Origin of the sequence: Desulfatiglans anilini DSM 4660, assembly GCF_000422285.1 — a bacterium.
Taxonomy (GTDB): domain Bacteria; phylum Desulfobacterota; class DSM-4660; order Desulfatiglandales; family Desulfatiglandaceae; genus Desulfatiglans; species Desulfatiglans anilini.
Genome location: NZ_AULM01000001.1, coordinates 288,358 through 346,028 on the forward strand (window position 1 = coordinate 288,358; position 57,671 = coordinate 346,028).

Annotated in this window: 54 protein-coding genes (2 of these 54 only partly in view); 16 read left to right on the forward strand and 38 right to left on the reverse strand. The window is 58.4% G+C overall.

Annotated features, from left to right (window positions below; translation table 11 throughout):
* From H567_RS0101375 to ftsH, 14 genes are all read right to left on the reverse strand, one after another.
* On the reverse strand, positions 1–1,038 hold the 5' portion of the coding sequence (locus tag H567_RS0101375; protein WP_028320020.1) for a glycosyltransferase family 39 protein. It extends 591 nt beyond the left edge of the window; 1,038 of the gene's 1,629 nt are visible here — the first part of the coding sequence; it begins with the start codon at positions 1,036–1,038; the stop codon falls past the left edge of the window.
* 33 nt (positions 1,039–1,071) lie between these two features.
* Positions 1,072–2,157, reverse strand: coding sequence for a glycosyltransferase family 9 protein (locus tag H567_RS0101380; protein WP_028320021.1), 1,086 nt, complete (start codon positions 2,155–2,157; stop codon positions 1,072–1,074).
* Positions 2,158–2,170: 13 nt separating this feature from the next.
* Complete coding sequence (locus H567_RS0101385; protein WP_028320022.1) at positions 2,171–3,109, reverse strand: glycosyltransferase family 2 protein; 939 nt, start codon at positions 3,107–3,109, stop codon at positions 2,171–2,173.
* Positions 3,110–3,112: 3 nt separating this feature from the next.
* The gene (locus tag H567_RS0101390) at positions 3,113–3,919 is read right to left on the reverse strand and encodes a hypothetical protein (protein ID WP_028320023.1); all 807 of its coding nucleotides are present in this window, start codon (positions 3,917–3,919) and stop codon (positions 3,113–3,115) included.
* Between the two features lie 2 nt (positions 3,920–3,921).
* Positions 3,922–5,901, reverse strand: coding sequence for a tetratricopeptide repeat protein (locus H567_RS0101395; protein ID WP_028320024.1), 1,980 nt, complete (start codon positions 5,899–5,901; stop codon positions 3,922–3,924).
* 16 nt (positions 5,902–5,917) lie between these two features.
* Positions 5,918–6,886, reverse strand: a complete 969-nt coding sequence (locus H567_RS0101400; RefSeq protein WP_208598305.1) for a sigma-70 family RNA polymerase sigma factor — start codon at positions 6,884–6,886, stop codon at positions 5,918–5,920.
* Positions 6,887–6,972: 86 nt separating this feature from the next.
* Entirely contained in the window at positions 6,973–8,202 is a 1,230-nt protein-coding gene (tyrS, locus tag H567_RS0101405) for a tyrosine--tRNA ligase (protein ID WP_028320026.1), read from the reverse strand.
* A gap of 1 nt (position 8,203) precedes the next feature.
* Positions 8,204–9,103, reverse strand: a complete 900-nt coding sequence (locus H567_RS0101410; RefSeq protein WP_035252986.1) for a helix-turn-helix domain-containing protein — start codon at positions 9,101–9,103, stop codon at positions 8,204–8,206.
* 66 nt (positions 9,104–9,169) lie between these two features.
* Entirely contained in the window at positions 9,170–10,144 is a 975-nt protein-coding gene (locus tag H567_RS22430) for a peptidylprolyl isomerase (RefSeq protein ID WP_035252988.1), read from the reverse strand.
* Between the two features lie 148 nt (positions 10,145–10,292).
* A complete protein-coding gene (gene mfd, locus H567_RS22435; protein WP_051184371.1) occupies positions 10,293–13,892 on the reverse strand; it encodes a transcription-repair coupling factor in 3,600 nt (1,199 codons plus the stop codon).
* Positions 13,893–14,060: 168 nt separating this feature from the next.
* Positions 14,061–15,038 (reverse strand): S66 peptidase family protein, encoded by a 978-nt coding sequence (locus tag H567_RS22440; protein ID WP_051184372.1) that lies wholly within the window; start codon positions 15,036–15,038, stop codon positions 14,061–14,063.
* 158 nt (positions 15,039–15,196) lie between these two features.
* Positions 15,197–16,009 (reverse strand): type III pantothenate kinase, encoded by an 813-nt coding sequence (locus H567_RS0101430; protein ID WP_051184373.1) that lies wholly within the window; start codon positions 16,007–16,009, stop codon positions 15,197–15,199.
* Entirely contained in the window at positions 15,996–16,862 is an 867-nt protein-coding gene (gene folP, locus H567_RS0101435; RefSeq protein WP_028320029.1) for a dihydropteroate synthase, read from the reverse strand. Before folP ends, H567_RS0101430 begins: the two co-directional genes overlap by 14 nt.
* Positions 16,859–18,697, reverse strand: a complete 1,839-nt coding sequence (gene ftsH, locus H567_RS0101440) for an ATP-dependent zinc metalloprotease FtsH (RefSeq protein ID WP_028320030.1) — start codon at positions 18,695–18,697, stop codon at positions 16,859–16,861. Before ftsH ends, folP begins: the two co-directional genes overlap by 4 nt.
* 233 nt (positions 18,698–18,930) lie before the next feature.
* Here ftsH and H567_RS28320 point away from each other — a divergent pair, with 233 nt between their 5' ends.
* Entirely contained in the window at positions 18,931–19,479 is a 549-nt protein-coding gene (locus H567_RS28320) for a hypothetical protein (RefSeq protein WP_153306003.1), read from the forward strand.
* Between the two features lie 126 nt (positions 19,480–19,605).
* Positions 19,606–20,061 (forward strand): ferritin family protein, encoded by a 456-nt coding sequence (locus H567_RS0101450; protein ID WP_028320032.1) that lies wholly within the window; start codon positions 19,606–19,608, stop codon positions 20,059–20,061.
* Positions 20,062–20,214: 153 nt separating this feature from the next.
* Here the strand turns inward: H567_RS0101450 and H567_RS22445 are convergent, their stop codons facing one another.
* The 9 genes from H567_RS22445 to H567_RS22460 form a co-directional block, all read right to left on the reverse strand.
* Positions 20,215–21,264: a beta-ketoacyl-ACP synthase III gene (locus tag H567_RS22445; RefSeq protein ID WP_084516720.1), complete on the reverse strand. Its 1,050-nt coding sequence runs from the start codon at positions 21,262–21,264 to the stop codon at positions 20,215–20,217.
* A gap of 304 nt (positions 21,265–21,568) precedes the next feature.
* The gene (locus H567_RS30285; protein WP_084516722.1) at positions 21,569–22,057 is read right to left on the reverse strand and encodes an RNA recognition motif domain-containing protein; all 489 of its coding nucleotides are present in this window, start codon (positions 22,055–22,057) and stop codon (positions 21,569–21,571) included.
* 591 nt (positions 22,058–22,648) lie between these two features.
* Positions 22,649–23,749, reverse strand: a complete 1,101-nt coding sequence (locus tag H567_RS22455; RefSeq protein WP_051184374.1) for an ABC transporter ATP-binding protein — start codon at positions 23,747–23,749, stop codon at positions 22,649–22,651.
* A gap of 114 nt (positions 23,750–23,863) precedes the next feature.
* Complete coding sequence (locus tag H567_RS0101475; RefSeq protein WP_028320033.1) at positions 23,864–24,613, reverse strand: ABC transporter permease; 750 nt, start codon at positions 24,611–24,613, stop codon at positions 23,864–23,866.
* A 14-nt stretch (positions 24,614–24,627) separates the two neighbouring features.
* Positions 24,628–25,659, reverse strand: coding sequence for an ABC transporter substrate-binding protein (locus H567_RS0101480; protein WP_051184375.1), 1,032 nt, complete (start codon positions 25,657–25,659; stop codon positions 24,628–24,630).
* Positions 25,660–26,074: 415 nt separating this feature from the next.
* Positions 26,075–26,803, reverse strand: a complete 729-nt coding sequence (locus H567_RS27680; protein ID WP_161626537.1) for a winged helix-turn-helix transcriptional regulator — start codon at positions 26,801–26,803, stop codon at positions 26,075–26,077.
* A gap of 71 nt (positions 26,804–26,874) precedes the next feature.
* Positions 26,875–28,206 (reverse strand): YihY/virulence factor BrkB family protein, encoded by a 1,332-nt coding sequence (locus H567_RS0101495; RefSeq protein ID WP_028320036.1) that lies wholly within the window; start codon positions 28,204–28,206, stop codon positions 26,875–26,877.
* Between the two features lie 48 nt (positions 28,207–28,254).
* A complete protein-coding gene (gene trxC / locus H567_RS0101500) occupies positions 28,255–28,710 on the reverse strand; it encodes a thioredoxin TrxC (RefSeq protein ID WP_028320037.1) in 456 nt (151 codons plus the stop codon).
* Positions 28,711–28,742: 32 nt separating this feature from the next.
* Positions 28,743–29,054 carry an AF1514 family protein gene (locus tag H567_RS22460; RefSeq protein WP_051184376.1) on the reverse strand — a complete coding sequence of 104 codons (312 nt, stop codon included), beginning with the start codon at positions 29,052–29,054 and terminating at the stop codon, positions 28,743–28,745.
* Between the two features lie 416 nt (positions 29,055–29,470).
* On the opposite strand from H567_RS22460, the gene rplU reads away from it, so the two are divergent.
* From rplU to H567_RS26820, 8 genes are all read left to right on the forward strand, one after another.
* The gene (rplU, locus tag H567_RS0101510) at positions 29,471–29,779 is read left to right on the forward strand and encodes a 50S ribosomal protein L21 (protein WP_028320038.1); all 309 of its coding nucleotides are present in this window, start codon (positions 29,471–29,473) and stop codon (positions 29,777–29,779) included.
* 217 nt (positions 29,780–29,996) lie between these two features.
* Positions 29,997–30,251: a 50S ribosomal protein L27 gene (gene rpmA, locus H567_RS0101515; protein WP_028320039.1), complete on the forward strand. Its 255-nt coding sequence runs from the start codon at positions 29,997–29,999 to the stop codon at positions 30,249–30,251.
* A gap of 36 nt (positions 30,252–30,287) precedes the next feature.
* A complete protein-coding gene (obgE, locus tag H567_RS22465) occupies positions 30,288–31,355 on the forward strand; it encodes a GTPase ObgE (RefSeq protein WP_084516725.1) in 1,068 nt (355 codons plus the stop codon).
* Positions 31,355–32,551, forward strand: coding sequence for a glutamate 5-kinase (gene proB / locus H567_RS0101525; protein ID WP_051184377.1), 1,197 nt, complete (start codon positions 31,355–31,357; stop codon positions 32,549–32,551). Before obgE ends, proB begins: the two co-directional genes overlap by 1 nt.
* Positions 32,533–33,789 carry a glutamate-5-semialdehyde dehydrogenase gene (locus H567_RS0101530; RefSeq protein ID WP_028320041.1) on the forward strand — a complete coding sequence of 419 codons (1,257 nt, stop codon included), beginning with the start codon at positions 32,533–32,535 and terminating at the stop codon, positions 33,787–33,789. Before proB ends, H567_RS0101530 begins: the two co-directional genes overlap by 19 nt.
* A gap of 75 nt (positions 33,790–33,864) precedes the next feature.
* Positions 33,865–34,521, forward strand: coding sequence for a nicotinate-nucleotide adenylyltransferase (nadD, locus tag H567_RS0101535; protein WP_028320042.1), 657 nt, complete (start codon positions 33,865–33,867; stop codon positions 34,519–34,521).
* Positions 34,508–34,867 carry a ribosome silencing factor gene (gene rsfS / locus H567_RS0101540; RefSeq protein ID WP_028320043.1) on the forward strand — a complete coding sequence of 120 codons (360 nt, stop codon included), beginning with the start codon at positions 34,508–34,510 and terminating at the stop codon, positions 34,865–34,867. The genes nadD and rsfS overlap by 14 nt, the downstream gene beginning before the upstream one ends.
* A gap of 11 nt (positions 34,868–34,878) precedes the next feature.
* Positions 34,879–36,294, forward strand: coding sequence for a M48 family metallopeptidase (locus H567_RS26820; protein WP_153306004.1), 1,416 nt, complete (start codon positions 34,879–34,881; stop codon positions 36,292–36,294).
* 131 nt (positions 36,295–36,425) lie between these two features.
* Here H567_RS26820 and H567_RS0101550 read toward each other — a convergent pair whose 3' ends face one another.
* The 10 genes from H567_RS0101550 to H567_RS0101595 form a co-directional block, all read right to left on the reverse strand.
* A complete protein-coding gene (locus H567_RS0101550; protein WP_208598307.1) occupies positions 36,426–37,157 on the reverse strand; it encodes an AAA family ATPase in 732 nt (243 codons plus the stop codon).
* 51 nt (positions 37,158–37,208) lie between these two features.
* Positions 37,209–37,529: a cupin domain-containing protein gene (locus tag H567_RS0101555; RefSeq protein WP_028320045.1), complete on the reverse strand. Its 321-nt coding sequence runs from the start codon at positions 37,527–37,529 to the stop codon at positions 37,209–37,211.
* Positions 37,530–37,546: 17 nt separating this feature from the next.
* Complete coding sequence (gene mutT, locus H567_RS0101560; protein WP_208598308.1) at positions 37,547–37,981, reverse strand: 8-oxo-dGTP diphosphatase MutT; 435 nt, start codon at positions 37,979–37,981, stop codon at positions 37,547–37,549.
* Positions 37,962–39,713, reverse strand: a complete 1,752-nt coding sequence (locus H567_RS0101565) for a tetratricopeptide repeat protein (protein ID WP_161626538.1) — start codon at positions 39,711–39,713, stop codon at positions 37,962–37,964. The genes mutT and H567_RS0101565 overlap by 20 nt, the downstream gene beginning before the upstream one ends.
* Positions 39,714–39,783: 70 nt before the next feature.
* The gene (gene secF, locus H567_RS0101570) at positions 39,784–40,851 is read right to left on the reverse strand and encodes a protein translocase subunit SecF (protein ID WP_028320048.1); all 1,068 of its coding nucleotides are present in this window, start codon (positions 40,849–40,851) and stop codon (positions 39,784–39,786) included.
* Between the two features lie 20 nt (positions 40,852–40,871).
* Positions 40,872–42,473, reverse strand: a complete 1,602-nt coding sequence (gene secD / locus H567_RS0101575; RefSeq protein ID WP_028320049.1) for a protein translocase subunit SecD — start codon at positions 42,471–42,473, stop codon at positions 40,872–40,874.
* A 67-nt stretch (positions 42,474–42,540) separates the two neighbouring features.
* A complete protein-coding gene (yajC, locus tag H567_RS0101580; protein ID WP_035252997.1) occupies positions 42,541–42,861 on the reverse strand; it encodes a preprotein translocase subunit YajC in 321 nt (106 codons plus the stop codon).
* Positions 42,861–43,982: a tRNA guanosine(34) transglycosylase Tgt gene (tgt, locus tag H567_RS0101585; protein ID WP_051184380.1), complete on the reverse strand. Its 1,122-nt coding sequence runs from the start codon at positions 43,980–43,982 to the stop codon at positions 42,861–42,863. The genes yajC and tgt overlap by 1 nt, the downstream gene beginning before the upstream one ends.
* Before the next feature lie 79 nt (positions 43,983–44,061).
* Complete coding sequence (queA, locus tag H567_RS0101590; RefSeq protein WP_035252999.1) at positions 44,062–45,114, reverse strand: tRNA preQ1(34) S-adenosylmethionine ribosyltransferase-isomerase QueA; 1,053 nt, start codon at positions 45,112–45,114, stop codon at positions 44,062–44,064.
* Between the two features lie 54 nt (positions 45,115–45,168).
* Positions 45,169–45,354, reverse strand: a complete 186-nt coding sequence (locus tag H567_RS0101595; protein WP_028320053.1) for a DUF2065 domain-containing protein — start codon at positions 45,352–45,354, stop codon at positions 45,169–45,171.
* A gap of 861 nt (positions 45,355–46,215) precedes the next feature.
* On the opposite strand from H567_RS0101595, the gene alr reads away from it, so the two are divergent.
* From alr to tatC, 6 genes are read left to right on the forward strand one after another with little or no spacing between them, the layout of a single operon-like run.
* Positions 46,216–47,331: an alanine racemase gene (alr, locus tag H567_RS0101600; RefSeq protein WP_028320054.1), complete on the forward strand. Its 1,116-nt coding sequence runs from the start codon at positions 46,216–46,218 to the stop codon at positions 47,329–47,331.
* A complete protein-coding gene (argS, locus tag H567_RS0101605) occupies positions 47,328–49,004 on the forward strand; it encodes an arginine--tRNA ligase (RefSeq protein ID WP_028320055.1) in 1,677 nt (558 codons plus the stop codon). The genes alr and argS overlap by 4 nt, the downstream gene beginning before the upstream one ends.
* A 12-nt stretch (positions 49,005–49,016) precedes the next feature.
* Positions 49,017–49,673: an SPOR domain-containing protein gene (locus tag H567_RS22475; protein WP_035253002.1), complete on the forward strand. Its 657-nt coding sequence runs from the start codon at positions 49,017–49,019 to the stop codon at positions 49,671–49,673.
* Positions 49,673–50,170 (forward strand): N-acetyltransferase, encoded by a 498-nt coding sequence (locus H567_RS0101615; RefSeq protein ID WP_028320056.1) that lies wholly within the window; start codon positions 49,673–49,675, stop codon positions 50,168–50,170. The genes H567_RS22475 and H567_RS0101615 overlap by 1 nt, the downstream gene beginning before the upstream one ends.
* 36 nt (positions 50,171–50,206) lie before the next feature.
* The gene (gene tatA / locus H567_RS29995) at positions 50,207–50,572 is read left to right on the forward strand and encodes a twin-arginine translocase TatA/TatE family subunit (RefSeq protein WP_051184382.1); all 366 of its coding nucleotides are present in this window, start codon (positions 50,207–50,209) and stop codon (positions 50,570–50,572) included.
* Positions 50,565–51,353, forward strand: coding sequence for a twin-arginine translocase subunit TatC (gene tatC, locus H567_RS0101625; RefSeq protein ID WP_028320057.1), 789 nt, complete (start codon positions 50,565–50,567; stop codon positions 51,351–51,353). The genes tatA and tatC overlap by 8 nt, the downstream gene beginning before the upstream one ends.
* A 152-nt stretch (positions 51,354–51,505) precedes the next feature.
* Here the strand turns inward: tatC and H567_RS0101630 are convergent, their stop codons facing one another.
* The 5 genes from H567_RS0101630 to H567_RS0101650 form a co-directional block, all read right to left on the reverse strand.
* Positions 51,506–53,410 (reverse strand): penicillin-binding protein activator, encoded by a 1,905-nt coding sequence (locus H567_RS0101630; protein ID WP_028320058.1) that lies wholly within the window; start codon positions 53,408–53,410, stop codon positions 51,506–51,508.
* Between the two features lie 4 nt (positions 53,411–53,414).
* A complete protein-coding gene (gene dnaK, locus H567_RS0101635; protein ID WP_028320059.1) occupies positions 53,415–55,322 on the reverse strand; it encodes a molecular chaperone DnaK in 1,908 nt (635 codons plus the stop codon).
* A gap of 64 nt (positions 55,323–55,386) precedes the next feature.
* The gene (grpE, locus tag H567_RS22485) at positions 55,387–55,992 is read right to left on the reverse strand and encodes a nucleotide exchange factor GrpE (protein WP_035253006.1); all 606 of its coding nucleotides are present in this window, start codon (positions 55,990–55,992) and stop codon (positions 55,387–55,389) included.
* A gap of 411 nt (positions 55,993–56,403) precedes the next feature.
* Positions 56,404–57,030 (reverse strand): response regulator, encoded by a 627-nt coding sequence (locus H567_RS0101645; protein WP_028320060.1) that lies wholly within the window; start codon positions 57,028–57,030, stop codon positions 56,404–56,406.
* A 5-nt stretch (positions 57,031–57,035) separates the two neighbouring features.
* Positions 57,036–57,671 carry the 3' portion of a phosphoribosylaminoimidazolesuccinocarboxamide synthase gene (locus H567_RS0101650; RefSeq protein WP_028320061.1) on the reverse strand. It continues 276 nt past the right edge of the window, so 636 of the gene's 912 nt are visible here — the last part of the coding sequence; its start codon lies off the right edge, out of view; it ends in the stop codon at positions 57,036–57,038.

The window sequence follows — 57,671 nt, forward strand, 5'->3', positions numbered from 1 at the left end:
GGCGGCAGCGGTGAGGAACGTGAGATACAATAGGCAGCGGTTTTTCCCGATCTCGCGACGCAGAGGGGTGAACGCGGCGATGAAAAGCAAAGCGAAAGGATAATGGACCGCTTTGAGGAGGGTTGAAACGATTTCTCCCAAGGCGATCAGGAGGACATGGCTGCGGGCAATTTGGAGGAAGAAGCGCAAGGGGCCTGTAGGCTGATCGTGCGCAAGATGCGAGAGCCCCTCGCGAACCAGTTGATAACCCGTGAAAAGTCCTCCGGGCTTGGACTTGATTTCATCGATGCGCAGCGCATTGAGTTCGACGGCCTGACCGGCCGTGGAGATCCAGATGTTCAGGAGCAGGAAAGCCAGCAAGGGGAGGCAGAAGACCAGGCATTTTCTGAACCGCGCCGTCCCTTCCAAAAACAGGAGAAAGAGGAGCGACACCCCGAAGAATAGCCCCATTTCGACGCGGCTCCATGCCGCCAGCACGAAGCTTGCGCCCGCAAAGCATACAGCCCACCAACGCCTGGTCTGCGTCTGATGAACCATCAGAGAGAGTCCGCAGGCGCCGAAAAACCATGCCATGGGATCCCGGACAGCCTCCGCGCTGTTGATCACGAAGGTCGGCATGAGTCCAAAGATCAGGATGAGCCCGAGGGCTGTTTCGGGCCGGAGGAACTTGCGGGCGAGCAGGAAAAGCGGAATGAGGGTGAGGGTGCCGAAGAGGAGAGAAATGCCTCGGGCCGCCGTCTCCCAGTCGCCCAAAAGCGGGTAGGCGGCCGCAACCGCGAATGGATAGGGCGAGAGAAAACGCAGGTCGGCCAGGGTGGTTTCCGCCATATAGCCGTGACGGATCATCCTGGCCTGGTCGATGTAAAGGATTCCATCCGGGTTGATGATGTGCGTATGTTCCAAGTTGTACCATCGGATGGTGAGCGAAAGAAGCAGGATCAGGAAAAAGATCCGGCGGGAGGGAAGACGCTGCGGCGGGATCGTGTTCGGTGTGGTTTTCTCCGAGCTGTTCCACCGCAAAGAGATCCATGGTTTCATCTCACCGTTCCCTCGATCCATAGGGTTCTAGGGTCATTGCCCGCTGCGGTCCGTCAACGCGAGACGGACTGTTTCCAGAACGGCCTCCACAGGAAGGGTCTGAAGGCATCGGCTGACTTCGGAGCCCTGGCATCCTTTCTGCCTGCAAGGAACACAGTCCCAGTGCTGACAGACGACATGATGCCTTGGGCCGCGGGGCGCCCAGCTGACGGGTGAAGATGGACCGAAAATGCTGATGGTCGGGGTCCCGACGGCTGCAGAGATGTGAATGCCGGCGCTGTCGCATCCTATCAGCAGCTTGGCGAGGCTCAAGACCCCGGCGAGTTCGTCGAGGGTGGTCATGCCGGCCAGATGGAAGATGTCGCCACGGGCCTTGGCGGCCAGTCCAACCGCCCGCTCCCGTTCGCTCTGGGTTCCGACCAGGACGACCGCCCTTTCGAACTCCGTGGTCATCAGGCTGATGAGCTTGGCAAACCGCTCTGTCGGCCACTCTTTGTATCCCCAGAGAGAAAAGGGCTGAACCGCGATGAAAGGCCTTCCCCGCGGAAGACCCGCTGAGGAAAGGATGGAGGCTGCACGATCGCGGAGGGCGGGCGGGACAACCAGTTTCGGGCGCCTCTCCTGTGTTGCGATGCCGAAGGGAAGCAGAATGTTGAGGCCATGCTCTGCACAATATTGGGTTGCTTCCTCTCGAGGCGCAACAAGATGCGTGAAGACCTGGTTGCGCCAGAAAGTGTCTGTCTCGGAATAACGCCCGATTCGTGTGGGTGCTCCCGAGAGAAGCGCCATGATAGCCCCCCGCGTCCCGGTGCGCAGGTCGATGCTGAGATCCAGCGGCGGGCGTCTGAGCCGCCTGAAAAAGCGCCACTGGGCCCGGATGGCTTCGAAGAGGGAATGGCCTTCCTTTTTTACGTAGGAGACGTCGTCCACGGGCGGGCAGCATTCCAGGATCCCGCGCGCCTTTTCCCGCACCGCCGCATGGATGCGGGCCGAAGGGAACGCTTCCCGGAGAGCTTGGATGGCCGGTGTCGCCAGAACCACGTCACCTATGTCTCCCAACTGAATGAGGAGCAGGTTCCGGATGCCGGCCGGCAGGGAGGGCTTGCCTTTGATCAACATGTTTCGCTCTTGCTCAGGGTTCAGGGCATCCTTTCAGGTGCCAGAAAATCAACTGGAGATAGACCTTCAGCCGCCGACGCAAGGCGCGGGCGGTCCCGAACGAAAGGAGCACGCCCGCACTTGCCAGTAGGGTGTTTACGAGCAGTCGCAGAAAGACCAGGGTCCAGAGGAGCGGATAGGACCTCGGGTGCCATTTGCGCAGGTACCGGTACCTCGAACGGTAAAAATGGATCCTTGCTCGTATATTTTGTCCCACGCTCTGACCTTGATCATGGATGATGCGTGCCTGGGGAACGAGATAGCTGTTCCAGCCTGCCTTCTTCATCTGCAGCGCCCAATCCGTTTCTTCGAAGAAGAAGAAATAGCGCTCATCGAACCCTCCCACCTCTCGGATGGCGGAGGACCTGACCATCAGACAGGCGCCGATGCAGGAATCCACCGGGTGTGGTGTGGCGGAAAACCTGCGTTTTCCAGGGTGCTTGCGAGGAAACAGCAGGCTCAGCAGCGTTTCGTTGGCGATCAACGTCAGCCAGGAGGGGAAAGCGGCAACGGATCTTTGATGGGTTCCGTCCCGGTTGAGAAGCTGCCCGCAGGCCATGGCAGCATCCGTTTGCGTTTCCATGAAGGTATGCAGCTCTTTGACTGCGCCGTCGAGGAGGACCGCATCGGTGTTCAGCAGAAGGGCGTACCGGCCGCGCATGGGTATGAGGGCCTGGTTGTTGGCGGCTGCAAACCCGCGGTTGGCCTCATTGCGGATGATCTGCACCTCGGGGAACCGTCTCTCCACCGCCTCGACGCTTCCATCCAGCGAGGCATTGTCAACAAGAATGATCTCGAAAGGGATATCGGTCACCGTTCGGAGGATGCTCTCGAGACAGGCGAGGAGGTACTCGCGGGTATTCCAGTTGACGACGATAAAGCTGATTTCCGGGTCGGTAGGCATGGTGGGCATGGCTTACTCCAGGGCCCGCCGTTCAATCTCCACGATCCGGTAACCGGGGGGGACCTGCAGTGAGAAGACAGGTTCCGGCAACGTTCGATTGAAGGTGATATCGTCCCATTGGACTTCGATGAAACGGTTGCCTGACGCGGGTTCGATGCGGCAGCGCTTTGCGTATTCAATGGGGCCGGTGCGCGCGAACCGGTCGAAGTAGAGGGTAAGATCCTGCGCCGGGAAAGTGACCGCAGTGGGAGCGGCGGCCTGGACGTCAAAAGCGAATGTTTGAAGGGGTTTCCCAGCTTCGTCGAGGAGTTGAATTTCCTGGGGCCGCAGGGACAAAGCCTTTTCGTAGGGTCCGATGTCAGGGTACGCCCGCACGAGGGCCCAGAGCGCCGATGGGTTCAGTGTGCCGGGCAGGTAGGGTTCGAAGAGCGGGTCCCGCAGGCTTCCGATGAGCAGCTTCTTGTCGCGGAAAGAGAGCACCTCCACCGTGTCGTTGCGGACGAGGATGTGGAGGAGGGGATTACCCCAGAAATGCGTCATCTCGATCTTGATGGTGAGGGGCTGCAGACGGCCTGCCATGAGGAGACTGACCTTGGAAGCGGACCCGTTTTCCCCGACGGTCAAGGTGCCCGCGCAGACTGCGGATGAGACCAGTCCCTTTTGATGCTCGAGGCCGGCGACGAGCGATGTGACCATCGGCGGGGCGTAGGGGGATTGAAGGGGTTCGACCGGCGGTCGCGTGCAGCTCGAGGCCAGGCAGAGGGCCAACATCACCGCCGGGAGATGCCCGATCCTCCGGTATCCGATGAACCTCCTCAATTTTATCTTCCTATCAGGGCCTTGGTCTGAAGGATCTTCTCTTCGAGACTCGGCCTGTCCGAGGGCCCCAGGGAAAGAGCCTTTTCATAACTTTTCAGGGCCTCGTCAAAAAGCCGTTCGCGGAAATAGGCGTCCCCGAGGTGTTCATGGATCGTCGGGTCATTGGGTTCCAGTTCCGCGGCCCTCTGAAGGTATTGGATCGCCGCCTGGTAGAGGCCTTTTTGGAAGTAGACCCAGCCCAGGCTGTCCATGATATAGCCGCTTTCGGGTTTGATCTCGAGCGCCCTTTCAATCAATTCCAGCGCCTCATCGAGCCGGATTCCCTGTTCGGCATAGGTGTAGCCGATGTAGTTGAGTGCGTCGGCATGCTCGGGGTCGATGCGCAGGATCCGCTGCATTTCTTCGAGGCAGGCGGTTTTGTCCCCCTGTTTGTCGAGCAGGACGCCGAGCCGGTAAATCAGATCGATGTGCTCCGGATCTCGGTCGAGGCCCTGGCGTACCGCCTGCTCCGCTTCCTGCACCTGCCCTGCCTTTTCGAGCATGGTGCTCAACATGATGTACAGCTCGGGCTGCGGTGAATAGCGCAAGGCATCCCGGAGCAGATCGGCGGCCTTCAGGTATTCCCCTCCGTTTTCCATCATGAAGGCCATATGCAGGCGAGCATTGGTGTAATAGGTCGATTGGGGTTTGATCCTGGCGAAATATTTTGCAGCCTCCTCAAAATCACCCTTCTCTTCGTATGCGGTCGCGAGGTAATAGGCCGTCTTTTCATCGTCGGGCCAGGCCATAAGGATCATTTTGAGCTCTTCGATCGATTCGTCCAGCCTCCCCTGTTTCAAGTAGATCAAACCGAGGGATTGGCGTCCGAGTTCACCGGGTTCGGAGTGGGCCTTGATCTGCTCCAACTGCTGTTCGGCCTTTTCGTTGAGTCCGAGCTTGAAATAGAGGTTCGCCAGCCGTTCGCGTGCGGCGCTGTTTTCGGGATAGGCCGACAGCAGCGTTTCGTACATGGAAACCGCCTGGACATCGCGCCCGGTCATCTGGTAGAGCGTCCCCAGGTCGAACAGGGCGGGCTCGAAGAACTCGTTGAACTGCAAGGCGTTCTGGAAGGACTCCTCGGCTTCCTGGAACTCCTCCATTTCGAGATAGACCCGCCCCTTATAATAATGGGCGAGGGTGAGACCCGGTTTTTCAGTGAGAATCAGATCGAGATGTTCCAGGGCCCTGGAATAGTTGCCCGTGCGGATGAAAAGGGTTGCGAGCAGAAAACGCACCCTCTGATCCCCCGGATCGACCCGCAGCACGCTTTCATAAGCCTGTGCCGCCTGTTTCTCGTCCCCCAGCATTCTGTGCAGGTCCCCAAGCAGGATCAAGGGCTCCGTCTGGCTCGGGTCGTCTACCAAGGTCTTCCGGGCATAGGGCAGGGCCTCCTGCGGGCGATTCATCTCTTTGAGCAGGAGGGCCATTTTCATGTTCAGATACACGGAGTCCGGATCATGTTTCAGAGCCTCCGCAATGTAACGGGCCGCCTGGTCATACCGGCCGGCGGCCTCGGCGAGGGCGGCCATGGCAAATGAGGAGTACGCCTCCCTCAATGGGTCTGAGCCTTTTCTCCGGAGCACAGGATCGCCCGCACCGGGATATTTGGAGACGGGATCCGGCGATGGTTCGGGCGCCGTCTTTTCGGGAGCCGCAGGAACGGCCTCGGTCCGGGCAGGGACGGCTTGGGTCGGCACTGTCTCGCATCCGCCCAGGAGGGTCAGGGCGAGGGCCAGAAAGAGCGCCGCACCGGGAAAAGGTCGGCCGAGCCGGCGGCCGGGTTGCGCAGCGGGTTTCAGTGGATGCATCATCTCTTCTTGATCGACGATCAGCCTCGATAGGGTTTTTCCCAGTTGCAGAAGTGGACCCGCCCCGCTGCGCCCTTTGCGGCACGGTGTAGGCCGGGCGCGGGCGTTTGAAGGAAAATCCAGGTGATAGTGCAAGGAAAAGGTCTCGTCATCACTTGAGGAAATCGGAGTATTCTTCTTCGAAATCAGGGATTTCCTCCTTGAGCCAGGATTTGATCCTCTTGATGATTTTTTCCTGGATCTGACGAACACGCTCGCGCGAGATGTTGTATTTGTCACCGAGATCCTGCAGCGTCAGCGGTTTTTCGGCCATGATACGGTGATCATAGATGTCTGCCTCTTTACCCGAAAGGGTCTTGCGGAAGGTCTTCAGTTTCTCGGCAAGCCGGCTCCGGCCTTCGGCCTCGGAGATCTGTTCGTCGGCGCCGATCCCGGGGTCCGGCAGCAGCGCACTGAAGGGTTCCCTGGAATCCTCCCCGATCGGCGAGCTGAGGGAGACTTCCCAGCCTCCAAGCCGCTGGCTCATTTCCACGACTTCCTCTTCCTTGACGTCCAGCCGCTCGGCGAGGAGGCGCGGCTCCGGATCGAAGCCCTGGGCGATCAGCTTGTCCCTTTCTTTAGCCAGGTTGAAAAAAAGTTTCCTCTGGCTCTGAGTGGTTCCGATCTTGACCAGTTTCCAGTTGTCCATGATGGACTTGAGAATGTAAGCCTTGATCCAGAAGGAGGCGTAATAGGAAAATTTGATGCCGCGGTAAGGATCGAATTTCTTGACGGCGTGCAGGAGCCCGACATTTCCCTCCTGAATCAGATCGAGCAGGTTTCGAGTCCAGAAGCGATGAAAATCCATAGCGATTTTCACAACGAGACGGAGGTTGGCAGTCACGAGCCGGTAGGCCGCGTTCTGGTCGTTCTTTTCCCGGACCCGGATCGCCAGCTCCAATTCTTCTTCTCGGGTGAGCAGCGGGTATTGCTTGATCTCCAAAAGATAGCGTTGAAGGGGATCATAGGCCGCAAGGGACCGTTCCGTAGCCGGCGCAACGCTGTACTCTTCCGGTACGGGCGAAAGATCCTCTCCGCCTTCCTCTTCCAGCAGGCTGTCTTCCAGTTCTTCTTCTTTCATAAAGTCCTTCATCCGGCCGATGCCCCAGGGGCCTTGGACCACCGGAACCCTTCCGCATGGCCCCTTCCCCGGGAGAGGGGCGAATTTCAGGCGACAACGACGTGCATGTAGCGTTTTTTCCCTGCTCTCAGCAGGAGGCTGTTTTCTTTCAGGTCAGCGGTGTTGACGATACGATCGAAGATATCCAGCCTTTCTCCGTTCAGGTAGGCGCCTCCCTGCCCGATCAGGCGGCGGGCGTCCCCTCTTGTCTTGCAGAGGCCGCACAGCTCGAAGAGGATGAAGGCAGGGATGCCCTGTTCCAACTCCTTCATGGTGACAGAGAACTGGGGCGCTGAATCGGCCAGGGCGGTTTCCTCTTCCCCGAAAAGACTCTTGGCCGCCTCCCGTGCCCGGTCGGCTTCCTGTTTCCCGTGGCAGATGCGCGTCGCTTCATAGGCCAGGATCTCTTTGGCGGCGTTGATCTCAGCACCCTTCAACTGCGAGAGCCGATGCACCTCATCCATCGGCAGCAGGGTGAACAGGGCGAGAAACCGTGGGATATCCGCATCGTCCTGATTGATCCAATATTGATAGTAGTAGTAAGGCGAGGTGAGATCCGGGTCCAGCCACACCGCCCCTTTGTGGGTTTTTCCCATCTTGATCCCGGCCGATGTGGTCAGGAGGGGGAAGGTCAGGCCGAACACGGTTTCCCCTTCGAGGCGGCGGATGAGGTCCTCACCGGCAAGGATGTTGCCCCATTGGTCGTTTCCCCCCATCTGGAGACGGCAATCATAGTATTTGAAAAGATGCCAGAAATCATAGGCTTGAAGGAGCATGTAGTTGAATTCGATGAAGCTGAGTCCGGTTTCGAGCCGCATGCGATAGCTTTCGGCGGCCAGCATGCGGTTGACCGAGAAATGCTTTCCGATATCCCTCAGGAAGTTGATATACCGCAATTCCGTCAGCCAGTCGGCGTTGTTCAGCAGCAGTGCACGGTTGTTCGAAAAATCGATGAATCGGGACAACTGCGCCCTGAGTCCTTCGGCGTTTTCGTCGATCTGCTCACGGCTCATAATGGGCCGCATTTCGGTTTTGCCGCTCGGGTCACCGACCATGCCCGTTCCGCCGCCGACCAGGGCAATGGGGCGGTGGCCGGACTGCTGCATGTGGACGAGGGACATGATGGGCAAGAGACTCCCGACATGCAGACTCTTTGCGGTTGGATCGAAGCCGATATAGCAGACAGCCGGCCGGTCGAGAAGATCCCGCACGCCGTGCACATCGGTCACCTGTTCAACAAAACCTCTTGATTGCAAGGTATCCAGAACGTTTTCCAATTTATCTCTCCTGATGCCTCCTTTCGTAGCCCGCGGGAAGATTCAACCGGATGACCTGTCCCTCCCTTCCCAGATTCTGCACCGGCTGGCCGTTCAGTTCGAGGCTGATGCCTCCCGCGTTTCCGATGCGCATTTCGAAACCTTTTTCCGCATGCCACACTTTTTCTTCGCCGGGCACGAAAATCCGCTCCTCCGGACGTTGATCGTCGACAAAGATCTTGACCCAGGTCCGTTTCATGACCTGCATTTTCAGGGTCAGTTTTGCGGGCGGGGACTCCATCTCGGCAAGGCTTTCCGCTAAAACCGGTTCGGAAAGGGTGCCCGCGGTGTTTTCCCTGGCAAGAGGCGTCTCAGGTTGCGCACGCGCATCAAGTTGCGGGTCCGGCGTTTCAGGGGGGGGGCTCGGGAGGTCATTGCCGCTGGAAGGCGCTGCATCAACGGGTTCGGGATCTCGACCGGCGTCGGGCCGAACGTGAACGTCGGCTGCAGAGTCGACCTCGGACGGAGCCGTGGAAGCGGGCTCCTCAGGGCTGTCCTTGGATCCGTTGGACCACAGGAGAAAGCCCAGCAGACAAATCAGGAGCAGTCCGGCGACGAGCAGAAGCGGTCCCGGCCCCCGATGCCGGACCTCCTGGTTCAGCGGTTTGAGGGGAGCAGTCCGTCTGGGAAGCTCTTCTCCGAATCGTTCCAGGACGGCCGCTGGATCGAGGCCCAGGGCGGAGGCATAGTTGCGCAGGAAGCCCTTGGCGAAGGCGGGGGAGGGAAGCCGATCCCAATCCTCGGCTTCGAGGGCCTTGAGGATATGGGGCTGGAGCCGCGTGCGCTCCAGGATGTCCTCGAAGCTCAGCGCCTGCCGTTCACGTTCACCGCGCAGATAGGCGCCTATACCCTCTCCGGGCATCGACCTGCGGCCCCCTGCGGGGGCCTCTGTTTGTCTGTCCTGCTCGTTTTCCATTCGTGTAGCGCTTTAGAAGATGATTTTCGTGTAGGCCTGGTCTCTCAGTCGTTTCACCCATTCCATATAACGCCTGTTGATCTCTTCGCGATACAGTTCGCTGTAAATGGCATCCTTGACGTCTTCATAAGCCTTGGTTTCGCCCGGCCGGCGATCGAGCAGTTTGATGATCTGAAAACCGGAAGCGGTCTCGATGGGTTGACTGATCTGCCCCGGTTGCATCCCTTCGACCGCCTCCAGAAGGGCCTTGTTGAGCTGGCTTGTCTTGAACAGACCCAAATCTCCTCCGTCCTTGGCACCGGGGCCGCGGGAAAACCTGCGGGCTAGTTCGCCGAAATCCTCTCCCGCACTCAGGCGCCGGTGAATATCGGCGATCTGGGACTCGATCCTCTGCCGCTCCTGTTTGTCGGAAGGGTTGCCGACCGGTAGGACGATCGCAGCGAGGTGAAGGGTCTCATAGGTGATGTACTGTTCCCGGTGCTCGTCGTAATAAGCCTTCATGGCCTCTTCGCGCACGATGATCTTGGATTTCACTTCAAAGTTGATCAACTGCATGCGCTCGAGCTCATCCTTCAGGTTCTCCCGCAGGGTTTCGTAGGAGATTCCCTGGCTTTCGAGCCGGGCGAGGAGATCTTCATGCGTCAGGTTGTTGTTCCGTTTCATCTTTTCAATGGCATCATCGATTTCGGCCGGCGATACCTTGATCCCCAGTTCGTCTATCTTTTTCTGTGCAATCTTGTCATCGATCAGAAAGTCGAGAATCTTCCGGCGTGCGTCCAGAAAGGCGGTTTCATCCTGGCTTCGAAGCTCTTCCGGCGCCAGGCCGGTCACCTGTTTGATCTTGTGGTTGAGTTCGTACAGGGTGATCACGTCTTCGTTGACGATGGCGACCACCCGATTGCAGACTTCTGCGCATAGCCCCGCGGGAAATGGAATAAACATGAGAAGGCAGCATGCCAGTGTGCCTGTCCATTTTTTCCTGTTCATAAAAAGCACTCCATCATCGGTGTCTGGTTGTCCGGTCGTTTACAATCGTTCGTTCCGGCCAGATGCTCCAAGAAAAGGGCCGCGACTCTGTACTTTAACCTATCAGCCTACCATCTTGAAAGAGGCATGCCAAGAAAAATCCTGGATTCTACCCCTTTCCCGCCTGGACGTCCCGCGCCGGTCTTCGATAGGAATGATCCTCCCCGCGCGAGGGGCTGGAGGAAAAACGGCCGATTTCTCCATGCGCCCTCCGATGGTCCGAGCGCAGGATCTGGAGGTTTTCCATGATGCGCCTGCGATCATCCGGCAGGGTAATGGGTCCCATCAGGATGCGCAAACGATTCTCTCCCAGGAAACGATAGCGTTTAGGGAGGGTCCCTATCCTCTGCACCAGCCTTGCCGGGTCTGCCAGGCGATCGGGATCGAAATGGAGCGTCACGCTGTCGGTGCCGACCTCGAGACGCGCAATGCCGAGGTGTTTTGCAAAGATGCGCAGCCGCATCATCCAGAGAAGATTTTCCACAGGGGGCGGGGCCTTGCCGAACCGGTCCACCATCTCCTGCTCGACGTCTTCCAGATCCCGGGTCTCGTTCAGGATCGACAGGCGCCGATAGAGATTCAGCCTGACATCCGTATCCATGATGTAGTCTTCCGGGAGATAGGCCTCCATGTCGACGAGGATCTCGGGGTTGATTTCCGGCAGCCATTCTTCGCCTTTGAGCTCGGCCACCGCCTGTTCGATCATCCTCAGGTAGAGTTCGTAGCCTACGGCGGCGATCTGGCCGGACTGCGCGAATCCGAGGATGTTTCCGGCGCCTCTGATCTTGAGGTCATGCAGGGCGAGGTGCAGGCCGGCGCCCAGGTGAGAAAAGTCCATCAGGGCCTTGAGGCGCTTCTCGGCCTCCCTCGTCAAGTGGGTGCCGTCACTGATCAGCAGATAGGCGTAGGCCTTCTCTTTGGATCTGCCGACGCGCCCCCGGAGCTGATAGATCTGCGCCAGTCCCAGGCGCTCGGCCTCGTTGATGATGATGGTGTTGGCGGACGGAATGTCCAAACCGGATTCGATGATGGTGCTGCAGACCAGGACGTCCAATTCTTTCCGCAAAAAGGTGAGCATGGTGGACTCGAGGTCCTTCTCCTTCATTTGACCGTGGGCGACCGCGATGCGGGCCTCAGGGACGATCGCGCTGAGGCGTTCCGCGAGCAGGTCGATGGTTTGAACCCGGTTGTGGACGAAGAACACCTGCCCATGACGTTCGATCTCGAAGCGGACGGCTCTCGCAATGAGGTTTTCGTCAAAGGGGGAGAGGTATGTCTGGATGGCCAGACGGTCTTCGGGAGCGGTTTCGATGACAGTGAGATCTCTCACGCCCATGAGGGACATCTGCAGGGTCCTTGGGATCGGTGTGGCAGTGATGGCCAGGACGTCCACCATGCTGCGGTATTTTTTGAGGGCTTCCTTCTGTTTGACCCCGAAACGCTGTTCTTCGTCGATGATCAGCAGCCCGAGATCCATGAAAGAGACATCCTTCTGGAGCAGCCGGTGGGTGCCGATCAGGACGTGAAGCTTACCCGAGCGCACCTTGGCCAAAACCTCCCTTTGTTCGGACGGAGGTTTGAAGCGGCTGATGAGACCGACCCCGATCCCGTAGGGCGACAGCCGCTTGGTGAAGGTCTGGTAGTGCTGTTCGGCGAGGACCGTCGTGGGGACGAGCAGGGCGACCTGTTTGCCGTCGGCCACGGCCTTGAAGGCGGCCCTCAGGGCGACTTCGGTCTTTCCGAATCCCACATCGCCGCAGATGAGCCGATCCATAGGACGTTCGGAGATCATATCGTCCAGGACATCGTCGATGGCCTTGATCTGGTCGGGGGTTTCCTCGTGCTCGAATGTCGCCTCGAATTCGCGGTAATAGTGATCGGGATTCGAAAAGGCATAACCCGAGCGGTATCGGCGCAGGGCGTATAACTGTACGAGCTGCTTCGCGATGCGCTTGACGGATTTACGCGCCTTCTCCTTGGCGATGTTCCATGAGCGCCCGCCCAATTGATCCAATCTCGGAGCGACGTCATCGGCGCCCACATAGGTCTGTAGACTGCTGACCCGGTCCGCCGGGATGTAAAGCTTGTCGGCATTGGCGTATTCGATCAGAATGAAGTCATTGACCCTGTTCTGGATCTCCATCTTGAGAAGTCCGCCGTACCGTCCGATGCCGTGCTCCTCGTGGACCACGAGGTCGCCCTGCTTGAGTTGGCTGAACGTCGACCATGACAGCGCGTTTTCCCGCGCCTTCTCTCTGTTTTTGCTTCGCCCCCGCTTTTGACCGAAGATTTCGTCTTCACTGATGATATACAGGTTCTCTGCGGGCCAGAGGAAACCCCGCCCAAGCCGTCCCAGGCAGATCCGGAGCCCAGGACTCTCAGGAAGCCCCCCCCAGGAATCCACGGTGTCCAGGACGTTCACGTCGTAGTTCGAGAGGATCTCCACCAGCCGGTTGGCCTGTTTTGCCGTGCGGCTGACGATGATCACCCGGCCGCCGCGGGAAAGCCAGAGGGCGATTTTGTTGGCGAGCGGGGCGAGAGACCCCCTTCCCTGCCCGGCTAGTTGGACATCGGGGTCGGTGTCGAGCCCGAACGGGCCCTCAACCTGGAAATGCACCCCGTCCGTTTGCGTAGATGTCCCGGGCGTCTGCAGATCGAGCTCGTTCACTTCGAGCCGCTGGAAGCGGTTCAGGGCGGAGAGGATGGCATCCCCGCCATGGATGAGGCCTTCGGTTTCGGGGAAGGGCAGCCCTTTGTCCACCGACTCTTCGCGGAATCGCTCAAGGTCGAGTTGGAATCGCTCCGTCATCCGCTTCAGGCCGCCTTGCAAGCGCTGGGGGTCGAAGTGGGCAATGAGGGTGTCTGCGGGCAGATAGTCGAAGAGGGAGTCGAGCCGGGGGTAAAAATGGTTCAGCCAGGCCTCCTGCCCCGGGAAATGGGATCCGTCGGCCCCTGGGGGTGGAAGACGGCCCATGGAACGCGCCCGTTGAACAGCGGCTTCGTCCATGATAATTTCGGTGTTGGGCAGAAGGACCCACTCGTCGAACGCCCCTTCTGAACGCTGGCTGAGCGGTTCGAAGAGGCGGATGGATTCGAGATGGTCCCCCCAGAACTCGAGCCTGATCGGCAGCGGGCTCGAGGGTGGGAAGATGTCCAGGACTCCACCGCGGACGGCGTAATCCCCGCGTTCTTCCACCAGGGAAACGCGCTGGTAGCCGCAGATCTCAAGGTGCCGGAGGAGTTGCTCGCGGTCGATTTCTTCACCGGCCGCAAGGTATTCGAGCGCCTGAATCAGACGGCCCTTCGGGACCAGCCTGTACAGGAGGACCTCTTGCGAGGTGATGACGACGGGGTTGTCTGCGGAGGTCAGGGCGTAAAGGGCTTCGATCCTCAGATTGACGATCTCCCGGTGGGGGCTCAAGCCCGAGAGCGGTGAGATGTCGTAAGGGGGAAGAAGATAAAGGCTGCGCCGTTCGCCGGTGCGATGGTTGTCCTGTTCAGCCAGGAAAAACTGCAGTTCCTGAAAAAACTGTTCAGCCTGCTTCTTATTGGGCAGAACGGCCAGACAGGGGCGGTCGAGCCGTTGCACGAGGAGTGCGAAGAGATAACTCATGGCTGCGCCGCCAAGCCCCGTCAGCCGGGTAGGGTTCTTGCCGGATTGAATGGCAGCTTGAAGGGGATGGATTGGATGGGTCGACTCGTTCTGCATGCTTCGGTGCTCTACATTTTCCGTCTTCAGGTCGGTTTGTGGCGGCCGGCCGCTTCTGGTCTCAGGCGAGGCGGAGGCCTTACGCCGGTTCGGCAGCCGAAAACCCGGCAAACGATGCTTATCTTATGCAGGCTCGATCAGAGCCCACAGGGATGCCTGCCGCTCAGATCAGGGGTGCTTTTTGTCGCGGCCGCCAAGGCGGTCTTTCACCGTGTCGGCAGGCGCCTCCATGATTTCGAGGATGCCCGCGAGTGTGTCCAATTCGACCTCGGCGCCGATCGGCAGCAGGACATTCCGCTCACCGTGGCCCGAAGGAAGCCCCATGGTGCAGGGCACATCAAGTTCGTCCGCCAGCTCTAGAAAAAGGGCGGCGATGGTCCTGAGGGTGCCGCACTGAATGAAGTCTCCCCCGATCAGGCCGGAGACTCCCTGCAAAGCGCCGGACAAAGCCAGGTGGCGCAGCATTCTGTCGACCCGGTAGGGTTGTTCACCATGGTCTTCCAGAAAGAGGACGGCGCCCGAAAGATCGGGAAAATAGGGGGTCCCTGCCAAATGTGAAATAAGGGTAAGGTTCCCGCCGATCAGAGGGCCTTTCGCTCTTCCCGGCCGCAGGACGCCCTCTCGGGGGAGGCGGATCGGTCGGGGAGGCGCCCCCTTGAGCACCGCGAGTGCTTCGGCCATGTCCTGCCGGTCCAACGCTCCCATTTGCCTGACGACGGGGCCGTGGAAGGTGATGAAACGCGCCTTCCGCCAAATCGCAAGGAGGAGCGCTGTCAGATCACTGAACCCCATGCAGATCTTCGGATTGGCGGTCAGCAGAGGCCAGTCGATCCTCTCGAGCAGGCGAAGACTGCCGTAACCACCGCGCGAACAAAAAACGGCCTTGATGTTGCGGTCCTTGAACATGGCATGAAGGTCTTCGAGCCTGGCCGCATCAGACCCCGCAAGGTAACCCTTCCGCGCAAAAAGGGCGCGGCCTTCGCGGATTTGGAAGCCTTCGGCCCGCAGATGTGCAATCCCGGCCTCTAGATCTCCCCGCTCGAGGGGGCCGGCCGGCGAGATGATTCCGATCATGTCGCCGGGGCGAAGGGCCGCAACGGTCTTTTGACGGACAGCGGCGGGTCGATCCCCCGAGTGGGTGCACATTCTCGATTCCTGATCCATCTTCATCGGTATCTATTGGATACTCCGAGTCATTGGCCGAATGATCGCACGCTGCCGGCACAGGCAAAAAAACAACCTCCTCCGCTTCCATTGAAGCGGCAGGCTTCTCAAGGCTTGAGCAAGGAGCGGTTTCAGCCGGTTCAGGCGAGTTCAACCCTGCCCGAAAAGGAAAGTCTGCGCCTGAAAATGGCCTCCAGCCCCTCGAATGTCAGCAATGGTTCGATGACGTCGAAATGCTCGGATACATCCTGGAGGACCGGGGCGATCCCGCCGGTGGCGACGACCATCGGCCTGCCGCCCATTTCCTGCTTCATTCTGGTGAGGACCCCGTCAACGAGCCCGGCGTATCCATATAGGAGGCCGGAGTTCATGCTGTCCAGGGTGCTGCAGGCGATCGCGGCCGGGGGCTTGGAAATCCGCTCGAGTTTGGGAAGCCGGGATCCACGGCTGACGAGGGCTTGCATGGAAATCATCAATCCGGGGGCGATGGCTCCGCCGAGATAGGCTCCCTCGGAGGAAACGCAATCGAAGGTGGTTGCCGTTCCCAGGTCGACGACGATGCAGGCGCATCGGAATTTATCGTAGGCCCCTACTGCGTTGACGATCCTGTCGGCGCCCACTTCGGCGGGGTTTTTGTAGCGGACCGGCATGCCCGTATCCGTTTCATGGTCCACGAACAACCCGTCGACTTCGAGGTACTGCTCGAACAGAGCACTCAAGGCCCGGTTGACGTGGGGGACGACGGAGGTCACGATGGCATGGGTGATGTCTGCCATGCGGCGGTTTCTGAGCTGGAAAAGCCCGTTGAAAAGCACCGCCGCCTCGTCGGTGGTGATGTCTGTCTGGGTCCGGATTCTCCAGTGTTCGAGGATCCGCTCCCCGTCGCTGAGGGCGAGGCCGGTATGGGTGTTGCCGACGTCGATGCACAGAAGCAGCAAGTCATGATTCCGCATTCTGATCGATGGATCCTCTCTTGATGGCATCCGCCACCGCAACGGTTTCTGCGGCCGGGCGCACGTTATGCACCCGGACGATAGCTGCTCCGTTCAGTACGCAGGCCGTCACCGCGGCCATCGTTCCGGTGTCCCGCTCTTGGACCGTCTTCTTCAGGATATGTCCGATAAAGGCCTTGTTGGACGGCCCGGCCAGGATCGGTTTTCCCAGCGGGGCGAAGCGCGAGAACTGCTGGATGAGTTGGAGGTTGTGCGTAAAGGTTTTGCCGAACCCGATCCCCGGATCCAGGATGATCAGATCTTCCCGAATACCTGCCTGCAGGGCCCGCTCAACCGCATCCTGAAGAAACAGGGTGATTTCGCCGAATAGATCAACATAATAGGGGTTTTCCTGCATGTTCCGGGGAGTGCCCTGCATGTGCATGAGCACGACCGGCACACCGCGGAACGCGGCCAGCGGGGCCATCTCGGGGTCGAAGCGAAGGGCGCTGATGTCGTTGATGATCGATGCGCCGGCGTCCAGCGCCGCTTGGGCCACCTCGGCCTTGTAGGTGTCGATGCTGATCGGCACCGGGATCTTCTTCGCCAGCGCTTCGATGACGGGTACGATCCGTGCCTTTTCGGTCGCGGCGTCGAGCTCCGGGGCGAAAGGCCGGGTCGATTCTCCACCGATATCGATGATGTCGGCCCCTTCTTCGACCATCCTCCAGGCGCCGGCGACCGCCTCTTCAAATGTGAAATGCCTGCCCCCATCGGAAAACGAATCCGGGGTGACGTTCAGGACCCCCATGACCAGCGTCCGTCTTCCGAGTTCCAGGGTGTGGTTCGGCCAGTTCATCCTCCAGATGGTCATTGCGCCGGGATCTCCGATGAAATGGGTTCTTTGTCGCTTTCTCCGGGCTCATCGGGGGCGATCCCCAGCAGTTCGTCGATGGCCCGAACGTCCAGAGTCTCTCTTTCGAGGAGGGCCTGGGCGATTTTGTGCAGTGATTCGAGATTCGTTTTGAGGAGGTTGGCAGTCCTCCCGTAGGCCTCATTGATGATGCGGCTGACTTCCTTATCGATCCGCTGGGCGGTAAACTCGCTGTAGTCACGGTGCTGCGTGATTTCCCGCCCGAGAAAGATCTGCTCGTCCTTCTTGCCGTAGGTCAGGGGCCCGAGTTCTTCGCTCATGCCGTAATCACAGACCATCTTGCGCGCGATGTCCGAGGCCCGTTCGATATCGTTTCCCGCGCCGGTGGTCTGCATCTCGAGGACGATCTCCTCTGCCGCGCGTCCGCCCATCAGGATGGAAAGGGTGTTCAGAAGGTAGTCTTTTGCATAGGTATGCCGCTCGTCTATGGGCAGCTGTTGCGTCAGGCCCAGGGCGCGGCCTCTCGGGATGATGGTGACCTTGTGGATGGGATCCGTATCCGGAATCAGCCGGGCGACCAGCGCATGTCCGGCCTCGTGATAGGCCGTGATCCGTTTTTCGGTTTCACTGATGATCATGCTCTTGCGTTCGGTTCCCATCAGGACTTTATCCTTGGCGTCTTCGAAATCGGACATTTCGACGCGCTCTTTTCCACGCCGGGCGGCCATGAGGGCGGCCTCGTTGACCATGTTCTCGAGGTCTGCGCCGGTAAAGCCCGGGGTGCCGCGCGCGAGAGTACGGACGTCGAGATTATCCGCCACGAGCTTCTTCTTGAGGTGCACCTTGAGGATTCCTTCCCGGCCTTTGAGATCCGGCACCGGGACGATGACCTGGCGGTCGAAGCGCCCGGGTCGCAATAGGGCCGGATCCAGGACATCGGGGCGGTTGGTGGCCGAAATGAGGATCACTCCCTCGTTGGATTCGAAGCCGTCCATCTCGACCAGAAGCTGATTCAACGTTTGTTCCCGCTCGTCGTGCCCGCCCCCGAGCCCCGCTCCCCTGTGCCGGCCAACGGCGTCGATTTCATCGATGAAGATGATGCAAGGGGCATGCTTTTTTCCCTGCACGAAAAGATCACGTACACGCGAGGCGCCGACACCAACAAACATCTCCACGAAATCGGACCCGCTGATGCTGAAAAAGGGGACGCCAGCCTCTCCAGCAATAGCACGGGCGAGAAGGGTTTTTCCTGTTCCCGGGGATCCTACTAGCAGGACCCCTTTGGGGATTCGGCCACCGAGACGCGTAAACTTTTTGGGGTCGCGGAGAAATTCCACGATTTCTTCGAGTTCGTCCTTGGCCTCATCGATTCCTGCAACGTCCTCGAAGGTGACCTTTTCCTGTGAGTCGCTCATCAGTCGCGCCCGGCTCTTGCCGAAAGAAAGAGCCTTGCCTCCGCCTACCTGCATCTGACGCATGAAGAAGATCCAGACTCCGATCAACAGCAGCATGGGGACCCAGGAGAGGAACACTTGAAACCAGGAGGAATCCTCCTCGGGTTTAGCCGTGATCTTCACGCTTTTCGAGGTCAGCAGTTGGATCAGTTCAGGATCGCGCGGTGCATAGGTCTTGAAGGGCCCCTGAACGGAAGATCCGGAGATGTTGTCGCCTTGAATGGTTACCCGGTCGACATGGCCTTTCTCGACCATTTCCAGAAAATCGCTGTAACCGATGCTTGCGCTGCTGCCGCCGGGAGTTTTGAAGATCTGAAAAAGCATAACCATCATCAGGGTGATGACGAGCCACAGTGCAAGGTTTTTGTAAAAAGGATTCAATGAAATCGGACCTCCATACGAAACTTGACCAAGTGATCGGGTTTTTGCTTGAAGAGGATACGTTGCCCGCTTTTCAGCGCTTGTCCACATGCCGCCTGGATGCTGGGCCGGTTTGCCTCTTTGAGGCGCCGGCTTCGGTTGATGCCGGCCAATACACCCCCCTCCGAGGCCTTAAAACCGGGCAGGCTCGGTCGGTGAACAACCTCCGGCTCTCGGGGAGGGGTGGACCGGAAATGGTCTTTTTGGCCAATCTCGGCGTCAATCTGCCCGTTTGCTTGTGCGGCGATCACCAGGCTGCCTCCTCGCAACCAACTGATTTCCTTGATATTGGCCGAAAATCCTCATTCCCGGCCTGGAAACTATTTCGTTTTCAAAGCCTTATTTCCGGATGGTCGCCGGCTCGTGCCGGACCATCGGTTCCCGGAGCAGCACAAGATATTAAATATATAGATATTCGTCTAAAATTCCATAAAAATTTAATTTCTAAAAGCTGCCCTGATTCTGGGAATTGCCGCTCATTCGATGATGCCTGCCGGGTTCGGCCAGGAATCCGCTCCTTACGAGCGGGTTCTTCTTCACCGAATTCGCCGATGGATCAAAACTCTTCCCAGGCACGAGCAAACCTTTTGCCCGGCTTGTCGTTCCCCGAGGGGGAAGAAAGGCATCTTTTCCCCCGCCGGGATCAAACTCGTCCCGCTCTGGAATATAACCGGCTTTTCAGAGAGAAGCCTGATGTTCATTTTCACACAGACGTTGTTGACACTCAAGGGGTTTTCCCATAGATTGAACCGTAATGAAACCATGCTGTTATGATGGACGCCCGGTCTTGGGGTCCGTGCGTTGGCGGGGCAACCCTCGAGGAAGGGATACGGCCGAACATTTTGCGACGAAGTGAAAGGGGGAGTTGAATGCCATTCGATAACTTTGATGAAATCATGACCTATGCTATCGACAAGGAAAAGGAGGCGGTTCAGTTCTATGAGGATCTGAGCCGGCGTGAATCGGCCCAGGGCACGAAGGCGCTTTTTCATGAATTTGCCGATGAAGAACGCCGTCACCAGAGAATGCTCGAAAATTTCAGCCGTGAGCAGGTGGCCAAGTATTCCATCAGAAAGATCCCTGATCTGAAGCGCAGTGATTACCTCGTGGATCTCCAATATTCTCCGGACATGGCCTATGCCGATATCCTGCGCCTTGCCATGAAACGGGAGGAAAAGGCCCAGGCCTTTTACCGGGATTTCGCCGCGCGGACCGCTGAGGATGAACACCGTAAGCTCTTCGAGATGCTGGCCCAGGAGGAGGCTAAGCATAAACTGCGGTTGGAGACCATGCTGGATGATTATTTGGCGGCCATGGGGGATTGATGCGCCTCCGGACGTGGAGCCGGCGTTGCTTTCCTGGGACCCCTCATTTCAGATCACGTCGGCCGCGGGGAGGCCGCCTGCCGACGTCTGGTCATTCTTCCGAAGGAGGTACGTTCCAGGACCGCCGGTTTTACGCTTTCGAAACGGTATAGGTCAGATCTCCAGGTCCGTTCCGCTTTGGAGGAGCGGCCGGCCGTGTTCGTTATGATTGTGGCTCCCCCACTTGATGATGGAGGCCCCCCACGTCAATCCCGCTCCGAAACTGACGAGCAGCAACATGTCGCCGTCTTTGATCAGCCCGGCGCGGTTGGCCTCATCCAGAGCGATCGGGATCGAAGCGGAGGATGTGTTTCCATAGCGGTCCAGATTGGTGTAAACTTTTTCCATAGGGATTCCGATAGTTTGCGCCATGGACAGGATGATGCGTATGTTGGCCTGGTGGGGAATCATGAGATGGATATCGCTGCTTGCCAGGCCGTTTTCGGCCAGCGCCTTTTCGGCTATGGTAGACAGACAATTCACCGCGCGTTTGAACAGCCGATTGCCCTCCATTTTGAGCTGGAACGGCTTGAGATCGATGCAGGCGAGACTTTCTGGGAGATAGCAGCTTTCGTAACTGGCGTAGAGCAGGTCCCAGAAGGCGCCATCCGATCGAAGATGGGTTGAAAGGACCCCGCTCCCATTCGTAGAGCCTGCCATGACCACCGCGCCGGCGCCGTCCCCAAGCAGGACACAGGTGCTGCGGTCCTGCCAGTTGACGATGGTCGACAGCCGTTCGGCACCCACGACGAGTGCACATCGGGATGTCCCCGCCCTGATGGCGTTGTCGGCCATGGTCAGGCCGTAAAGAAAACCCGAGCATCCGGCCGAAACATCGAAAGCGGCGGCCTGCGACGCTCCGATAGCGGTTTGGAGCATGCAGCCGGTGGAAGGAAACTGCCGGTCAGGCGTGACGGTACCGACCACGATCATATCGAGGTCTTCGGCGTTGACGCCTGCCATTCGAAGGGCGTTTTCCGCCGCTTGGGTTGCCAGATCGGTCGTTGATTCGCGCTTGCCTTTCGACGCGATACGCCTTTCCTTGATACCTGTCCGCCGGGTGATCCATTCGTCGTTTGTTTCGACGATCCGTTCGAGTTCATTGTTGGACAGGATGCGCTGTGGAACAAAAGATCCTGTGCCGATGATCCTGGATCTTGTCATGATGACCTTTCTCCTGGTAAGCCGACAAAACCGCTACCTCTCCCTGAATGACGCAGGGTCCGAATCTGGTTGCAGGATAACCGACCGGCTGAATGCTCGTGAATCGGTTGCCGGGATCTGCATCTCCCGGAATGCGCCCGGCCCCGTCATATGACGGGACGGACAGGGTCTGAGGCGGACGCAGCAAGATGAAGGTCCGAGATGAGAGGCCTGGACCCGCCGGGCGTCCCATACGTTGCATCGACCGTTCAACTGCTTTCACGATAGCTTAGGGATTGGCTGAGATTAGGAACAGAAGGGGAGGCTAGCCCCTGCGTAAAGCCGCTTGGCTGTAGCGTTTGTCGCGGCTGCTGCGCTGTCCGCCGACGGTCAACACGGGTTCCCGGCGGCCGATGTGGCTGTGAAAATTTCCGCCGGAGGTTCTCCCGGGGGTGGACCGCTCGACGGTCCGGACGCGTTCGAACGCTTCGTGAACGCGTAGCTTCCGGTATTCGAAAGGCGCCCCGTCAAGGGCTTTTATAGCCGCATCTGCTGCATCGGATTCCATTTCCACGAAACCGAACCCTCGGATCCTACCTGTCACCGGATCGGTCAGAAGCTTTACGGAATGCACCTCCCCGAATTGGGAGAAGACTTTGTGTACCTTTTCTTCCGATGCGCTGAACGGCAGGTTTCCTACGTAGATCTTTTTCACGTTGAGATTATACTCCTTTGAATGCTGAATCGTTCGAATCAATCGTATGCGATAACCCCTGCCGGAGGCGATCCACAGGATCTTCCCGGCGATGCGCATAGAGCCCTTCAATAAACCTGTGTCAAAGGCAGGTTGACCGGTCAGGTCGGGCGAAGAATGCTTCCTGGGCGTAACGATCGGTGAAGCGGTCTTCTTCTTCTTGCTGACACAACCCCCCCTCGAATCTGCCTGGTTTGCAGATCATCCGGGGTGCTTCGGAATCCGTTTTAGGGAAGGATAGAAACGCGGCCACGGAATGGCGGGCGCTGAGACTCCGATCTTCCTGAAGACAATTCCTGCATGTTTGAGCCCGCCTTAAGGCTTCGGCTCAATTACCGTAACGGAATTAATATTGTTGCAATTTATTTCATAATAAATACTCCGAAAGCAAAGTGCAAGCGGTTTCGGAAAAAATAGCCGATGAAACTTCAGGCTGGCGGTGCGTGGTCTGCTTGGGGTGGCCGGCAGGTCTTTTTTTCTGAATCGCGGGTGATCTTTTGCGCCCACCCGATTGAGCGCGGCTCACCGGGAGTTTCTATTTTACGGGGCTGGCCTGGGGAACCGCCTTTGTAAAACCTTGTACCGAACCTCAAGGTGCGGTTTCCCGGGGGATGAAACGGCCGGTAAAAAACGGGTCGCACAGCCGGGTGTCTAATCGCTCAGGGTCTGAATCCACCGCAGCTTCAAGATCATGTGGACCACCGAGCCCCGGGCTAGACGGAGCATTTCGCATACGTTGAGCGGCAGCTCGGCAAGGATGGTCTGGCCGCGGACATCCAGAGCCAGTCTCACGGTGGAACCATCGCGCCGCAGGTTTCGAACCTCGCCCTGGAACCGGTTGATGTGAGGACCGGCTGGTGCTTCGATAGACACATAGATATGCTCCGGCAGGATGACGATCTTGCGGATCGGGCCCCCTTCATAGGGGACGAAAACCGGCAGTTCGCCACAGTAGGCTATGGCGAGCCCGTTCTCGACGATGCGGCTCGACTGGCACTCGAGGATGTTTGGCTCTCCGATGAACCGGCGGACGCGGTCGTCGGCAGGTGCGAAAAAGATCTCTTCGGGAGTGCCCGTCTGCAGCAGGCGGCCGTTGTCGATCAAGGCGATGCGGTCGGCCATCTCCGCGGCTTCAGTCAGGTTGTGGGTCACGAAGAGCGTAGTGCAGCCGAGTTCACGCTGCAGGCGCTTGAAATCCGTCCGCATGTATTTGGCAGATCTCAGATCCATGCTGGCGAGGGGTTCATCCATGAGGAGAATATCCGGACGGGTCGCGACCGCCCTGGCCAGAGCGACTCTTTGCCTTTCACCGCCGCTCAGGTCGCGGGGGTATCGATCGGCAAGATGAGCGATATGGACCATCTGAAGGAGGAGGTGCACCTTTTCGAGGAGGTTGTTTCTCTTGCAGGTTCCGCGCATCCTCAGGCCGTAAGCGATGTTGGATTTTACATCCATATGGGGGAAGAGCGCCAGTTCCTGAAAAAGATACCCGATGTTCCGCTTTTCGGGGTGAAGGGTGTCGACCGCTTTCCCGTCGAACAAAACCGTGCCTTCGTAATCGATCAGACCGGCGATGACATTGAGAAGCGTACTCTTTCCGGCACCGTTTCTTCCCAGGAGGATCATGAATTCGCCGTCGTCGATGGTGAACGAAACGTCTTTCAGAACAAAATTATTCACGGATCGCAGTTCGATTCGCGGCAAAACGGCTCCTTTCTCCGGCTCCTGCAGCACCGGGACCGGCCCAGGCATCGAGTCCTCCAAAGTCCTGGTGTTCAGCCCGGGAATCTCTGGATTGGAACTTCTGTCGGCGGACACGCAGGAGGCCGGCAGGGCGATAAAGATCCTTTCCGGATGAAATACGCCTCAGGACCATCTTCCGGTGGCCTTTCTTTCGAGAAACAGGAAGATCCGTTCGAAACAAAAACACATCAGGGAAAGGACCATCAGGCAGACAATGACGATGTCCAGGCGGACAAGGCTTTCGGCCCTCATCAGCAGCGCTCCGATTCCAGTCGGAATAGCCACCATCTCGGCAGCGATGATCACGCGCCAGGCCATGCCGGACTCCAGGCGAAGACCGGTGAAGATGTTCGGGAGCGCCAGGGGGATGAGGATGGTCGTAAGGACCTTGAGGTCCGACGCTCCGAGGGTCCTGGCGGCTCTGATGAGATCCCTGTCGACGGAGCGGATCCCTGTTTGGGTATTGTAAACCATGGGGAAGAAAGAACACATGAAGATGATGGCGATGGGAAGTATCTCCCCGATCCCGAACCAGAGCATGAAAACAGGCAGCCACCCGAGCGCCGGTATGGGATAGATCAGGCTCATGACGGGGTGCAGCGTGCGGTGCGCAGCCGCCTTCCAACCCATCAGGATTCCCATGAACAAACCTGCCGCAGAGCCAGTCACGAACCCGATAATCACCCGGAAGAGGCTGCGGAGGAAGTGCCGGGGCAGGACCCCGCTTTCAAGAAGTCTCCAGCCTTCGCTGATCACCGTTGAAAAAGGCGGTAGAAGCGCGGGATTCTCGATAAAGAGGCGGGCGGAGAGTTCCCAGAGGCCGAGGAAGACAAGGACCGGCAGGAAGGACCAATGAAAGGTGATGCGTTGCATCCGGCGCCTCTTGTTCAACGGTCGATCGCCAGAATCTGATCCGCCTCGAAGCGCTGCCGGATATATCCGAGATTGGCCAGGTAATCGATGGTTTTCTGAACCTGCTCAGGATCGATGCGGGTGGTGCAGACGAGGCGCTCGGTCAGAGACCGCTGCAGGGCCTGAGGGGTTGCATCCAGGACGGGGTTTTGTTCGATCTCCTTGACCGGGAAGATCCGGTTGCCTGTGATGCGCAGGGCCTTGGCGAGGATTTGGGCGGCGGCCTCCGGGTTCCGGTTGATCCACTCTGTGGACCGCTCCGTTACTTCTACGAGGCGTAGCACCGATCGGGGATTGCGCTCGAGGAACCGCTCTGTCACGATCAGGACGCTCCCTTGCATGTCCGGCCAAAGGTCCTGGGCCGTCAAAAGAATCGGAAACCCCGCCGATTCAGCCATGCTGGGGTACTGTTCGGGCATCACCGCGGCATCGAGGTGCCCCATCCTGAGGGCCAGAAGCTGCTTGGGCGGGCTCATCCGCCGAATGTTCTCCGCCACCTTCTGCTGATTCAGCCGATAGACGTCGACCGCCTTTTGGAGGAGGGCATCGGTCGGGCTGCCCTCCCGGGCGCAGCCGATCCGGATCCCGGGCTTCTGAAGGTCGGCGGGTGATGTTATCCGTTCGGGGTTGCAGGACACGGCGTAGCCGTATCGGTGGGTGCCTGCGACGATCTTCAAGGGGACCTTCGCGTTGGCGAAGGCGCAAATCGCAGGGATCAGGCAGATGTAAGCGGCATCGATTTCTCCGCGTGTCAGGGCCGCTGAAAGCGCCATCCCGGTTACGTAACTGTCAAAGGATTCAATAGGGACCTCAGCCTCTCCGTACCATCCTTTCTCCTCGGCAACATAGGCGCAGGCTGCATGGGAGCAGAATTCCACCGCAAGAACGATGGCTTTTTCCGCCGGCATGGGGTCGTGTGCAGGGGCCTCGGCGCCCGCCTCGCCGACACATGCCGAGAAGACCGACGTCAAAGCGACGAATAGGCTGAAGAGTGTTGTTCGAGCCATACTCGAAACCTCTCTTGTTGATTTCCGGCCTGGAAACTAACTCGTTCTAAACGCTTTATTTCCGGATGGACATTGCTTATTGAATGTAATATTTCAATATGAAATAGCTTGTCAAGAAAATTGCGCCTGCTTCACGCAACTCAAAATCCTGTCAGATTGCCTTGCTTCCATCCGGAAATGCAGCTTTGGACACGAAACGGTTTCCAGGCGGGAAATGAGGTTTTTTCCTTGCTCGCTTCGTGTGCCGGGACCCACCGCTTCGCGGCGGGTCCCGGTTTGTCAAAGTCGTTAAAAGCAACCGGTTGCGCGAAAACGTACGGATGGCACGCTGCACAGGCAAGCGCGCAGACTGACGCAGAGATGACCAAAAAGACCATTTCCGGACGCTGAAAGCGGCGCCGAAACAACGCGGGGGTTACGTCGCCATTTCGGTACGCCGGGGCGCCTCCAGCTCGATCTCATTCTTCAGATCGGTGATCTGCTGCTTGAGCCTCTCGAGTTCACTGCATTTCTGTTCATAGAGATGCTGGGCCATCCGATATTTCTCTTCCAGCCCCTCGGGAGTGAGGACGTAAAGGTAGTTGGTCTTGGTCTGAGACGCCTCGGCGCGGTCAATCTTGAGGAAGCCTTTGGTGGCTAGGTCTTCCTGACGGTAAAGGTTCCGCGGAATACGCAACGGATTGACCTTGACCAGTTTTTTTTGGATCAGTTCGGATAGGCAGGCGTTGGTTTTACCAAGACTGATCCCCATTTGTTTGGCGATGTCGCGCTGGGTCAGGTCCAAGTCGCCGCTCAGAATGGTGAGCATTTGATGATACGTCTCAATCCGTCTTTTCGTGCGCATGGTGGATCCGCTTTGAGTGAGGGTGTAGGCATTCAAACCAATACGGTCCGAGAGGTCGAAAGACCATGTTAATGATACGGGGAGGGAGCCTTTGCCTCCTCTTTCGGTCCGTCGCTTTTGGAGGCGGCCGGGACCGGCCGCCTCCGCTGCCGCCGGCGCGCAAAGCCGGCCGGGGGCCTCTTCTTGGCGGCACAGGAAGAACCGCGCATCCATATGGACTAATTTTTCACAAGCATTACATAACACAATTCTTCGGGCGGATGAAATATTTTCTGCTCCGATCCGGAGCGACTCAGGCAAAAGGCCTTTTTCATAAGACTACACGGTTTTCGGTCAGCGGGTCAAAAGTAAATTTCCGTTCCGGGTGCAGCCTAGAGGTGTTTCAGCAGGACATCCGCATCGGATTTTTCGACGAGATCCCGAAAGCTTTTCAGGATGGACCGGATTCGCAGCGTATCCGGGGATTCGGACACTGGAAGATCCCTGGCTCCGTTGTCTTCCAGTCGGTTGAGGACATAGCTTACCGTCAGAATTTCCGGATCCCGGGCGGGCAGATAAGTGGGCGCGCTTTTCTGATCTCCGAAGCGCTCCGCAATCAGGTCGGCCTCGAGCAGGTCACCGAGCACCTCTTGGACACAGCGCATCGGGGTTTCGAGTTTCAGGGCGATCCGCTGCATGTTCCAACGCTTGTCATGTGTCGGGAAGTGTTTGACCAGGGTGTGCATAATCGCCAGGGCCAGGAGTTTGCGGAAGGCAATGGGCATTCGGCGGCAGTCCGGACCGAATTCGGAGTTCTTGACATGCTGATGGGCATAGGCGATTTCGGCGCCCAGGAGAACCAGTATCCAGCTGATCTGCAGCCAGAACAAGAAGAGGGGAAGGGCGGCGAAACTGCCGTAAATGGCATTGTATTTGGCTACGTTGATCTGAAAGGTGATGTAGATCCATTGAAAGATCTGATAGAAGGCCGCCCCGAGGAATCCGCCGAAAGCCGCGGAGCCCGTTTTGACGCGGGTGTTCGGGAGGAAAGCGTACAGGAAAGCGAAAAGGAACCAGATGACGACGAACGGCAACAGGCGAAGCGTTTTGAAGATGAAGGGGCTTACAGGACCGAGGAGGGTGATATGTTCGGCGAGTATTCGGATCTGGCTTTCGATGAAGACCGTCAGTGCGCTGGCGATGACGAAGAGTAGAGGGCAGATGAGCATCAAAGAAAGGTAATCGCTCACCTTGCGTCCGAAAGACCGCCCCGAGGGCAGGCTCCAGATGGTGTTGAAGGCGGCCTCGATGTTCGAAATCATCTTGATGATGGCCCAGAAGAGGAAGAGCAGGCCTATGCCGGCGATGAGCCCCCCTTGGGTCGTCTCGATCAGTGCGTGGGAGAAGTTGATCGCGCGCTCGAGGACATCCTCCTGGCCTTCGAGGTGCTGCATGAGCTGGTTGCGCAAGGCAGCCTCGAAGCCGAAGCCCTTGGCGATGCCGAAGACCACCGCCAGGATCGGTACGATGCTGAGCAGGGAATAAAAGGTCAGGGCGGATGCTCGCAGCTGGCAGCCGTCCTTGAGAAAACCGTCCGCCGACAGTACGACCATGCGTACCAGCCTCAGCAGCAGGGCGCGTGTTCTCGTCAGGTCTGTCTCCCTGATACGCCAGAGGTTGTCACGATAGTACTGGATCGTTTTCAGGAACGGAAATGCGCGCATGGGATACCCGGCTCCTTTGACCGGCTGTGTGAACCTGCTGTGGGACGGCTATGGCAGAAAGGGCCGGATGCGCGCCTCCAGTTCAGCCTTGGGCAGAGCCCCGACCATCTGATCGACGACCTGGCCGCTGCGGAAAAGAAGCAGTGTCGGGATGCTCCTGATGCCGAACCGGGACGACGTCATGGGGTTCTCGTCTACGTTGAGTTTGGCGATTCTGATCTTCCCGGCGTATTCCCGGGCAAGGGCCTCCAGGATCGGCGCAATCGTCCGGCAGGGCCCGCACCAGGGTGCCCAGCAATCGAGAAGGACTGGCAGAGAATATCCGAGGACGTCAGCCTCGAACGATCGATCCGTTACGGCAAGGGGTCGATGACTGGACTGCAGCGCCTCGGACAGCCGGCTGCGGCACTTTCCGCACACGGGATTCAGGTCCAGCTTGGCGGCGGGAACACGGTTCTTCGTTCCGCATTTCGGACATCGAATCACAATAGAGTCGGAATCCATCGCGTTGCCTCTACGAAATTGAGAACGGATGTTCAGAGGGCCTTCCCCGCGTCGTGATAAATGAAGACAAAGGCCCGGCGATTGATGTCGACGCTCAGATCGGCGCCGCGGGATTCAGCGTAGATCACCCAGGACGGCTTATCTTCGCCGCAGCATTCCACCTGAGGAGAAAAGCGGCCGGTATCCCGCTCATACCAGGCAAGGAGCATCGGCTCGGAAAGCACCTCCTGTGCCTTTTGGTCGGCGAGGAGCCTCGCTGTCTTCAAGTCGCGGGGGCTGTCCTCGAGATCGAGGCTCATGCGGTTGGGGAGCATTTCATGCGTCAACGCTCGACAGGATTCCATGGCTCGTTCTCCTTTCTGCGGGCAACGGAGCCCGCGCCGCACAAGAAAAAGTGCAGCTTGATGCCGAGAGGGGCAAAAACACTATTGCCGGATCGTCTTAGACTATTATAAGTGGGTGTGTCGACCGATGTCAAATCGAGGAACTTGGGAGCCTCCTCAGTTCAGTTTTTGCCCTTGACTTGTCGCCAAGAGGAAGCTATCATTCCAAATTCACCAGTTTCCATGCAAAGATCTCTTTCAGGGCCGGCGGATGGCGGTCAGTAAAAGGGGGAATTTGCCTGGGATCCGGACGGCCGAGGTTCAGCCGGACGGCAGCACGCCTTCGGGAGCACAGGGAATGGTGCGGATCGATCCTGGGGGCCGGCCGTCGAGACCGTTTGCGGATGGAAACGCAATATACTTGAGGAGCAGGGGTCATGTACGCAGTCATTAAGACGGGTGGAAAACAATACAAGGTAGCCGCGGGTGACGAGCTGAGATGCGAGAAGCTCCCTGGGGCGGTGGGCGACACGGTGGTTTTCGAGGACGTTCTTTTGCGCGCTGATGGCGATGCGGTCGTCCTCGGGCAGCCTGTCGTCGAGAACGCCAAGGTGATCGGCCGTATCAAGGGCCAGGGTCAAGCCAAGAAGATCTTGGTTTTCAAATACAAAAGGCGCAAGAATATCCGCAAACTTCGGGGGCATCGCCAGGCCTTCAGCCTGGTCCGTATAGAGAGTATCGAGTGATTGGGGTGGTGATTTTTTCGAGATGGGTTGCATCCCGAAATGATTCACCGGTACAAACGAGTTTCCAATCCGGAACAGAGGGTTTTTGGCCGATCTTAAGCGAATCGAGCTTTTGCGCTGAGGCGACCCGGTGGTTGCCGCACAGGCAGGCGTGCAGGTTGACGCGGAGATTGGCTGAAAGGTCCATTTCCGGACAGGATCGAGACAGAGGGATAAAATGGCGCATAAGAAAGCAGGCGGCAGTTCGCGCAATGGTCGCGACAGTGCCGGGCAGCGGTTCGGCATCAAGCGGTACGGTGGTCAGCAGGTGAAAGCGGGCAATATCCTGGTCCGGCAGAAGGGGACAAAGATCCACCCGGGCAGAAACGTGGGCCTCGGGAGGGATTACACGCTTTTTGCCCTGGTCGATGGTGTGGTCGCTTACGAGCGTTTTGGCAAGACCCGCAAGAAGGTCAGCATCGCGACGGTCTGATGGACCGCCCGTCCCATCCCGCCTGAGAGATGGAAGATGGATTTTCTGGACGAAGTGGTCATTACGGTCAGGTCAGGAGATGGGGGTGGGGGTTGCGTCAGTTTCAGACGGGAAAAGTACATCCCCAAAGGAGGCCCTGACGGCGGCGACGGCGGGGACGGCGGCGATGTCATCCTGTCGGCCGACAAAACCTGTCACAGCCTGTCGGATTACCGGTCCCGGAGATCCTTCAAGGCGGGGAGCGGCTCGCCGGGCGGGGGCAATCAATGCACCGGCAGAAACGGCGAAGATCTGATCCTTCCGGTGCCTTTGGGGACCATCGTTGAAAATGCTGTGACAGGCGACTTCATTGTCGATCTCGTGCGGGCCGGAGAGCGGTATCTGCTGCTTCCGGGTGGTCAGGGCGGGAAAGGCAATCGCCATTTCGCCACCGCTACGAACCGGACCCCGCGTATGGCCCAGCCGGGCATTCCCGGCGTCGAACTCAAGATAAGACTTTCTCTCAAACTGCTCGCCCACATCGGCCTGGTGGGGCTCCCCAACGCGGGGAAGTCCACGCTGCTCGCCTCTTTGACCATGGCGCGTCCCAAAATCGGAGACTACCCCTTCACGACCCTGATCCCCAATCTTGGAGTGCTCGATCTCGACGACGACCACTCCGTCACCCTTGCCGATGTGCCTGGTTTGATCGAGGGTGCGAGCGAAGGCCGCGGGCTTGGACTCCGGTTCCTGAAGCATATCGAGCGAACGGGCGTGCTCTTTCACCTCCTTGACGCCGCGGGCCGTACGGCTGAAGGCGTCCTGGAAGATTATCGCCGGATCCGCAATGAATTGGAGGCCTACAGCCCCGCCCTGGCCGAGAAGCCCCAGGTCGTGCTCCTGAACAAGTTGGATCTGCTGGATGACGGGAATGGAAAGGTGGCCCGGATCGGGCGGGCCCTGGAAGAGGAAGGGGTGCCCTGGATCGGTTTGTCGGCGCTGAAGGGGCAGGGCATCCAGGATCTGAAGCGGTTGATCCTCGTCAACTGGGATGTCTGGGGGCTGGAATGCCTCGATTCCCGGGAGGCGGATCCTTCCTGTACGAATCCGGAGGTGGATGGTTGATGCCTGAATTGCAGACGGGGGCTGTGAAGACTGTTGGCCGGGAGGCCTTGCTGAGAGGGATTCGGAGGATCGTCGTCAAGGTCGGCAGCGGTGTGCTGACAGCCGCCGACGGGTTGAACCGGGCTGTTATCGAGAGCATCACAGACGATATTGCGGATCTCCGGCGGAGCAAGATCGAGATCATCCTGGTTTCGTCCGGGGCCATTGCCTCCGGGCTCAGGAAGGTCGGCCTCAAGAGGCGCCCGGAGTCGGTTTCCCAGCAGCAGGCCCTGGCCGCGGTGGGCCAGAGCAGTCTGATGCGTGCCTACGAAGAGGCCTTCGGCAGGCATCGCCAGAAAGTGGCGCAGATCCTGGTCACGCGGGATGACCTGACGCATCGACGCCGCTATCTCAACGCACGAAACACGCTGTTGACCCTGCTTTCCTGGAAGATCGTGCCGATCATCAATGAAAATGACACCGTGGTCGTGGATGAGATCAAGTTCGGTGACAACGACAACCTGAGCGCCATGATCACCTGCCTTTCGGAGGCTGGCCTGCTGGTCAATCTGACCAATCTGGACGGCTTGTTCGACAAGGACCCACGGATTCACCCGGACGCGCGCCTGATTCATACGATCGACAAGGTGGATCGACGCGTTTCGGGATACGCGAGCACGATTCCGGGTTTCCTGGGAAAGGGTGGCATGGCCAGCAAGGTCAAGGCGGCGCAGAAAGTGGCGCTGCTGGGCGTGCCGACCGTCATCGCCAATGGGTTCAAGCCGGGTGTCCTGAAGCGGGTCCTGAAAGGGGAGCAGGAAGGGACGCTTTTCATGCCGCGCCCGGTGTCCCTCTGCCACCGGAAGCACTGGATCGCTTTCACCAAATCGCCCCGGGGACAAATCGTGGTCGACAATGGGGCGGAGAGGGCGCTCCTGGAAAATGGCAAAAGTCTTCTGCCTTCGGGTATCAAAGAGGTGGTGGGGCGTTTCAGCCTGGGTGATGCCGTCCTGATCGTGAGCGAAGAAGGAGAGGATCTTGCTGTGGGAATGGTCAATTACCACAGCGGCGACCTCAAAAAGATCATGGGTGTCAAGACATCCGGGATAGAAGCCATCCTCGGTTTCAAACACGAAGACGAAGTCGTGCATCGCGACAATCTAGTCTTGGCGCGCCAGTTGGACGAAGGAGATGATCTATGTCAGTGGAGGGGATGATCCGCACGATGGCCGATGAGGCCGGGAGGGCTGCCCGGGCGCTGCGCAGCATAGGCCGGGCCGATAAGGACGCCGCCTTGAACCGAATGGCGGGGCTGCTGCGCCGGTATTCGGACCGGATAAGCGAGGAAAACGCGCAAGATGTCGCCCGGGCGCGTGAAGCGGGTCTTTCAGCGGCCATGATCGACCGGCTGACCTTGACCGGCCCCACGATAGAAGGCATGGCGCAGGGACTCGAGGAGGTCGCGGGACTTCCGGATCCGGTCGGTATGGTCACCGGCATGTGGCGCCGGCCGAATGGGCTTCTGGTCGGACGCGTGCGTATTCCCATCGGGGTCATCGGGTTCATCTATGAATCGAGGCCCAATGTGACGGTGGATGCCGCAGCGCTTTGTCTGAAATCCGGAAACGCGGTCATCCTCAAAGGCGGGTCCGAGGCGATTCAGTCCAATATGGTCCTCGCTGAGATCCTGGCCGAGGCCTTGCGGGAAACAGGGCTCCCGGAAAAGGCCGTTCAGGTGGTGCCTACGACGGACCGCGAGGCGGTGTCGATCCTGATCGGGCTCGATGAAGACGTGGACCTGATCATTCCGCGCGGGGGGGAGGGTTTGATCCGGTTCGTGGCCGATCACTCGAAGATCCCCGTTCTCAAGCACTACAAAGGGGTTTGCCATGTCTACGTGGACCAAGACGCCGAGATCCCCATGGCGGAGGAGATCTGTTACAACGCGAAAGTGCAGCGTCCGGGCGTCTGCAATGCGATGGAGACCCTTCTCGTACACGAAGGGATCGCGGGGAGATTCCTCCCCGCAATGATCGAGCGGTTTGAAAAGGCCGGCGTTGAGATCAGGGGTTGCGAGCGCACCCGGTCGATCGCGCCGCAGGTCAGGGCGGCGGTCGCCGAGGACTGGCCGGCGGAGTTTTTGGACCTGATCCTGGCGGTGAAGGTAGTGGGGGACCTCGAAGAGGCCCTGGATCATATCGAGCGCTACGGCTCGAAACACACCGAAACGATCGTGACGAACGATTACGCGCGCGCCCAGCGTTTCCTCGGCGAGGTCGACTCCTCCGTCGTGCTGGTGAACGCGTCGACCCGTTTCAACGACGGGAATCAGTTGGGGCTGGGGGCGGAGATCGGGATCAACACGTCCAAACTGCACGCCTTCGGCCCGATGGGCCTCGAAGAACTGACGACCACGAAGTTCATCGTTTACGGCAGCGGTCAGGTCAGAAGCTGACCCGTCCGGCCGCGGGCGGTAAGCCGGAAAGAAAGGGTTTGCAGGATAGGACTCGACGGCGAAAAAGAGGATGCCTTGAGAGTCGGCTTGCTGGGTGGAACCTTCGATCCGATTCATCTCGGCCATTTGCGCGGTGCCGAGGAGGTCAGAGAACATCTGGATCTGGCCAAGGTATACCTCATTCCCGCCGCCGTGCCTCCTCACAAGACCCGGGAACCGATTACGCCCTTTGCGCATCGATATGAGATGGCGCGTCTGGGCGTCTCCTCGTCTCCGTATCTCGAGGCATCCGATCTCGAGGGAAGGCGGCCCGGCCCTTCCTATTCCATAGAAACGCTGAAAAATTGCCAGGCGATGTTCGGCCCGCGGGCAGACATCTTTTTTATCCTGGGTATGGATGCCTTTCTGGAGATTTACACCTGGAAGGCCTATCTCGAATTGTTCGAACGGGCGCATTTCGTTGTCATCGGCCGGGAAGGCACCGAATTGGAAGAGCCCGCGGCGTTCCTGCGATCGCTCGGCGTCGCAGGCATCACTGAGAATGAACGGGGATTTTTCACGTCGCACTCCGGCAAATCGATCCGCTTTCTGGAAACGACACGGATGGACATATCCGCCTCGCGGATCAGGCGGTTGTGCCGGGAGAGGAGATCTGTGCGTTTTCTGATCCCCGAGCCCGTAAGAGAATACATCGAGAGGACGGGGCTTTATAGAGACCATGGATACGCTTGAAAAAGCACGGAAATGCGCCGGCTATCTTCTGGAAAGGAAGGCATTGAATCCGGTTCTTTTTGAGGTCGGGAAACTGACGTCGTTGACGGATTATTTTCTGATCGCGAGCGGCGGCAGTTCCAGGCAGGTCCAGGCGCTCAGCCGGCATTTGCAGCGCAGGATGCGGGAGGCCGGGTTCCGGCCTTACGGCATTGAGGGAGAGCAGGAGGGGCAGTGGATCCTGCTTGACTTCGGGGATATCGTGGTCCATCTTTTCTATGAACCGGTGCGCACGTTTTACGATCTTGAAGGGCTATGGGTCGAGGCCCCGCGCATTCCCATCGAGAATGACCCGCCGCCGGATTGATCGGAGGTTTCATGCGCAGGATCATGGCCGTTTTCACCCTGCTGGTGGTTTTTGTGACGACAGGTCTCGGCCCGAAATGGCCGTGCTGCGCTGGTCCCGCCTGGGCCCTTTCGGTGGATGAAGAGCAGGAGATCGGCCGTGAGTTCATGGCCCAGATCAAGGAATACTTCACCTTCCTCGAAGATGATTTTGCCAATCGATACCTCAACGGCCTTGGACGATACCTGGTCGAGCAGGTCGAGACCCAGCCTTTCCCCTTCCATTTTTACGTCATCAAAGACCCCACGCTGAACGCTTTTGCAGCCCCGGGCGGACAGATATTCATCTTTTCGGGGCTCATCGGCGCCCTCGATCAGGTCGATGAACTGGCTGCCGTGATCTGCCATGAAATCGGGCATGTTACAGCCCGTCATCTGGCCAAGCGCATCGAGCAGAACAAGAAGATCGGTCTGATTACGATGGCCGGTATCCTCGCGGGCGCGCTGCTGGGTGGTACAGCCGCCGAGGCGCTGATCGCCGGGTCCATGGCGGCCGGTATCCAGGCGCAGCTGCACTACAGCCGGGAAGACGAGCGGCAGGCCGACCAGCTCGGGTTCAAATACATGTCGGACAGCGGCTTCGACCCGCACGGTATGGAGGAAACCCTCAAAGAGATTGCCAAAGGCAATTGGCTGGGGTCGGATAAGATCCCCGCCTACCTGTTGACCCACCCGACCGGGCCGGAACGGATGGCGAACCTCGAGACCCTGCTGAGCGGTTACGCGGGGCAGACCCTATCGCCCGAGGCCGAACAGTTTCGAAAGGTCTATCCGCTCTTCAGGACCGTCGTGATGGCCCGCAGCATAGATAACACGCAGGCGGAACGGCTGTTTCGAGCCGATCTGGACAAAGATCCATCCGACCCTCTTCCGTACGTAGGGTTGGGGATCCTCGCATTGGGAAAAAGAGACTACCCCACGGCGATCGATTTCATAGAAAAGGCCTTGGTGCGCGGAAGGGATTATCGTTTGCCTCTGCTGACCTATCTCGGGCAGGCCTACCAGCTGAGTGGACGCGACCAGGACGCGGTGCGCACGCTGAAAGAATCCCTGTCGGAGCTGGGTGAAAACAGCACGGCGCTCTACTACTTGGGGCTTTCCTACCTGAATCTGGGGCAATACACCCAGTCAGTCGAAATTTTCGAACGTCTTGCCGTGTCGCCTGCGGCGAAGGACGATGTGTATTATCACCTGGGGATTGCCTATGGGCGTTTGAATCGGCTGGCTGAGGCGCACTACAATTTTGGATTGTATTTTAGCAGGTTGAATCAGACGGACAAGGCGCGGTTCCATTTCGAGAAAGCGAAGGAGCTTTCGGCGGGTCATGGTGTCCTTGCTCAAAAAATAAGTCTTCAGCTTCAGGAACTTGAGAAGGCCGAGCATCGTTGACCCCGGCGATCACAGCAGATGATCCCCACCGGCCTTGGGCCTAGACTGAGGATGAATGAAATGGCGCTCCTGGCGGCCGTCCATAGGGACGTGATTTGAAAGAGGCTTGCAGGCGAAGACCGCCCGAACGGCTATTCGAAATCTTTCAGAAAAGCGGTTGGATCCTGAAGAAAATCCTTGTAGAAGCGGTAGGATTTTGTCTGTTGATACGCGATTTCCTTGATGGGGGCATGATCGCAGCTCAGAATCTGGGCCTTCGGATAACTTAGGAGAATGGGCGAATGCGTGGCGATGATGAACTGCGTCGCCGGCCGGGCGAGGGCCCGATGGAGGATGAAGATGAATTGGAGCTGGTTGCGGGGCGAAAGCGCCGCCTCCGGCTCATCGAGCAGATAGAGGCCCGGGAGGCGGCAGCGGTGTTCGAAGAACGAAAGAAACGCCTCCCCATGCGATTGCTGGTGCAGCGAACGTCCGCCGTAATAGTCCAGAAGATTTCTGTCCGTGAGGCTCATATCGTCGATAAAGGCTGCAAAGTTGAAGAAGCTTTCGGCCCTGAAGAAAAACCCCTTCACGATCCCCCCCCATTCCCACGTCCCCTCCATGCTGAGAAAGTGATGCAGCGATTTGCTGAAGGGGTTCCGGTGTGCGGTGTGTGATTTTTCGCCTCCCCAGACCGTCAGGCCGTAGCTGCGCGCAACGGCTTCGAGCAGAGTCGATTTGCCGCTTCCGTTGTCCCCGACGAAGAACACCGCGCGATCCCGCAGATCGAGGCGATCGGTGCCGCTCAAGGCCGGAACATTGAATGGATAGGATTCCCTTCTGGGGAACCGGCGGTGCAGAATGGTGATGGTGTCCACGTACACGCGGTGCCTGCTTTCTCCGTATCCCATTCGGGTTGGGCGAAAAGATCGCCTTCAGGGAAGATAGTCTTCCCTCACCGGTGAAAAGACCTCCACAACGACGGCATCCGTAAGGACCTCGGCCTCATGGGGGACATCCTTGTGGATGCACCAGCTGTCACCCGGCCCGGCCTCGAAGGAATCATTCCCCGCCCTCAGGACGATCCGGCCGCTGACCACGTATCCGGTCTGCTCGTAAGGATGGTGGTGCAGGGGGAGTTTCTTTCCGCCTTCGACCTTGAATTCGCAAAGGATCGTCAATTCACCGTACACCAATGTTTTCATCCGGATGCCGTCGGTCAGCGTCCGATACCCGTCCTCGCTTCTGTGAACCATCAAGGCGGTTTCCCTCCTTATTTGAAGATGTTCATAAGGATGTCGATGACCTTCAAGTCCGGTGGCGGGAATGGAAGCGCCCCCAGTTCCTGAACGGTCACCCACCTGATCGCCTGTCCCTGGCGTGCTATGGGCCTTCCTTCCTCTCGGGTGCACAGGAAGAAATGGAGCGTGACGCTTTTGGAGGCATAGGCGTGATCGATGGTTGCAAGAGGACGCCCCAACCTTACACGAATGCCGAGCTCCTCCATCATCTCGCGCCTCAGGCAGGCCTCCGGAGTTTCCCCGTCCTCCTGCTTCCCTCCCGGGAATTCCCACAGCCCCTCCAGGTGGGTGCCTTCGGGCCGGCGGGTGATGAGGATCTTCCCCCGCTCCGAGAGGATCCCGGCAGACACATCGTAATGGGGCTTGCGTCCATTCATCGGGAACGTGTCAAGAGTCCGGTGAAGCATCCAGGTTTCCAAGCCGCAGGCGGAGGAAGGCCTCGGAGGCTTCCTGGTGCTGAGGGATTCGTTGGAGGACTTGCCGGTAGGCCTCCATGGCCCCCTTCGCATCCTGATGCTTCTCGCGCAATCGTGCAAGGTTCAGCCAGAGTTCGGGGTTTTCTGGATCGAGTTCGAGAATACCCTCCAGGGTGCTCATGGCTCGATCCTCTCTTCCGAGCTCGAGGTAGGCCACCAGCAGATATTGGCGCAGGGCCTTTTCCTTTGGGTTGGCCTCAACAGCCGGTTCGAAAGTCTTGACGATGCCCTGATAATCCTTCCGGTCGTGCAGGTTTTCGAAGAGGTACGTATAAGCGGCCATATGGTCGGGCTGGAGGCGTATCAGGCTTCGAGCGGCATTCACGGCCTGCGTGACGTTCTCCATACGGCGGTGAAGGTCGAAGAGGATGGTCAGGGCCGAAACATCTTCGGGACGGCGTTCAGCATAGGCGGTCAGATGGTTGGCAGCTTCTTCGAGCCGTCCGTTCTGGTACTCGAGCGCCCCCAGGTTGAAGAGCACCGTATCATTTTGGGGATCGTTCGCTGCAATACGGCGGTAAATTTCCGCCAGTGCCTGTTCGTCCTCCAACTTTTCAAGGACCTGGGCCATCAGCAGCAGCCCTTCCTGATCCATCGGGCCGGCAGCCAGCACCTCTTCCAGCCAGCGCCGCGCCTCCTTCCATTGCCCCTGTTCGATCAGATGAAGGCTGAGTTTGAGGCGGCCATCCCGATCCGCCGCATTCAGCTGCAGCGCCTTCTTCAGATAATCAAAGGATGCTTCCTCCAGCCCGAGCTGCTCATGGAGATAGGCGAGGTTGTAATAGAGATTCGGGTCATCGGGTTGGTGGCGGGCGATTTGCAGATAATGGTGGACGGCCGCCTGGTGCCGCCCGGCCTCGGCATGGATGAGGGCCAACCTCGAATGGATCGGCAGTGCTTCCTCCTCCGGTATCAGTCCAAGGAGGGTTTCATAACAGCGGACGGCCTCTTCCGTCCGTCCGCCGTCGTCCAGTTCCTCAGCGAGTTCCCGAAGCGTTGAGATATCTTCCGGATCCCGTTTGGTGACCTCTTTGAGGATCCGGATCACCGCCTCCGAATCACCGGCGGCGGCATAGAGGTCGCGGATTTCTTTGAGAACGGCCGGATCGCGAGTCTCCTTATGCAAGAGTTCCATCGTTTCACCGGCCTTCCGCCATTGGGCCATGCCCTTGTAGGTTTCGGCGAGAAGCTGCAAAAGCTTCCTTTCGTTCGGGTGGAAACCCAGGGCCTTTTGGAGGATGGATGCCCGCTCTTCGAGCGAAATGGTCCGCACGGCCTTGTCGGCCCAGTCCTCGAGGAAGGGTCTGATGTTCAGGTTGATAGAACCGATCGTGTCATTGCGGTACTTGACGGAGACCCCGATACGATAATGGTCGAAAATATCTCGATCGGGCAGCAGGGAGGCCAGAGGCATCTCTTCGAAGCGCAAAGCATTGATGTCGAAATCAGGGCTGACCAGGCGGAGATCATGGTTGAAAGGGATGTTGGTTGCGATTTCCAAGATCTTCACCCGGTCTCCGGGATGCAGGAAGAGGGTCTCGCCAGCGGCGACCCGCCTCTGCTCCTGATCGACCTGCACCACGAGGGCATGGAATTCGGCGCCGCGTTCGAAAAAACTGTGCCAGAAATACAAGCCTGCACCGCCGCCCCCCAAGACGAGCAAGAACATTATCCAGAAAAGGGGCCGGGCAAGGAGAGGTTTCTTTTTCCGTGTCTTGACCAAAGGGCCGCTCTCATTTCGACTGGACCTGCGCTCCTTTGGTTTTTCCTCTTGCCCGGCCTTCCCAGAGGAGCAGAACCGGGCTGGCGACGAAGATGGAAGAATAGGTTCCCACCCCGATCCCCACCAGGAGCGCAAAGGCGAAGTCATGGATGACACCGCCGCCCAGGATGAACAGCGCGACGACCACGACCAGGGTGGTGGAAGAGGTCAGAATGGTGCGGCTAAGGGTTTCATTGATGCTGGTGTTGATGGTTTCGCCTAAAGGCCGGCGCTTGAAACGGCGCAGATTCTCTCGGATACGGTCGAAGACGATGATCGTATCGTTCAGCGAGTAGCCGGCGATGGTCAGGATGGCGGCGATGATGGCCAGGGAGATCTCCCGATCCGTCAAGGCGAATGCCCCTATCGTGATGGCGACGTCGTGGATCAGGGCGATGATCGCTCCAAGCGCATATTTCAAGTTCATGAACCAGCACATGCCAAGACTGACGAGCAGGGCCAGGATGATCAGCCAGGTGACGCTCACCCCGAAGATCGATGCGACATAGACGATGAAGATCAAGGTGACGGCCATGACCCCGCTCATCAACCACTTCAGCTCGAATCGGCCGGAAATGTAAATGGCGATGATGAGGATCGTGTAGAAGAGGGCAAACAGGGCCTTCTGCCGGAGGTCTTCCCCGACCTTCGGCCCGACCATCTCCACACGGCGGATGTCGGCAGGCGTTCCGAATTGGGCCTCCAGGGCGGATTGGACCTTTTCGCTCAAGCCGCTCAAGTCCAGATCCATTTTGCGCACACGGATGAGATATTCCAGTTCGGCCTCCTCGCCGAACTCCTGTACTACGCTGTCCTGCAACCCCAAGGATTCCAAGGCGGTCTTGATCTCCGCCGGCGTCCGTTTCTGATCGAGTTTGACCTGGATGAGGAGGCCGCCCGAGAAGTCGACGCCGTAGTTGGGGCCGCCCCGCCAGACCAGGAGGGCGATTGTGGCAGCGATCATGAACAAAGAAAACACGTACGCGATTTTACGCCTTCCAATGAAATCGATGTGGGTTCCCGGCTTGATGAATTCCATTCAATGACTCCCGCAATGATTTAGATGCTGAGCTTTTTCATGCGCTTCTGGACGTAGAGCAGATCGAAGATGATCCGGGTCACGAAGATCGCGGTAAAGAGACTGGCAACGATGCCGATGCTCAGGGTGACGGCGAACCCGCGCACGGGTCCGGTCCCGAACTGAAACAGGATCAGTGCGCCGATGAGGGTGGTAACCTGGGCGTCGAGGATCGTCACCAGAGCCTTTCCGTAGCCGGCCTCGATGGCGGCGCGGGGCGTCTTCCCCAGGCGCGATTCTTCCCGGATACGTTCGAAGATCAGCACGTTGGCATCCACCGACATGCCGATGGTCAGGATGATCCCGGCGATGCCCGGCAGCGTGAGGGTAGCGCCGAAAAAGGAGAGCCCCGCCATGATGAAGATCATGTTCAAGACAAGGGCAAGATCGGCGATCAGGCCGGAGAGATTGTAGTAAACGGCCATGAACAGGATGACGATCAGTCCGCCGATCAGCATGGATTTGATCCCTTTCTGGATGGAATCCATTCCCAGAGAAGGTCCTACGGTCCTTTCCTCGAGGATCTTCACGGGTGCGGGCAGGGCGCCGGCCCGCAAAACGATGGCGAGGTCCTTCGCCTCATCCATGGTGAATCGGCCGGTAATCTGGGCTTTGCCGCCGGCGATCTTGTCCTGGATGACCGGGGCGGAATAGACGTTGTTGTCCAGGACGATGGCCAGCCGCTTCTTGATGTTTTCTCCGGTGATCTGCTCGAAGAGCCTGGCGCCGCGGGTATCGAAAGACAGGGAAACGTAAGGTTCGTTGTACTGGCTGTCAATGGCGACACGGGCATCCGTGATGTACTCTCCGGTCAGGGCCGCCCTTTTCTTGAGCAGGTATGGAATTCGGCGCCGGTCCGGCGAAACCGTGGCAGGAGGGCTCTCATAGAGGATCTCGCTCCCGGGCGGGATGTTCCCCTCGAGGGCTTCATCCAGACTGTGGTCTTCGTCCACCAGTTTGAATTCGAGAAGCGCGGTCTTGCCGATCAATTCGATCGCCCGTTTGGGATCGCTGACACCGGGCAGCTGCACCAAGATCCGGTGGTCTTCCTGGGGGCGGATTTCGGGTTCTGTGACGCCGAACTGATCGATCCGGTTCCGGATGGTCTCCAGGGCCTGATCGACCGCCATCTCCTTGATGCGCTTGCGGGCGTTTGTGTGGAGGATCAACAGCATGACGGGATGGCCGTCTTCTTCTCCGCCTGCCTTGATATCGAAATCGGAATAGATCATCCCGACGGTGTCCCTGAAGGTTTGGACGTCTTCTGCGCGCATCATCACGACCTTTATCCCCTCGAGACCGGTTCGTTCGATCGCCTGATAACGGAGCTTCTCCTTCCGCAGATCGCCCTTCAACTCTTCGACAGTCCGCTCCAGGTGGCTTTCCACGGCTTTATCCACTTCCACTTCCAGGACCAGATGGATGCCCCCCTGTAAATCGAGACCCAGGCGGATGCGATCATCGGGGAGGACCCGCGACCACCAGTCCGGGAGGGTGCTCGTGAGAGAAGGGGTCAGATAGATCAAGGCCGCCAACAGGACGAGCCCAGCCAATGCGCTACGCCAACTCAAGCTTTTTGACACGGTTTACTCCTGGTCGTTCGAGAAATGCGATGTCGCCCGGCAGCCGGAAAGGCTGCGTCGGCGGATCCTAGGCCGACTCTCTGCCGATGATTCCGGCAACGGATCCTCTAGATATCTTGACCCGCACCTTGGGGGCGATTTCGATCGTGACGGCGTCGTCTGCCAGGCCGGTGACGACACCATGCAATCCGCCCGCACTCACCACGCGGTCGCCTCTCTTGATGGATGCGAGAAGCTGCTTGTGCTGCTTCGCCTTTTTCTGCTGAGGACGAATCAACAGAAAATAGAAGATTACGAACATCAGGATCAAGGGGATAAAGGCGCCGAAGCCTCCTCCCTGTCCGCCGCCTGTGCCGTCCGTCCCCATTGCATAGGCCAAAAAATCCATTAGGCATCCTCCTTTTGGTTGATCTCCTGAGATTGATAAAACCACTTTCTGAACGAGAGCATTTGCTCCGCCTCGATCGCTTTTCTGATCTCCCGCATGAGATCGATATAATAAGCGAGATTATGTATCGTATTCAATCTGTAAGCAAGCAACTCCCGTGCCATGAAAAGGTGTCGCAGATAGGCCCGTGAATAATGCCTGCAGGTGTAACAACTGCAGTTGGGATCGAGAGGCCTGTCGTCGTCGGCATAACGTGCGTTCTTGATGGCCACGCGGCCGACCGACGTGAACAGGGTGCCGTTCCTGGCATTGCGTGTGGGCATGACGCAGTCGAACATGTCGACGCCGAGGCAGACAGCCTCCACGAGATCCGCGGGGGTCCCGACGCCCATGAGATAGAGCGGCTTTTCCTCGGGAAGGAAAGGCCGCGCAGCCTGGATGACGGCCAGCCTGGTTTCTGCATCCTCGCCCACCGAAAGGCCGCCGAGGGCGTAGCCGTCGAAACCGAGGGCGACCAGTTCCCGGGCGCTCATGGCGCGCAGATCAGGGAACATCCCTCCCTGAACAATCCCGAAGAGGGCCCCCTCTCCGGGCTCTTTGCGGGTTGCACATCGCTCGGCCCAACGAGTCGTGCGTTTGACGGCGTCCAGCACATCATCATAGGCCGCCGGAAAGGGCACGCATTCGTCGAAGGTCATCATGATATCCGACCCCAGCGCCTGCTGGATCTCCATGGCCTTTTCCGGACCCAGGAAGTGGCGGGACCCGTCGATGTGCGACTGGAAGACGACGCCGTCGGGTGAAACGGTTCGCAGCCGGGCCAGGCTGTAAACCTGGAAGCCGCCGCTGTCGGTCAGAATGGGCCGGTTCCAGTGCATGAAGCGGTGCAGCCCGCCGAGGCGGCCGATAAGGTCGTGGCCGGGGCGGAGGTACAGGTGATACGTGTTGGCGAGGATGATTTCCGCACCAAGCTCTTCCAGTTCTTCCGGGGAGACCGCCTTTACGGATGCCTGGGTTCCGACCGGCATGAAAACGGGGGTTTCGATCTTCCCATGGGCGGTCTCCAGACAGCCGATCCGCCCTTGGCATTCCCGGGATCGGTGTTGGATGCTGAATCTCAAGAAGAATACGCTCAGCAGGGCCGCTTCGAGCCAGGTCTCTCCGCGTGATGGAGCAGGCGGCTGATATCATGCCGGCTTGTCACAGGATCAGCATGGCGTCCCCGTAACTGTAAAACCGGTACCCGTCCTCAACGGCCTTCTTGTAAGCCCTCCGAATGATGTCGTTCCCGGCGAATGCACAGACCAGGAACAAAAGTGAACTTTTCGGCAGATGAAAATTGGTGATCAAGGCGTCGACGCACCTGAACGGATATCCGGGTGTAATCAGGAGGCGCGTCCGGCCTTCGCCAGGGCGAATGGATCCGTCTGCCAGCGCAGCTGTTTCGAGCGCCCTCACAACGGTGGTGCCGACTGCCACGACCCGGCCTCCGCGTTGTCTTGTTCTCGCTATAGCCTCCGCGGTGTCGGCCTCGATCCGAAAATACTCCTCGCCCAGGACGTGGCGGCGGATATCCTGGGTTCTAACCGACTGAAAGGTCCCGAATCCCACGTGCAGAGTCAGGGGGGCGACTGCCACGCCTTTTTCCTCGATCCTTCCAATCAGCTCCCGGGTGAAGTGAAGTCCTGCCGTGGGAGCGGCGACGGCACCTTTCCGCGCAGCATAGACCGTTTGATATCTTTCGACATCCAGGGCGGCAAGCGTATCGGGCGAGGTGCGCTTGATGTACGGAGGCAACGGCACCCTTCCGCGCTCTTCGATCAGCTTCTCGAGGGCTTCAGGGGAGTCGAACCGGATCACCACAACCCCGTTTCCCTGGACCTCTTCCACTACCCCGCTGACCTGATCGTCCAGCAGGATCAGGCCGCCGATTTGGGGTGGTTTGGATGATTTCAACAAACAAAGCCGGGCAGCCGCTGGTTTTCCGTCCTCGTCGTGTTCCAGAACCAGCAATTCAACCCGGCCGCCGGTATCCTTTTTCCCTTCCAGACGGGCGGGTACGACACGGGTATCGTTTAGGACCAGCAGATCCCCCGGGCTGAGCTGCTCGGGGATATCATGGAAATGCCGGTCGCGGATCGCCCCGCTCCTGCGGTCGAGCACCAGAAGCCGAGAGGCGTCTCTTCTCTTGCTGGGGACCTGAGCGATCAATCCTGCCGGCAAATCGAAATTGTAGTCATCCAGATCAAACATTGATTATATTAAACGCGAAATTCTAAAAGAGCTTTGGTTCAAAGTCAAATGCTTTTATTCATTGAAGAGATACGCCAACAGCAGACCCACGCACATCGAAAGCAGGCCCAGGATTCGAAGCTGGCCGTCCGGAATCTTCTGGATGGCTGCCATCCACGATTTCATCTTATCCGGGCAAGCGAAATAGGGGAGGCCCTCCACGATCATCAGCAGTCCTATAAGGCAGAAAAACCATCTCATCCTGGATACCTTGTGCCCACTCGGGACGGGTGCTTTCTGCCGATCTCGGCATCGATTTTCACGCCTGTCCGTGCGGCGACCTGCAGGCCGCCGCACGGACAGGCTCTCGGTTTCATGGGTATCGGCAGGAAATCCTCATCCCGGGTTGGAATTCCCGCCGTGCTGGATAAACATCATCCGGATAGAAACGAGTTGTCCAAGGGGGCTGGCGCAGTGGTTCCGGGATGTCATCCGCACTCCTGCAAGGGGCGGGGGTGTGCCCTTACTCCATGGGCCCCGGGCATCGGAGCTGCAGCATCGCGCAACGGGCTCCTGATGAGGCCGATCCAAATGCCGGATCATGATAGAGATGGAATCGGGGGCTGTCAAGGTTGTACCGGATGCGTGCTGCAATTGCGCTTGAACTCTGTTTGAAGATCAGTTAGCTTGTTCCCAGCCTGGAGGTGGCCTCTCTTGCCAATCTTGGCCTCGATCGGCCCGTTTGCTTGTGCGGCGACCTACAGGTCTCCTCCGGGCAAACGCTTGTGTCCCCTGACATGGGCAGAACCGGGAGCCGCTCCGGATAGGCGGGACTGAGCACCCGAAGGGTGTTAAGAAAATTCCTCGTTTCCAGATTGTAGGGGTGTTGCATAGGATGCTCTTTTCCGGATGGAGGAAGGTTTGTGGCCATCCGGTCAGTGTTTGCCCGGAGCAGGGTTCCAATCCGGAAGAAGGGGTTTGATCGAGGCTTTGGAAGCCAGGCATTCGCTCAAAGGCGAACCGGGAGGATCGCCTTTTTGGGGTGATCCGAGTCGGGACTGACGGGAATAAGCCCACTTGAGTTATGAAAACGGCACAATGCCGCATCGGAGATTGGGCGGAATGGAGACTCGAGGCCGACCGAACCGGGTGTTGATCGATCTGAAAGCGCTTGAGGAGAATTTCCAGCGGGTAAGGGATGCCGCTGGGCCTCATGCGCGGATCCTGGCAGTCGTCAAGTCGGATGCGTACGGCCATGGAATGGTCCCTGTGGCGCGCACCCTCCTGGGCTGCCGGGTCGACAGCCTGGGTGTCGCTTTTCTGCAGGAAGGCATCGAACTGAGAGAAGCGATCCCGGGTACTTTCCCCGTGGTGCTCCTCTGCGGGCTTTGCTCGAGGGATGAGGCGTCTGCCGCGGTGGACCTGGATCTGACGCCCGTGATCTTCGATATGGATATGCTGGAAGTCCTCGATCAGGAAAGCGGACGAAAGGGTAGGATCACCGGCTTCCAGTTGAAGGTTGACACCGGCATGGGGCGTTTGGGCATTCGGCCGGCCGATACGGCTGCCTTTCTGGACGGGGTGCGGCGGATGCGGTTCCTGTCGCTGCAGGGGCTCATATCCCACTTTTCATCCGCAGGAGAGGAAGACCGGACCTTTACCGAGAAACAGATCGCCTGTTTCGAGGACGTGCTGAATACCGCCCGTTCGATGGGCTATACCCTCCCTCTGAACAATATCGCCAACAGCGCCGGGATGACGCTTTACCCCGAATCGATTTCCGGCATGGTCCGGCCCGGTATACTGCTGTACGGGGGAAGTGCGGGTCAACCTGCCTTCAAACCGGTCATGCGCTTCAGGGGACAGGTCATTCAGGTCAAGAGAGTGCCCGCCGGCACCCCGATCAGCTATGGGAGGACGTATTACACCCCGGCGCCTGCAACGCTTGCGGTGCTCTCCGCCGGATATGCCGACGGTTTGCCCCGCAGACTTTCGAACCGGGGTTTTGTGCTCCTCCAAGGCCGAAGGGTGCCTGTGGTGGGTACGGTATGCATGAATCTCACGATATGCGATGCAAGTCTTTGCGGCGATGTCCGTCCTGGCGATGAGGCTGTTTTTCTGGGGTCCCAGGGTGAAGCCGTCATTACATGCGATGAAATGGCCGAATGGGCAGGGACCATCTCGTACGAAATCCTCTGTTCAATAGGATCGCGCCATCAAAGGGAATTTCTGGAATGAAAAGCAGGATTGAACAGGTACTGAAAGACACGATTGCGGATTGCTTCGAGAAAGGCCTTTTGAAGGAAACCCCGCTGCCCGGCTATGTCATCGAAGTCCCCAATAACCCGGATCATGGCCATTTCGCCACCAATCTGCCCATGACCCTCGCCTCTTCCCAGCGGCGCCCCCCGCGGGATATTGCGGCCGTCATCCTGCAGAACGTGAAGGATGAATCCGGCCTTATCGATCGCCTGGAGGTGGCTGGACCCGGATTCCTCAACTTCTGGGTCCGCTCCACCGAATGGCACGGCTTCCTCGCCCGTATCCTGGAGGAAAGAGAGGACTTCGGGCGCTGCTCTCTCGGTCAGGGCCTGCGGGTGCTGGTGGAGTTCGTCAGCGCCAACCCGACCGGCCCCCTTCACCTGGGACATGGGCGTGGGGCGGCGCTCGGCGACACCTTGTGCAGGATTTTGGAATGCTGCGGGTATGACGTGGAGCGCGAGTTCTATATCAACGATGCCGGCCAGCAGATTCAGATGCTCGGGAGGTCCATTTACAGTCGCGTTAAACAAAGATCCGACCCGGCCTATCCCTTCCCGGAGAAGGGATATCACGGGGATTATATCCGTGATCTGGCCGAAACGGTCGGCAGCAGGGTGCCGATCGATGAGATGCCCGAAGAGGAGGCTTGCACCTACTGTGCCCAGGCGGGCAAGGAGATCATGCTGGAGGAGATCCGCAGGGATCTGAATGCCTTCCGGGTCCGGTTCGATGTCTGGTACCCTGAGAGCGAGTTGTTTCAATCCGGGATGCTCGATGCCACGCTCCAGGCATTGAAGAACAGCGGCAAACTCTACGAACAGGATGGGGCCCTCTGGATCAGGACGACCGAGTTCGGCGACGACAAGGACCGGGTGCTTCGCAAGGGAGACGGCCAATTCACCTATTTCGCATCGGACATCGCCTACCACCTCCAGAAGCGGGCGCGGGGTTTCGACAAGGCCATCAATCTCTGGGGGGCGGATCACCACGGCTATGTCCCCCGGATCCAGGCGGCGTTGCAGGCCCACGGGCTGCCGTCCGACTGGCTCTCCGTCATGCTGATCCAGTTGGTGAAACTCTGGAAGGGCGGCCAGGAGATGAAGATGTCCAAGCGCGCCGGCTCCTACGTCACCCTAGAAGAGCTCCTCGCCGAGGTGGGTGTGGATGCCGCCCGCTTCGTATTCTTGACTAAAAGCCACGACTCCTCCCTGGATTTCGATGTGGATTTGGTCAAGAAGCAGGACAGCGACAACCCCGTCTACTATGTCCAGTATGCCCATGCCAGGATCTGCAGCATCTTCAGAAAAGCCGAGGAATCCCGTCTCGAGCGGCTGCCGGTCGTCCGTACGGGTCTCGATCGACTGATGCTGGAGGAGGAAACGGGCCTCATCCGGGCGATGGCCGAGTTCCCCGTTCTGTTGGAGGATATCTGCCGGTCGCTGGAGCCCCATCGTCTGACCTATTATCTGACCGACCTGGCCGCCAGGTTTCACAAATATTTCAATCTGGGGACGAAGCACCTGGATTGCCGGGTCGTAGGGGACGACACCCTCGTGAGCCAGCAGCGGCTTCACCTCGTGGATGCCATCAGAATCACGCTGGCAAATGGTTTGAGGCTTCTCGGTGTCGAATCGCCGGAGAGGATGTGATCGGCAAAGGATATGTCTTCCAGCAGGGGATCCAAAAAGGCCAAGAAAAGATACCGTCTCGAGCTGGGGTTCGGTGCTTTTCTTTTTTGGACAGCCGGGCTGCTGGTTCTGCTCGGCTGGATCTTCGTTTTGGGGATCATGGTGGGGCGGGGGGACGGCCCCGGGTTTTTGAAAGATTTTCTGCCCAGGGAGCAGCCCGGTGTGCCGCTCGCGCGCGAAGCCGGGCCTGTCTCCCAGGCGGCGATTCCGCCGTTGAACGAAGAGGCCGAGGATCCGGAGCTGCGTTTCTATGGGGAACTGGCTTCAAAGAAGGCGAAGACCGCCAAGGAGAAAGGTAAGCTTCAAAAGGATTCGTCTCCGGCTGCATCCAAGGCGGCGCTAAAACCGTCTTCTCCTGCTGCTGCTCCTCCTCCGATGGCTCCTAAGGAGGGCGTAGGCTATGTGGTCCAGGTGGCCTCGCTCGACACGGAAGAAGGGGCTGCTGAAATGGTCGAGCGATTGCTTGGAAAAGGATTTCGGGCCTATTTCACCAGAGCGTCGGTCAATGGGAGGGTGTATTACCGGGTCAGGGTCGGCCCTTTTACGGGCGCGGCTGATGCCAAGCGCTCCATGCAGGAATTGGCGGGGAAAGAAGGATTGGACGGATTCTTGATGGAAACGGGGCTCTGATGGAAACCGACATGCACCTCAGGAAGGCCAGAACGGGAGACGTTCACGCCATCTACGACATCCTTACGCACTATGCCAAGCAGGGGCTTCTTCTTCAGAGGCCTTTGAGCGAACTATATGATCACCTGAGGGATTATGTCGTGCTCGAGCGCTCCGAGGCGGGAGAGAGCTCTGGTTCTTCCTCCGGTTTCGAGGTCGTGGGGGTTTGCGGCCTGGGGGTCTGCTGGGAGGATCTGGCCGAGGTCCGGTCCCTCGCTGTCTTGGAGGCCTATCGGGAGCACGGGCTGGGGCTGAAGCTGGTGGAGGCCTGCCTCGAGGAGGCACGAGTGTTGGGGTTGAAAAGGGTCTTTACCCTGACCTATGTCCCGGATTTTTTCGGGAAGATAGGGTTCCAGGTCGTCGACAAGGCGGTTCTGCCACACAAGGTCTGGGCGGATTGCCTCAAGTGCCCCAAGTTTCCGGATTGCGACGAAATTGCGATGATGCGTGCTCTTTGACGCTCTTGCGGAGGGCGGTCCTTTAGGGGGTGTATTATGTTCGGCATCGGAATGCCGGAATTGATCATTATTCTGGTTATCGCGTTGATTGTCATCGGGCCCAAGAAGCTCCCTGATCTGGCCAGGGCGCTGGGGCGTGGAATGGCCGAGTTCAGAAAGGCGACCCAGGAGATCAAGGAAAGCCTGGCGGTGGATGAAGAGCTTGAATCCGTGAAAAAGGACCTCGTCGATGGGGTGAGCGGGCTGAACGGGAAGCCTGGACCGGAGGAGAGCAAAAAACCTGCTTACGAAGGGTACGATCAAATGGTCGAGGACTACCGGCAGTCGAAAGAAGAGGCCGGACGCAGCGACGAAACGCAGCCTGCGAGGGAGAAGAATTCGGGGTCGACAACCGATGGATGAGGATGTGAAGCAGCCTTTTATGGGCCATCTGGAGGAGTTGCGGCAACGACTGATCATTTGTGCCATTGCCGTGGGCGTCGGGTTTGTGGGCGCCTATTTTTTTGCGGAGCAGCTCTTTCAGTTGTTGATCCGCCCCCTCAAGGCGGTGATGCCCGAGGGTGAACAGCTCATTTTTACGAATCTGCCCGAGATGTTTTTCACCTATCTCAAGGTTTCTTTCGTGACGGGCCTTCTGGCTGCCGCGCCCGTCATCTTTTACGAACTCTGGCTTTTCATCGCACCGGGGCTCTATCACAACGAGCGGCGCTATGTCATCCCTTTCGCCCTTTCATCGACGGTGCTCTTTGTCGGAGGCGCGCTTTTCGGTTATTTTGTCGTGTTCCCCTTCGGATTTCAGTTCTTTGTCGGATTTTCGAATGAGTATGTCAAGGCTTTGCCCTCCGTACGGGAATATTTCTCTTTTTCGATCAAATTGCTGTTGGCCTTCGGATTGGTCTTCGAGCTTCCCGTAGTGATCTTTTTTCTTTCCCGTCTGGGTGCCGTCACACCGGAAATTCTCAGGAAAAAACGTAAGTATGCGATTCTCCTGACGTTTGTTGCCGGAGCAATCCTGACGCCCCCCGATGTCATCACACAATGCATGATGGCGGTTCCTTTGATTATGCTCTACGAAGTGAGTATCGTCATATCGAAATTTGCCCAGAAAAAAAAGGAGGCAGCCGCCGGCGATTCCGAGGCGGGTGTTGATAGGAAGGAAGAAAAGCCGAACGAACCCGTTTAGAACGCTGTTGAAAAACACCCGTCTTCTGCGCAACACTCGTTCCGTGTCACTGCGGCGCGCACATAGAGTCCGCCTCATCCCGCGGCTTCGCAAACCCTTGCATCCGGCTGTTTTTCAACAGCGTTCGCCCGACGGATTTTTCAACAGGCTGTTTAGGGGAGGGGTACCGTTCGATCCCCCTGGATGGTCAGCAGGAAGGGCGCCTTGTCCACCTCGCCGTTTTGCCTGAAGCGGGTCTCACCCGTAACGCCATCGAAAGGGTGCATCTCGATCAGCGCCCTCCTCAGATCGTCACGGTTTTGGACGTTCCCTTGCTGAAGCACCTCCGAGAGGAGCTTCACCGTATCATACCCTGTCGCAGCGAGGAGATCCGGGGTTTTCATAAAGGTGCTCTGATAACTCGAGACGAAGGCCTGTGTCCGGGGGCGGGCGTTAGCGGCATAAAAGCCCGCCGGGAAAACGCATCCCTGGATGTAATCCCCAGCCAGAGAAATGAGTTGAGGTGATTGCCACAGGCTGGTGCCTAGGAGCCGGACCCCGGAGATGTTGTGATAGACGAGTTGCGGTGCGATCATGGCGACGCTCTGAGCATTGTCCGGGATGAACACGGCTTCGAAGCGGAGTGCGGGAAGGGTGTTCTTGCCGTCTTTGGAGCGTGTTTTTGCAGCTGCGATGCCCCCGAGTTTCAGGATTTGTTCCGAAAAATCGGTTTGCCCCGGTCTGTAGGACTCCATGCCCGTCACCTCGCCCCCGTTCAAGTTGACCTGCTCCCAGAAAAGCTCCGAGAGGGTTCTTCCGTAGGGGTTGTCGGGAAAAAGCACGGCGAACCTGTGCAGGCCCAAATCCTTGAAGGCCTTTGAGACGAGGCTTTCCACCTCCTGGCGGGGGGTTGACATATTACGGAAGACCCATTCCCCGAGATCGGCGATTCCTTCTTTCTGGGTCAGGGTGATGACCGGGGTATGGAATTCTTGGGCACGCGCCGCCACAACAGAGGCGGTTTTGCTCGCCAATGGTCCGATGACGGCGATGACGTGCTCATTGTTCACCAATTGCTCCAGCCCGGCAAGGGCCTCTTCGGGGTTGGCTCCCGAGTCCCGGATCACTAGTTCGAACGGGGCGTTCTGTTCGGAGGACCCGAAAATACCCAGCGCGAGTTGCATCCCGTTCAGGACCTCCTGACCGTAAAGGCTGTATGGGCCGCTCAAGGGGAGCAGGCAGCCGACCAGATGGGACTTCACCCGGCGGGCCGATTCGATCCGTGCCAGCAGATCCTTCGCGTCTTCGATCATCTTTTGGTCGGGGCTTTGCGCTGCCAGGGCCTGGGCGAGGTCTGCAGCCTTTTCCAGATCGTGGTCTTCGAAATAGAGGATGGCCATCCGGTACTGGATCTTTTCTATGTGCTTCCTGTCGGTGGCAGACCGCATCATCTCTGCCAATTGGACGCGGTCGGCCCCGTTGATGGTCTCCAAGACCTTCGCCTGCACATGCGCTGTCGACTCCGTATCTCCCAGGAAAGCCGTTTCGGCCTGCAGATATCTGGAGAAAGCCTCCGGCAGGTTCCCCATCGCCCTCGAGTCCTCCGCAAGCAGCAGGAGCACCTGAGGACGCAAGGTGTGAACGGGGTAGAGTGTCAGCCATCGAAGCATTTCCTCCCGGGAGGAGGGGTAATCGCCCATGAGATACAGGACGCGGCCTAATTCATAGCGTGCCTCGGCGGCGGCAGGATATTCCCGCGTCGAGGTAAGAAGTCTGCGGTAGGATCCCACCGCCTTTTCATATTTCTCTTGCTGCGCATACAGTCGCCCCAACCGATGCAGGGACAAAGGCGCATAGGCGCCGCGAGGGTGTTCGGCCAGGTAGTGCTCATAGGTGCTGACAGCCGCGCTGGTTTGGCCGAGCTTTTCGTAGGATTCAGCCTGGGTGATCAGGGGCGGTTTTGCGGCGGGTTTCTCGGGGCCGGTCAAAGGCAACTGCGGCCGGCACGAGAAGAGCAAAAAGGCCATGCCCGCCAACAAGGCGAGCATGGCCTTTCGAATGGATGACAGAGGGATCATCGTTTTATTTTTTGACTTCCTCGAAATCGGCATCCACAACATCCTCGTCTTTTTGCCCGCCGGCTTGAGCCTCGCCTCCCTGGCCTCCTTCTTGGGCCTGCTGCTGACTGGCCTTCGCATACATGGCTTCGGCGAGTTTGTGGGAGCTTTGAGTCAGGGCTTCGCTCAATCGTTTGATCTCTTCGACATTATCCCCTTCCAGCGCTTTTTTCAAGTTTTCAATCGCCTGGTTGATGTCGGCTTTCGTGGACTCATCCACCTTGTCGCCGACCTCTTTGATGGATTTCTCGGTGCTGTAGATGAGGGAATCGGCCATGTTGCGGGCATCGACGAGTTCCCTTTTCCGTTTGTCTTCATCCGCGTGCAACTCAGCGTCCTTGATCAGTTGGTTGATTTCCTCATCCGAGAGTCCGCTGGAGGCTGTGATTTTGATCGACTGCTCTTTGCCGGTACCCATGTCCTTTGCGGAGACATTGACGATGCCGTTCGCGTCGATATCGAAGGTGACCTCGATCTGAGGCAGTCCTCGAGGCGCAGGGGGTATTCCGACCAATTGGAATCTCCCGAGCGTCTTGTTGCCGGAGGCCATCTCGCGTTCCCCCTGAAGCACGTGGATCTCGACCGCAGGCTGATTGTCCGCCGCTGTGGAGAAGATCTGGCTTTTCTTGGTCGGAATGGTCGTGTTTTTCTCGATCAGTTTGGTGAACACGCCCCCGAGCGTTTCGATCCCAAGGGAAAGCGGTGTGACGTCGAGCAGGAGAACGTCCTTCACGTCTCCTTTGAGCACGCCGCCCTGAATCGCCGCACCGATGGCGACCACCTCGTCGGGGTTCACCCCTTTGCTGGGTTCCTTGCCGAAAACCTCCCGAACCTTTTCCTGGACCTTCGGCATCCGGGTCATTCCGCCGACGAGAATGACTTCATCGACATCACTGGCCTTCAATCCCGCGTCTTTGAGCGCAGTCTGGCACGGGCCGACGATCTTCTGGATCAGGTCGTCCACCAATGCCTCGAGTTTGGAGCGGCCGAGCTTGATGTTCATATGCTTGGGGCCGCTTGCGTCCGCGGTGATGAACGGGAGGTTGATGTCGGTTTCCGTCGATCCGGACAGCTCCATCTTGGCCTTTTCGGCCGCTTCTTTCAGCCTCTGGAGCGCCATCTTGTCGTTACGCAGATCGATCCCCTGGTCTTTCTTGAATTCATTGGCCAGATAATCCACGATGCGCAGGTCGAAATCCTCACCGCCGAGATGAGTGTCGCCGTTGGTGGACTTCACCTCGAATACCCCCTCGCCGATCTCCAGGATGGATATATCGAAGGTTCCGCCTCCGAGATCGAAGACGGCGATCTTGCGGTCGCCCTTCTTGTCGAGCCCGTAGGCAAGAGAAGCCGCCGTCGGTTCATTGATGATCCGCTTGACTTCCAGACCGGCGATTTTGCCTGCGTCCTTTGTAGCCTGGCGCTGGCTGTCGTTGAAGTAGGCCGGCACCGTGATGACAGCCTCCGTCACCTTTTCACCCAAATAATCCTCGGCGGTCTGCTTCATCTTCTGGAGGATCATCGCCGAAATTTCCGCCGGGCTGTAATCCTTGCCCCTGATCGACACATGGGCGTCCGCGTTCGAAGCCTTGCTGATCTTGTACGGGAGAACGCCCAAGTCTTTCTGGACCTCGGCGGAGTCATATTTCCGGCCGATGAGCCGTTTGACAGCGAACACGGTGTTTTCCGGATTGGTGACGGCCTGGCGTTTGGCTGCCTGGCCGACCAGCCGCTCTCCGCTATCTGTAAAGGCGACGATGGACGGCGTCGTTCGCGAGCCCTCGGCGTTGGTGATGACCACTGGATCTCCGCCTTCCATGACGGCCACGCAAGAGTTGGTGGTACCGAGATCAATTCCTATGATTTTTGCCATTTCCCTGCCTCCTGATTTTCAAGCTCAATATTTTGAGACGAATACGGATCAGCCTTTATCGAGGTCAACCCTCGCTGTTTTTTTTGCTGACGACTACAGTAGCCGGTCTCACGAGTCTGTCGTTCAGCAGATAACCCTTTTGCAGTTCGTGAATGATGGTACGGGGTTCGACAGAGGCGTCTTCCTGTTCCGATATGGCATCGTGAAAGTGCGGGTCGAAAGGTTCCCCGAGCGCTTTGACCTCCGAAACCCCTTCCTTGTGCAGGGCGTCTTTCAGCCCTTTGAGGGTGAGATTTACGCCCTCGCGGAGCGCTTCCAGGGCCTTTTCGTCCTCTACATGAATCAGAGCGGTTTCGAGATTGTCAACAACCGGCAGGAGCCGCTTGATCAGGGATTCATTCCCAAAGCGCATCAGCCCCTCTTTTTCTTTCTGCGATCGTTTCTTGAGATTTTCGATCTCGGCTTGTGAACGGAGATAGAGGTCGAAATTCTTATCGGCCGCTTCCTGAACCTCCTTCAGTTTCTGAAGGAGTTCTTCACGGCTCATCTCTTCCGCCGGTTTCGAATCGGTTTTCGCTCCACCGCCCGCGAGTTCATCGGGCTCCGGGTGATGACCAGGCTCCTCGAGGGAAGCTTCCCGGTTGCGATCAGCCTCAGAGATATCGTTCATGCTTCCTTTCCGCTCTTATCTGTTGGATAGTTGAAACGCTGCCGCCGACGTCGCGGCCGACTCAAGGTAAACTGGGTTCTGCCGGGAAATCATTTCCGGATGGAAAGAAACCTAAGCATCTTGAAGGGTATGTCAAGGTGAAAAGCCGCAAGATTTTTCCCGCTTGCACAGGAATGAGCGGTGTTTCAGCGGCGGAATGAAAGGGGAGGCATGCCGGGCTGCAGACGGATGGGGGAATCGGAGGTGTTCACCCCCAACGAAAACCCCGGAGGAAGCCCTTGAGACGGCTGCTGCGGAGGCAGCGGAAACCGGGCTGCTCCGGGTGACATGTACAATCGGGGACAGGCCGCCGCACAAGCAAACGCACAGATGAACGCCAAGATGAGCAAAAAGCCCTTTTCCGGAGGGGAATTACGGAAGATTCGGGGATATACGGGCTTCGAGTTCCTGAAGAAGGGCAGGCGCAAAGGTCCGCGTCAGCGAGCGGGTTTCTTCGTCCGTCGAGCCGGTCGGCTTGATGAAAAGTCCGTCGGCGCCGGCCTTGAAAAGGGCCACGGCATCGTTGATCAGGGATTTACGCGTATAGAAGACAGCCGGAACCCCAGGATAGCGCTTTCTTGCCTGTTCGAGGTTGTAAAGGCCGTATTTGCGGTTTTGACCGACGCGGGCGCACACTTCTTCGAAAAGGCGCCTCCAGCAGTCGACAATTGTGAAAAAGCGCTTCAAGTACTCGTTGGGGACATCCCCCGAAAAATCTTCAAGACCTCCGTATACGTGATCCAGGCCGGGAAAGCCGGCTGCTTTTCGCTCCACCTCATGCTTCGGCGTGATGGAAGGGGAGGCGACGGCTGGGTCTTGACCCCATAAATCCAGCAAAAACAGGGCGGGCGTCCGTTCGCCCAGGCACTCGCAAGCCTCTTTGAAGGTCTTGGCCTGCACGAACTCGAAGCGTGGGGCCCTCGGGGCGATCTCCTCCCTTACGAGGGCGTGTTCGAAGTCGGAATCGTCGATAAAACAGATGATCGGCCTTTTCTCCATGCCGTTTACCCTTTCGTGATCTCCGGAAGACCTTGGCCGGTGATTCTGTGCAGCGCCTCGAGGTATTTTTCCCTTGTCTTGAAGACGATCTCCTCCGGCAGGGGGGGCGGGGGCGGTTTTTTGGGCCACTTGATCGCGGTCAGGTAGTCGCGGAGAAACTGCTTGTCGAAGCTCTTCTGCGAGACCCCGGGCTTGTAGGCATCCATGGGCCAGAAACGGGACGAGTCGGGCGTCAGCACTTCGTCTATCAGGATGAGACGTCCGTCGACATGCCCGAATTCGAACTTGGTGTCGGCGACGATGATGCCGCGCTCAGCCGCAAGATCCCTCCCGTGCCGATAGATTTGAAGGCTTAGACGCCGGACGGACTCTGCGGTTTCCCTGCCGATGAGCCGGCTCGCTTCTTCGAAGGAGATATTTTCATCGTGCTGGCCGTCTTCGGCCTTGGTGGACGGCGTAAAAATGGCCTCCGGCAAGGGGGAGGATTCCACGAGCCCCGGCGGAAGCACGATGCCGCAGACACTCCCTTTATCTTGATATTCGGCCCAGCCGGAGCCGGACAGATACCCTCGGACGATGCACTCGACGGGGAGCGGCCGGGCCTTTTTGACCAGCATGCTGCGACCCTGCAGGTCTGCTGC

Excerpts from the sequence above, each read along its gene's own strand:
- H567_RS22430 (WP_035252988.1), bottom strand. The coding sequence starts at position 10,144 with ATGAACAGGAAAAAATGGACAGGCACACTGGCATGCTGCCTTCTCATG.
- H567_RS0101400 (WP_208598305.1), bottom strand. The coding sequence starts at position 6,886 with ATGAAAGAAGAAGAACTGGAAGACAGCCTGCTGGAAGAGGAAGGCGGA.
- rsfS (WP_028320043.1), top strand. The coding sequence starts at position 34,508 with ATGGATACGCTTGAAAAAGCACGGAAATGCGCCGGCTATCTTCTGGAA.
- trxC (WP_028320037.1), bottom strand. The coding sequence starts at position 28,710 with ATGGATTCCGACTCTATTGTGATTCGATGTCCGAAATGCGGAACGAAG.
- H567_RS28320 (WP_153306003.1), top strand. The coding sequence starts at position 18,931 with ATGGTCTTTTTGGCCAATCTCGGCGTCAATCTGCCCGTTTGCTTGTGC.
- H567_RS0101430 (WP_051184373.1), bottom strand. The coding sequence starts at position 16,009 with ATGCGGAATCATGACTTGCTGCTTCTGTGCATCGACGTCGGCAACACC.
- H567_RS0101475 (WP_028320033.1), bottom strand. The coding sequence starts at position 24,613 with ATGCAACGCATCACCTTTCATTGGTCCTTCCTGCCGGTCCTTGTCTTC.
- folP (WP_028320029.1), bottom strand. The coding sequence starts at position 16,862 with ATGACCATCTGGAGGATGAACTGGCCGAACCACACCCTGGAACTCGGA.
- yajC (WP_035252997.1), bottom strand. The coding sequence starts at position 42,861 with ATGGATTTTTTGGCCTATGCAATGGGGACGGACGGCACAGGCGGCGGA.
- H567_RS22445 (WP_084516720.1), bottom strand. The coding sequence starts at position 21,264 with ATGACAAGATCCAGGATCATCGGCACAGGATCTTTTGTTCCACAGCGC.
- H567_RS0101410 (WP_035252986.1), bottom strand. The coding sequence starts at position 9,103 with ATGCCCGGAGAGGGTATAGGCGCCTATCTGCGCGGTGAACGTGAACGG.
- H567_RS0101595 (WP_028320053.1), bottom strand. The coding sequence starts at position 45,354 with ATGAGATGGTTTTTCTGCCTTATAGGACTGCTGATGATCGTGGAGGGC.
- H567_RS0101450 (WP_028320032.1), top strand. The coding sequence starts at position 19,606 with ATGCCATTCGATAACTTTGATGAAATCATGACCTATGCTATCGACAAG.
- H567_RS0101555 (WP_028320045.1), bottom strand. The coding sequence starts at position 37,529 with ATGGTTCACAGAAGCGAGGACGGGTATCGGACGCTGACCGACGGCATC.
- tatA (WP_051184382.1), top strand. The coding sequence starts at position 50,207 with ATGTTCGGCATCGGAATGCCGGAATTGATCATTATTCTGGTTATCGCG.
- H567_RS0101630 (WP_028320058.1), bottom strand. The coding sequence starts at position 53,410 with ATGATCCCTCTGTCATCCATTCGAAAGGCCATGCTCGCCTTGTTGGCG.
- H567_RS0101530 (WP_028320041.1), top strand. The coding sequence starts at position 32,533 with ATGTCAGTGGAGGGGATGATCCGCACGATGGCCGATGAGGCCGGGAGG.
- proB (WP_051184377.1), top strand. The coding sequence starts at position 31,355 with ATGCCTGAATTGCAGACGGGGGCTGTGAAGACTGTTGGCCGGGAGGCC.
- rplU (WP_028320038.1), top strand. The coding sequence starts at position 29,471 with ATGTACGCAGTCATTAAGACGGGTGGAAAACAATACAAGGTAGCCGCG.
- rpmA (WP_028320039.1), top strand. The coding sequence starts at position 29,997 with ATGGCGCATAAGAAAGCAGGCGGCAGTTCGCGCAATGGTCGCGACAGT.
- tatC (WP_028320057.1), top strand. The coding sequence starts at position 50,565 with ATGGATGAGGATGTGAAGCAGCCTTTTATGGGCCATCTGGAGGAGTTG.
- H567_RS26820 (WP_153306004.1), top strand. The coding sequence starts at position 34,879 with ATGCGCAGGATCATGGCCGTTTTCACCCTGCTGGTGGTTTTTGTGACG.
- secF (WP_028320048.1), bottom strand. The coding sequence starts at position 40,851 with ATGGAATTCATCAAGCCGGGAACCCACATCGATTTCATTGGAAGGCGT.
- H567_RS30285 (WP_084516722.1), bottom strand. The coding sequence starts at position 22,057 with ATGCGCATCGCCGGGAAGATCCTGTGGATCGCCTCCGGCAGGGGTTAT.
- H567_RS0101480 (WP_051184375.1), bottom strand. The coding sequence starts at position 25,659 with ATGGCTCGAACAACACTCTTCAGCCTATTCGTCGCTTTGACGTCGGTC.
- H567_RS22455 (WP_051184374.1), bottom strand. The coding sequence starts at position 23,749 with ATGCCTGGGCCGGTCCCGGTGCTGCAGGAGCCGGAGAAAGGAGCCGTT.
- H567_RS0101385 (WP_028320022.1), bottom strand. The coding sequence starts at position 3,109 with ATGCCCACCATGCCTACCGACCCGGAAATCAGCTTTATCGTCGTCAAC.
- obgE (WP_084516725.1), top strand. The coding sequence starts at position 30,288 with ATGGATTTTCTGGACGAAGTGGTCATTACGGTCAGGTCAGGAGATGGG.
- H567_RS22440 (WP_051184372.1), bottom strand. The coding sequence starts at position 15,038 with ATGTGCACCCACTCGGGGGATCGACCCGCCGCTGTCCGTCAAAAGACC.
- argS (WP_028320055.1), top strand. The coding sequence starts at position 47,328 with ATGAAAAGCAGGATTGAACAGGTACTGAAAGACACGATTGCGGATTGC.
- H567_RS22460 (WP_051184376.1), bottom strand. The coding sequence starts at position 29,054 with ATGGAATCCTGTCGAGCGTTGACGCATGAAATGCTCCCCAACCGCATG.
- dnaK (WP_028320059.1), bottom strand. The coding sequence starts at position 55,322 with ATGGCAAAAATCATAGGAATTGATCTCGGTACCACCAACTCTTGCGTG.
- H567_RS0101645 (WP_028320060.1), bottom strand. The coding sequence starts at position 57,030 with ATGGAGAAAAGGCCGATCATCTGTTTTATCGACGATTCCGACTTCGAA.
- queA (WP_035252999.1), bottom strand. The coding sequence starts at position 45,114 with ATGTTTGATCTGGATGACTACAATTTCGATTTGCCGGCAGGATTGATC.
- mutT (WP_208598308.1), bottom strand. The coding sequence starts at position 37,981 with ATGCTTCACCGGACTCTTGACACGTTCCCGATGAATGGACGCAAGCCC.
- grpE (WP_035253006.1), bottom strand. The coding sequence starts at position 55,992 with ATGAACGATATCTCTGAGGCTGATCGCAACCGGGAAGCTTCCCTCGAG.
- H567_RS0101615 (WP_028320056.1), top strand. The coding sequence starts at position 49,673 with ATGGAAACCGACATGCACCTCAGGAAGGCCAGAACGGGAGACGTTCAC.
- H567_RS0101495 (WP_028320036.1), bottom strand. The coding sequence starts at position 28,206 with ATGCGCGCATTTCCGTTCCTGAAAACGATCCAGTACTATCGTGACAAC.
- mfd (WP_051184371.1), bottom strand. The coding sequence starts at position 13,892 with ATGCAGAACGAGTCGACCCATCCAATCCATCCCCTTCAAGCTGCCATT.
- H567_RS0101380 (WP_028320021.1), bottom strand. The coding sequence starts at position 2,157 with ATGTTGATCAAAGGCAAGCCCTCCCTGCCGGCCGGCATCCGGAACCTG.
- H567_RS22475 (WP_035253002.1), top strand. The coding sequence starts at position 49,017 with ATGTCTTCCAGCAGGGGATCCAAAAAGGCCAAGAAAAGATACCGTCTC.
- alr (WP_028320054.1), top strand. The coding sequence starts at position 46,216 with ATGGAGACTCGAGGCCGACCGAACCGGGTGTTGATCGATCTGAAAGCG.